The sequence below is a fragment of the Micromonospora sp. SH-82 genome (genome assembly GCF_051132485.1).
Lineage (GTDB): Bacteria > Actinomycetota > Actinomycetes > Mycobacteriales > Micromonosporaceae > Micromonospora.
Genome location: NZ_CP148049.1, coordinates 4,357,970 through 4,415,004, shown reverse-complemented (window position 1 = coordinate 4,415,004; position 57,035 = coordinate 4,357,970). Strand labels below are relative to the sequence as shown.

General features: G+C 73.0%; 51 protein-coding genes and 1 pseudogene (2 of these 52 running past the window's edge). 32 read left to right on the top strand and 20 right to left on the bottom strand.

The genetic code is table 11. The features are described 5' to 3' along the window. The 9 genes and pseudogenes from WHN02_RS19655 to WHN02_RS19615 form a co-directional block, all read left to right on the top strand. Positions 1-127: the 3' end of a cysteine dioxygenase gene (locus WHN02_RS19655; protein ID WP_434740172.1), read on the top strand. 335 nt of this gene lie to the left of the window's left edge; 127 of the gene's 462 nt are visible here — the last part of the coding sequence; its start codon lies beyond the left edge, outside the window; the stop codon is at positions 125-127. Positions 128-177: 50 nt separating this feature from the next. Continuing rightward, the gene (locus WHN02_RS19650; RefSeq protein WP_434740171.1) at positions 178-669 is read left to right on the top strand and encodes a rhodanese-like domain-containing protein; all 492 of its coding nucleotides are present in this window, start codon (positions 178-180) and stop codon (positions 667-669) included. Positions 670-725: 56 nt separating this feature from the next. Beyond that, entirely contained in the window at positions 726-1,301 is a 576-nt protein-coding gene (locus WHN02_RS19645) for a winged helix-turn-helix domain-containing protein (protein WP_434740170.1), read from the top strand. 318 nt (positions 1,302-1,619) lie between these two features. Then, positions 1,620-2,237, top strand: coding sequence for a winged helix-turn-helix domain-containing protein (locus tag WHN02_RS19640; protein WP_434740169.1), 618 nt, complete (start codon positions 1,620-1,622; stop codon positions 2,235-2,237). 153 nt (positions 2,238-2,390) lie between these two features. Then, positions 2,391-3,029 carry a uridine kinase gene (locus WHN02_RS19635; protein ID WP_434740168.1) on the top strand — a complete coding sequence of 213 codons (639 nt, stop codon included), beginning with the start codon at positions 2,391-2,393 and terminating at the stop codon, positions 3,027-3,029. 179 nt (positions 3,030-3,208) lie between these two features. Continuing rightward, entirely contained in the window at positions 3,209-3,607 is a 399-nt protein-coding gene (locus WHN02_RS19630; protein ID WP_434740167.1) for a TraR/DksA family transcriptional regulator, read from the top strand. 114 nt (positions 3,608-3,721) lie between these two features. Next, positions 3,722-4,150, top strand: a complete 429-nt coding sequence (locus WHN02_RS19625; RefSeq protein ID WP_434740166.1) for a DUF2267 domain-containing protein — start codon at positions 3,722-3,724, stop codon at positions 4,148-4,150. A 171-nt stretch (positions 4,151-4,321) separates the two neighbouring features. Then, positions 4,322-4,558: pseudogene (locus tag WHN02_RS19620) on the top strand (hypothetical protein); the annotation flags it as partial. Positions 4,559-4,574: 16 nt separating this feature from the next. After that, complete coding sequence (locus WHN02_RS19615; protein WP_434744010.1) at positions 4,575-5,864, top strand: cupin domain-containing protein; 1,290 nt, start codon at positions 4,575-4,577, stop codon at positions 5,862-5,864. A gap of 96 nt (positions 5,865-5,960) precedes the next feature. Here the strand turns inward: WHN02_RS19615 and WHN02_RS19610 are convergent, their stop codons facing one another. The 5 genes from WHN02_RS19610 to WHN02_RS19590 form a co-directional block, all read right to left on the bottom strand. Then, positions 5,961-6,623 (bottom strand): hypothetical protein, encoded by a 663-nt coding sequence (locus tag WHN02_RS19610; protein WP_434740165.1) that lies wholly within the window; start codon positions 6,621-6,623, stop codon positions 5,961-5,963. Continuing rightward, on the bottom strand, positions 6,620-9,298 hold the full coding sequence (locus WHN02_RS19605; RefSeq protein ID WP_434740164.1) for an FtsK/SpoIIIE domain-containing protein: 2,679 nt from the start codon (positions 9,296-9,298) through the stop codon (positions 6,620-6,622). Before WHN02_RS19605 ends, WHN02_RS19610 begins: the two co-directional genes overlap by 4 nt. After that, positions 9,291-10,241, bottom strand: a complete 951-nt coding sequence (locus WHN02_RS19600; RefSeq protein WP_434740163.1) for a hypothetical protein — start codon at positions 10,239-10,241, stop codon at positions 9,291-9,293. Before WHN02_RS19600 ends, WHN02_RS19605 begins: the two co-directional genes overlap by 8 nt. A gap of 11 nt (positions 10,242-10,252) precedes the next feature. Then, entirely contained in the window at positions 10,253-10,513 is a 261-nt protein-coding gene (locus WHN02_RS19595) for a hypothetical protein (RefSeq protein ID WP_434740162.1), read from the bottom strand. A 183-nt stretch (positions 10,514-10,696) separates the two neighbouring features. Next, positions 10,697-11,077, bottom strand: a complete 381-nt coding sequence (locus WHN02_RS19590; RefSeq protein WP_434740161.1) for a hypothetical protein — start codon at positions 11,075-11,077, stop codon at positions 10,697-10,699. Between the two features lie 93 nt (positions 11,078-11,170). Here WHN02_RS19590 and WHN02_RS19585 point away from each other — a divergent pair, with 93 nt between their 5' ends. Genes WHN02_RS19585 through WHN02_RS19575 form a run of 3 tightly spaced genes read left to right on the top strand, consistent with a single transcriptional unit; the run spans position 11,171 to position 14,260 of the window. Beyond that, the gene (locus WHN02_RS19585) at positions 11,171-13,726 is read left to right on the top strand and encodes an ATP-dependent Clp protease ATP-binding subunit (RefSeq protein WP_434740160.1); all 2,556 of its coding nucleotides are present in this window, start codon (positions 11,171-11,173) and stop codon (positions 13,724-13,726) included. Between the two features lie 16 nt (positions 13,727-13,742). Further along, positions 13,743-13,910: a hypothetical protein gene (locus WHN02_RS19580; RefSeq protein WP_434740159.1), complete on the top strand. Its 168-nt coding sequence runs from the start codon at positions 13,743-13,745 to the stop codon at positions 13,908-13,910. Then, positions 13,910-14,260: a DUF3140 domain-containing protein gene (locus tag WHN02_RS19575; protein WP_434740158.1), complete on the top strand. Its 351-nt coding sequence runs from the start codon at positions 13,910-13,912 to the stop codon at positions 14,258-14,260. Before WHN02_RS19580 ends, WHN02_RS19575 begins: the two co-directional genes overlap by 1 nt. A gap of 63 nt (positions 14,261-14,323) precedes the next feature. Here WHN02_RS19575 and WHN02_RS19570 read toward each other — a convergent pair whose 3' ends face one another. From WHN02_RS19570 to WHN02_RS19560, 3 genes are all read right to left on the bottom strand, one after another. Continuing rightward, entirely contained in the window at positions 14,324-14,581 is a 258-nt protein-coding gene (locus WHN02_RS19570; RefSeq protein WP_434740157.1) for a hypothetical protein, read from the bottom strand. Between the two features lie 43 nt (positions 14,582-14,624). Next, the gene (locus WHN02_RS19565) at positions 14,625-15,626 is read right to left on the bottom strand and encodes a LysR family transcriptional regulator (RefSeq protein WP_434740156.1); all 1,002 of its coding nucleotides are present in this window, start codon (positions 15,624-15,626) and stop codon (positions 14,625-14,627) included. Between the two features lie 117 nt (positions 15,627-15,743). Beyond that, complete coding sequence (locus tag WHN02_RS19560; RefSeq protein ID WP_434740155.1) at positions 15,744-16,334, bottom strand: hemerythrin domain-containing protein; 591 nt, start codon at positions 16,332-16,334, stop codon at positions 15,744-15,746. Between the two features lie 82 nt (positions 16,335-16,416). Here WHN02_RS19560 and WHN02_RS19555 point away from each other — a divergent pair, with 82 nt between their 5' ends. Then, a complete protein-coding gene (locus tag WHN02_RS19555; RefSeq protein WP_434740154.1) occupies positions 16,417-17,745 on the top strand; it encodes a M20/M25/M40 family metallo-hydrolase in 1,329 nt (442 codons plus the stop codon). A 58-nt stretch (positions 17,746-17,803) separates the two neighbouring features. Beyond that, positions 17,804-18,469, top strand: coding sequence for a hypothetical protein (locus WHN02_RS19550; protein ID WP_434740153.1), 666 nt, complete (start codon positions 17,804-17,806; stop codon positions 18,467-18,469). A gap of 79 nt (positions 18,470-18,548) precedes the next feature. Here the strand turns inward: WHN02_RS19550 and WHN02_RS19545 are convergent, their stop codons facing one another. Together WHN02_RS19545 and WHN02_RS19540 are read right to left on the bottom strand one after the other, a co-directional pair. Continuing rightward, positions 18,549-18,740, bottom strand: coding sequence for a DUF5703 family protein (locus WHN02_RS19545; RefSeq protein WP_350898638.1), 192 nt, complete (start codon positions 18,738-18,740; stop codon positions 18,549-18,551). A 58-nt stretch (positions 18,741-18,798) separates the two neighbouring features. Beyond that, entirely contained in the window at positions 18,799-19,770 is a 972-nt protein-coding gene (locus WHN02_RS19540) for an aldo/keto reductase (RefSeq protein ID WP_434740152.1), read from the bottom strand. Positions 19,771-20,027: 257 nt separating this feature from the next. Between WHN02_RS19540 and WHN02_RS19535 the strand changes: the two genes are divergently transcribed. The 6 genes from WHN02_RS19535 (at position 20,028) to mshC (ending at position 25,652) form a co-directional block, all read left to right on the top strand. After that, entirely contained in the window at positions 20,028-21,080 is a 1,053-nt protein-coding gene (locus WHN02_RS19535) for an LLM class F420-dependent oxidoreductase (RefSeq protein WP_434740151.1), read from the top strand. Continuing rightward, positions 21,077-21,913, top strand: a complete 837-nt coding sequence (locus tag WHN02_RS19530) for an undecaprenyl-diphosphate phosphatase (RefSeq protein WP_350898633.1) — start codon at positions 21,077-21,079, stop codon at positions 21,911-21,913. Before WHN02_RS19535 ends, WHN02_RS19530 begins: the two co-directional genes overlap by 4 nt. 208 nt (positions 21,914-22,121) lie before the next feature. After that, positions 22,122-22,820: an MSMEG_4193 family putative phosphomutase gene (locus WHN02_RS19525; RefSeq protein ID WP_434740150.1), complete on the top strand. Its 699-nt coding sequence runs from the start codon at positions 22,122-22,124 to the stop codon at positions 22,818-22,820. A gap of 123 nt (positions 22,821-22,943) precedes the next feature. Further along, positions 22,944-23,519, top strand: coding sequence for a DUF3090 domain-containing protein (locus tag WHN02_RS19520; RefSeq protein ID WP_434740149.1), 576 nt, complete (start codon positions 22,944-22,946; stop codon positions 23,517-23,519). Beyond that, positions 23,516-24,334, top strand: coding sequence for an SCO1664 family protein (locus WHN02_RS19515; RefSeq protein ID WP_434740148.1), 819 nt, complete (start codon positions 23,516-23,518; stop codon positions 24,332-24,334). Before WHN02_RS19520 ends, WHN02_RS19515 begins: the two co-directional genes overlap by 4 nt. Positions 24,335-24,413: 79 nt before the next feature. Beyond that, a complete protein-coding gene (mshC, locus tag WHN02_RS19510) occupies positions 24,414-25,652 on the top strand; it encodes a cysteine--1-D-myo-inosityl 2-amino-2-deoxy-alpha-D-glucopyranoside ligase (RefSeq protein ID WP_434740147.1) in 1,239 nt (412 codons plus the stop codon). A 7-nt stretch (positions 25,653-25,659) separates the two neighbouring features. Here the strand turns inward: mshC and WHN02_RS19505 are convergent, their stop codons facing one another. Together WHN02_RS19505 and WHN02_RS19500 are read right to left on the bottom strand one after the other, a co-directional pair. Next, a complete protein-coding gene (locus WHN02_RS19505; RefSeq protein ID WP_350898623.1) occupies positions 25,660-26,451 on the bottom strand; it encodes a GntR family transcriptional regulator in 792 nt (263 codons plus the stop codon). Positions 26,452-26,694: 243 nt separating this feature from the next. Further along, positions 26,695-27,564 carry a PAC2 family protein gene (locus WHN02_RS19500; RefSeq protein ID WP_350898621.1) on the bottom strand — a complete coding sequence of 290 codons (870 nt, stop codon included), beginning with the start codon at positions 27,562-27,564 and terminating at the stop codon, positions 26,695-26,697. A 283-nt stretch (positions 27,565-27,847) separates the two neighbouring features. Between WHN02_RS19500 and metH the strand changes: the two genes are divergently transcribed. After that, positions 27,848-31,363, top strand: a complete 3,516-nt coding sequence (gene metH, locus WHN02_RS19495; protein WP_434740146.1) for a methionine synthase — start codon at positions 27,848-27,850, stop codon at positions 31,361-31,363. 135 nt (positions 31,364-31,498) lie between these two features. Here the strand turns inward: metH and WHN02_RS19490 are convergent, their stop codons facing one another. Together WHN02_RS19490 and WHN02_RS19485 are read right to left on the bottom strand one after the other, a co-directional pair. After that, positions 31,499-32,344 carry an SDR family NAD(P)-dependent oxidoreductase gene (locus WHN02_RS19490; RefSeq protein WP_434740145.1) on the bottom strand — a complete coding sequence of 282 codons (846 nt, stop codon included), beginning with the start codon at positions 32,342-32,344 and terminating at the stop codon, positions 31,499-31,501. Positions 32,345-32,689: 345 nt separating this feature from the next. After that, a complete protein-coding gene (locus WHN02_RS19485; protein ID WP_434740144.1) occupies positions 32,690-32,887 on the bottom strand; it encodes a hypothetical protein in 198 nt (65 codons plus the stop codon). 177 nt (positions 32,888-33,064) lie between these two features. On the opposite strand from WHN02_RS19485, the gene WHN02_RS19480 reads away from it, so the two are divergent. Further along, on the top strand, positions 33,065-33,961 hold the full coding sequence (locus WHN02_RS19480; RefSeq protein ID WP_434740143.1) for a TauD/TfdA dioxygenase family protein: 897 nt from the start codon (positions 33,065-33,067) through the stop codon (positions 33,959-33,961). Here the strand turns inward: WHN02_RS19480 and WHN02_RS19475 are convergent. Further along, positions 33,951-34,796 (bottom strand): endonuclease/exonuclease/phosphatase family protein, encoded by an 846-nt coding sequence (locus tag WHN02_RS19475; RefSeq protein WP_434740142.1) that lies wholly within the window; start codon positions 34,794-34,796, stop codon positions 33,951-33,953. The two genes, WHN02_RS19480 and WHN02_RS19475, sit on opposite strands and share 11 nt — an antisense overlap. A 305-nt stretch (positions 34,797-35,101) precedes the next feature. Between WHN02_RS19475 and WHN02_RS19470 the strand changes: the two genes are divergently transcribed. The 8 genes from WHN02_RS19470 (at position 35,102) to WHN02_RS19435 (ending at position 45,634) form a co-directional block, all read left to right on the top strand. Continuing rightward, the gene (locus tag WHN02_RS19470) at positions 35,102-38,194 is read left to right on the top strand and encodes a hypothetical protein (RefSeq protein ID WP_434740141.1); all 3,093 of its coding nucleotides are present in this window, start codon (positions 35,102-35,104) and stop codon (positions 38,192-38,194) included. 167 nt (positions 38,195-38,361) lie between these two features. Continuing rightward, positions 38,362-38,844: a hypothetical protein gene (locus tag WHN02_RS19465; protein ID WP_434740140.1), complete on the top strand. Its 483-nt coding sequence runs from the start codon at positions 38,362-38,364 to the stop codon at positions 38,842-38,844. A gap of 35 nt (positions 38,845-38,879) precedes the next feature. Further along, positions 38,880-40,847 carry a sensor histidine kinase gene (locus WHN02_RS19460; protein WP_434740139.1) on the top strand — a complete coding sequence of 656 codons (1,968 nt, stop codon included), beginning with the start codon at positions 38,880-38,882 and terminating at the stop codon, positions 40,845-40,847. A 40-nt stretch (positions 40,848-40,887) separates the two neighbouring features. After that, the gene (locus tag WHN02_RS19455; protein ID WP_434740138.1) at positions 40,888-41,529 is read left to right on the top strand and encodes a response regulator; all 642 of its coding nucleotides are present in this window, start codon (positions 40,888-40,890) and stop codon (positions 41,527-41,529) included. A 132-nt stretch (positions 41,530-41,661) separates the two neighbouring features. Then, complete coding sequence (locus tag WHN02_RS19450; RefSeq protein WP_434740137.1) at positions 41,662-43,164, top strand: PQQ-dependent sugar dehydrogenase; 1,503 nt, start codon at positions 41,662-41,664, stop codon at positions 43,162-43,164. Positions 43,165-43,417: 253 nt separating this feature from the next. Then, entirely contained in the window at positions 43,418-44,398 is a 981-nt protein-coding gene (locus tag WHN02_RS19445; protein ID WP_434740136.1) for a hypothetical protein, read from the top strand. A 79-nt stretch (positions 44,399-44,477) separates the two neighbouring features. Then, the gene (locus tag WHN02_RS19440; protein ID WP_434740135.1) at positions 44,478-45,269 is read left to right on the top strand and encodes a TSUP family transporter; all 792 of its coding nucleotides are present in this window, start codon (positions 44,478-44,480) and stop codon (positions 45,267-45,269) included. A gap of 86 nt (positions 45,270-45,355) precedes the next feature. After that, positions 45,356-45,634, top strand: coding sequence for a YggT family protein (locus WHN02_RS19435; RefSeq protein WP_350899616.1), 279 nt, complete (start codon positions 45,356-45,358; stop codon positions 45,632-45,634). A 50-nt stretch (positions 45,635-45,684) separates the two neighbouring features. On the opposite strand, the gene WHN02_RS19430 is transcribed toward WHN02_RS19435, so the two are convergent. The 4 genes from WHN02_RS19430 to WHN02_RS19415 all read right to left on the bottom strand — a co-directional run bounded on the left by WHN02_RS19430 (position 45,685) and on the right by WHN02_RS19415 (position 52,117). Next, positions 45,685-46,221 carry an SRPBCC family protein gene (locus WHN02_RS19430; RefSeq protein WP_434740134.1) on the bottom strand — a complete coding sequence of 179 codons (537 nt, stop codon included), beginning with the start codon at positions 46,219-46,221 and terminating at the stop codon, positions 45,685-45,687. Positions 46,222-46,343: 122 nt separating this feature from the next. Then, positions 46,344-48,191: a substrate-binding and vWA domain-containing protein gene (locus WHN02_RS19425; protein WP_434740133.1), complete on the bottom strand. Its 1,848-nt coding sequence runs from the start codon at positions 48,189-48,191 to the stop codon at positions 46,344-46,346. Positions 48,192-48,211: 20 nt separating this feature from the next. Continuing rightward, positions 48,212-49,426, bottom strand: coding sequence for a serine/threonine-protein kinase (locus tag WHN02_RS19420; RefSeq protein WP_434740132.1), 1,215 nt, complete (start codon positions 49,424-49,426; stop codon positions 48,212-48,214). Between the two features lie 180 nt (positions 49,427-49,606). Next, entirely contained in the window at positions 49,607-52,117 is a 2,511-nt protein-coding gene (locus WHN02_RS19415) for a S8 family serine peptidase (protein ID WP_434740131.1), read from the bottom strand. A gap of 131 nt (positions 52,118-52,248) precedes the next feature. Between WHN02_RS19415 and WHN02_RS19410 the strand changes: the two genes are divergently transcribed. Both WHN02_RS19410 and WHN02_RS19405 read left to right on the top strand, forming a co-directional pair. Then, positions 52,249-54,210: a sigma-70 family RNA polymerase sigma factor gene (locus tag WHN02_RS19410; RefSeq protein WP_434740130.1), complete on the top strand. Its 1,962-nt coding sequence runs from the start codon at positions 52,249-52,251 to the stop codon at positions 54,208-54,210. A gap of 507 nt (positions 54,211-54,717) precedes the next feature. Beyond that, positions 54,718-55,395, top strand: coding sequence for a helix-turn-helix domain-containing protein (locus tag WHN02_RS19405; protein ID WP_434740129.1), 678 nt, complete (start codon positions 54,718-54,720; stop codon positions 55,393-55,395). A gap of 63 nt (positions 55,396-55,458) precedes the next feature. Here the strand turns inward: WHN02_RS19405 and pabB are convergent, their stop codons facing one another. After that, on the bottom strand, positions 55,459-57,035 hold the 3' portion of the coding sequence (gene pabB, locus WHN02_RS19400; RefSeq protein ID WP_434740128.1) for an aminodeoxychorismate synthase component I. The gene runs 640 nt beyond the window's last position; 1,577 of the gene's 2,217 nt are visible here — the last part of the coding sequence; the start codon falls outside the window, past its right edge; it ends in the stop codon at positions 55,459-55,461.

Genomic DNA, 57,035 nt, shown 5'->3' with positions numbered 1-57,035 from the left:
CCGGGACGACCGGCCGGCGGTGAGCGTGCACGTCTACCGTCCCGCGCTGCACCGGATGACCCGATACCACCTCGTCGACGGGCGGCTGCGCATCGCCGAGGTGACCGAGGCGGGGGTCGCGTGGTGACCGCCGTACCCGCCGTCGCACCCCGCCGGCCGCCAGGAAAGGATCCGACAATGGCCTCCACATCCCCTGCACCGACCTCCTGTCCACCGCCCCCCGGCTCGCGGGGGATCGACGAGATCCTCGCCGAAGTCCGCACCCGGTTGCGACGGCTGGAGTGCGAGCAGGCCCACCTGGCCCACCGGGAGGGTGCCGTCCTCGTCGACATCCGCCCCGCCGCCCAGCGGGCCGCGCACGGCACCGTACCCGGCTCGCTGATCGTGGAACGAAACGTCCTGGAGTGGCGGTTCGACCCGCGCAACAGCGCACGCCTGCCGTTCGTCGTCGACTACGACCTGACGGTGGTGGTCCTCTGTCACGAGGGCTACACCTCCTCCCTCGCCGCCGCCGCGCTCCAGGATCTCGGCCTGCGCCACGCCACCGACGTCGTCGGCGGCTTCGTGGCCTGGCGCAACGCGGGGCTGCCCGTACTCGGACCGACCCCGGCCCACCACCTTCCGTCCGTCGTGTCGCCGGTGACCGCCGGCTCCGTCTCGCAGCGCTGACCGTCACCCCGCACCCCGGGGCGCGTCGGCCGGCACCGCCATCTCCAGGAGGCTCCATGTCTGTCGTCGCCATCTCGCCGCGCCCGTTCCCCCCGGGCCGCCGCAGCGACCGGGCGCCGGTGGCGCGCTCCGGGTCGACCTCGACCCTGACCATCACCGTCGACCTGCAACCCGGCCCGGTGACCCCGAGGCTGGCCCGCCTGTTCGACCTGCTTCGCGAGTTGGCCGAGGCCGAGGAGGGGGCATCGGGTCCGACGGTCGCGGTGACCGGTGCCCCGCCGGTGCCCGTCGCCCGCCTCGTCCGTGCCGTGGCAGAGCCGGTCGCCCCGGACCCCGAGGTCGTGCAGATCAGGGTCGGGTCCCGGACGGTCTTCCAGGGTGGGCAGGAGGTGTCGCTCACCCGCATCGAGTTCGACCTGCTCCTCTTCCTCAGCGAGAACCCCCGCCGGGTCTTCACCCGTCTGCAGCTGCTCGGCAACGTGTGGGGGTACGAACACGCGGTGGCCCGCACCGTGGACGTACACATCCGACGGCTGCGGTCCAAGATCGGTGTGCCGCTGGTGACCACCGTGCACGGCGTCGGGTATCGCCTCTCGGACGCGGCACAGGTCACCATCGATCGCGGAGCGTGACGAGTTCGGGTGTCAGCCCCGCCACGGGCGTGTCCCCGCCGACGTCGTCGGCGGGGACACGCCCGTCGTCGTTCGTCTATCCCAGCTGCTGGAACCGAGGCTCTCCCTGTCGCAGGACCCCCGAATTCGCACATGTTGACGACTCTGCTGTAATCATCTGGTCTCGTACGCAGAGCGAGCGGTCGACTCCGTTGGGTTTGTCATTTGTCACAGTCATGCAACGCGGTCGGCACTTGACCCTCGCACGGGCGCCGGGAAGCATCGATGCAGCGGCGTTTCGGGCCGTGGGCAGACGTATCCGACCAGCCAAGGAGGACCATGTCGGTCAGCCCCGCCTCGCCGCGCGCCGGATGGCATTCGTCCCAACCCGTGGTCCCGGGGCGTCCTCCCGGCGGCCAGCGCCGTCCGGCCAGCTCGGCCGCAGCCGTACTCACCGTGACCCTGTCCATCCCACTGGCCAGTGAGGAGACCCTGTCCGGGCCGGCCCGTAAGCTCATCGAGGCCGCCCGCGAGCTGGTGGAGTGCGGCGAGTGCACCGTCACCACCACCGGCACCGGGCCCGGCACCGGAGAGCGCCGCCCCGACCCGGTCCCCGCCAGCCGGACCGGATCCCGCCCGGTCGCCCCGGCCGTCCCGGCCCTGCACATCCTGGCCTCGTCCCGGTCGGTGCTCCGCGACGGCGAACCCCTCCCGCTGACCCGCCTGGAGTTCGACCTGCTGTTGCACCTGGTCGCCAACCCCCGCCGGGTCTTCACCCGGTTGCAGCTGCTCAACGCCGTCTGGGGTTACGAGCACGCCGGGGTCCGGACCGTCGACGTCCACGTCCGTCGCCTGCGCGGCAAGGTCGGCGTCGACGTGCCCCTGGTCACCACGGTCTACGGGGTGGGCTACCGGCTGGCCGACGACGCCCGGGTCACCATCGACCGCACCGGCTGAACCCCCTACCCGTCGCCACCCCACCCCCGGCCCCGGCCCCCGGCGTCGGTCTGAGCCCGGCCCGAACACCGGCCCCGGCCCCAGCGTCGGTCTCAGCCTGCCCCGACCACCGGCCTCGCATCCGTCCGGCCGTCGGCGGGCACCATGGTGGTCATGCGCGTACGACCGATCTCGCCCGACCGGCTCGTGGTCGAGCTGACCGACCGGCTGACCGCAGTGACGGTGCCCGGGCGGCTGCGGGTCGCCCTCGACGGTGCTCCGGCCGCCGAGCCGGGGCGGTTGGCCGACGCCCTGATCGACCCGCTGCGGGCCCGGGGCCATCCGGTGCTGCACGTGCACACCGCCGACTTCCTCCGCCCCGCCTCGGTCCGTCTGGAGTTCGGCCGGACCAACCCCGACTCGTACTACGACGCCTGGGTCGACGAGGCCGGACTGCGCCGCGAGGTGCTCGACCCGGCCGGGCCGACCGGCTCCGGCCGACTCCTCCCGGCGCTGTGGGACGCCCGCACCGACCGGGCGAGCCGCAGCGCGTACCTCGACCTGCCGCCGGGTGGGATCGTCCTGGTCAGCGGGGAACTGTTGCTCGGGGGTGGGCTGCCGTTCGACGTCGCGGTGCACCTGGAACTCTCCCCGGCCGCCCTGGCCCGCCGGACCCCCGACCCGGCCCACTGGACCCTGCCCGCGTTCGCCCGTTATGCCGAGGAGGTCGCCCCGGCGTCCCTGGCCGACGTGGTGGTCCGGGTCGACCACCCGGACCGTCCGGCCATCGTGGAGCCGGCAGAACCTCGCTGAGCCGGGTTTGGCCGCGCGGGCGTCTGGGTATTCGGCCGGCTCACCGACGCTGCTTGATCACGGCGGCGCCGGGACCGACGTCGGACCCTCGTGGCCGGCGTCGACCACCACGACCGTCGTCGGGGTTGCGAGCCCCGCAGAGCCCGGGACCACCCGGAGCGCACGAAAGGCAGGCAGCGATGCTCGTCCACGACACCATCGGCACGGCCCGTCCCGAGGCTGAGGTCGACCAGATCCGTCTCGCCCTCCAGGCCCGCTACGACGACCTCTCTGCCGAGTACGAGCAGGCCGTCCAGCAGAGCCAGGTGCTGCGGCTGGTCGAGGTGGGGGACACCGCCGGTGACGACCAGGCCGACAGCGGCACCAAGACCGCCGAACGGGACACCGCCCAGTCGCTGCTGCGGACCATCCTCGACCGCCGGGCCCAGTTCGAGCACGCGCTGGCCCGCCTGTCGGAGGGCACGTACGGCTACTGCGAGGGGTGCACCGACCCGATCCCGGTCGAGCGGCTGGAGATCTTCCCGTCGGCCACCTCCTGCGTGGGCTGCAAGCAGACCCGGGAACGCCGGGCGGCCTGAGCGGGGTCGCCCGAGCCGGGGCGGGTCCGCCACGGCCGGACCCGTTCCGCCACGTCGGGCGACCACCGGCGGGCAACGACCGCCGGGAGACGACCGAGCTACGGGGGTGCAGTGATGGCTGAACAGATGCTGTCCGCGTTCGAGTCCTCGCTCGACAAGACCAACCTGATCCTCAAGGACATCGAGCAGGCGTACGGGTGGCCGAAGGACCGGCGCAACCAGTCGTACGCGGCCCTACGGACCGTCCTGCACCTGTTGCGGGACCGGATGCCGGTACGGGAGAGCGCCGAATTCGCCGCACAGCTGCCGGTGCTGGTCCGGGGGATCTACTTCGACGGGTGGCAGCCGGAGAACGTGCCGGTCAAGCTCAACCGGGACGACTTCCTCTACGAGGCCCGGCAGGGATTCCCGTACGACGTCGACGGCGGCGTGGAGCGGGTGGTCCAGGTCGTGCTGGACGCCCTGCGCAGACACGTCACCCAGGGCGAGTGGGACGACGTGAAGGCGACGATGCCGCAGGACCTGAGCCGGATGATGCCCTGACGGCGAAGCGGCGACACGGCGGGGTCGGCCTGGCGGTGGTGTGCGAACCGGCAGTGCCGGCGCCGCCGGACATCTACCGTGAACAGGGTTAGAGACGATCGCGCGTGGGGTACCTCCCGCTGCACGAAGAACCCCCGGTACCAGCGGGGCGGCACATCCGAGGGAGCACCGATGGCACTCAACGACGACGACATCACCACGAACACCGGCGGCGGCCTGGAGGGTCCGGCCGACGGCGGGGCGACCCCGGGGCACCAGGACGGTGGCGCGGACGGCGGCGCCGAGGGTCCGGCCGACGGCGGAGCGACCCCGGGTCACCAGGACGGTGGCGCGGACGGCGGCGCCGAGGGTCCGGCCGACGGCGGAGCCACCCCGGGTCAGCACGACGGTGGCGCAGATGGCAGCGCCCGCTGACGGTAGCGTCGTGTCGGTCATCGACCCGCCGGACGGCCACGGCCGCCCGGCGGGTCCGTCCACTGCGACCTCTCCCGCCCCGCCCGGGGCCGCCGCGTTGCAGCGGTGCGTCGCCGTCGACCCGGCCACGTTCGTCGCCACCCACTGGGGGCGTACCCCACTGCTGTCCCGGGCCGCCGACCTCCCCGGCCCGACGGGCTTCACCGACCTGCTCAGCCCCGCCGACGCCGACGAACTCCTCAGCCGTCGGGGCCTGCGTACCCCGTTCCTGCGGGTGGCGCGCGACGGTCAGCTGATCCCGGCGGCGCGCTACACCGGCGGCGGGGGTGCCGGTGCCGAGATCGGCGACCAGGTCCTCGACGAGAAGATCCTCCAGCTGTACGCCGACGGCGCCACCCTGGTCCTACAGGGACTGCACCGGATCTGGCCGGCGCTGATCGACTTCACCCGGGACCTCGGTGCCGCCCTGGTCCAGCCGTTGCAGGTGAACGCCTACCTGACCCCGGCCGGGAGTCAGGGCTTCGCCACCCACTACGACACCCACGACGTCTTCGTCCTCCAGGTCGACGGCCGCAAGCAGTGGCGGATCCATCCCCCCGTCCTGGTCGACCCGTTGGAACGGCAGCCGTGGGGCGGTCGGGCCGACGAGGTCTCCGCCACCGCCGAGGGTGCCGCCGCGCTCGACGTCGTCCTCGAACCCGGTGACGCCCTCTACCTTCCCCGTGGCTGGCTGCACAGCGCCCAGGCACAGGAGTCCAGCTCCCTGCACCTGACCGTCGGCATCCGGGCGCTGACCCGGTACGCCCTGGTCGAGGAGTTGCTCGCGCTCGCCGCCGAGGACCCCAGGCTCCGCGCCGGGCTGCCGTACGGGACGGACGTCGCCGACCCCGACGCCCTCGGACCGGAGTTGACCGAGACCGTCGAGGCGCTGCGCGACTGGCTGTCCCGGGCCGACCCGCAGGCGGTGGCCGCCCGGCTGCGCCAGCGGGTGTGGCCCGCAGCCCGGCCGGCCCCGATCCGTCCCCTGGCCCAGGCCGCCGCGGTGGCCGACCTGACCGCCGACGCCCGCCTCACCGTCCGGCCCGGGCTGCGTCGGCAGCTCACCCAGGCCGCCGACGGCCGGGTCACGCTACTGCTGTCCGACAGGTCGCTCACCTTCCCGGCGCTCTGCGAACCGGCGCTGCGGGCGTTCCTCGACGGCGCGCTCACCCGGGTCGGGGACCTGCCGGGCCTCGACGACGCCGACCGGTTGGTCCTGGCCCGCCGGCTGCTCCGGGAGGCCGTCGCCGTACCCGCCTGACGACCGGGTCCCCGAGGTCACCCGCTGCGGTGACCTCGGGGCCGACCCGGAGGTGCTCCCGGCGGGGTGTGCGGCCGGAACGTGGCCCGGCGGGTGTCAGCGGCCGACGGCCAGCAGCAGGGCCGTGCAGGCCAGTCCGGCGATCAGCACCACCGCCATCGGCCGGGGGCCGAACACCGCGTGTCGACGGTCCGCCACCCGCTTGGCCGGTACCAGACCGATCAACGGCCCGAGCAGGGTCACCACCAGCGCCAGCACCGGCATCCCAACCGCCAGGTCGCCGCCGGAACTCTCCCCGAACTCGCGGGCCACCGCGCCGAGGGCGTACGCCAGGACCGCCCCGAACACGCCGCAGACGGCGAGCACCGGGTTGGCCGAGGCGGGCATCTCACCGGGCTGCCCCACCCGGTCCAGCAGCTCCCGTACGCCCTGCAACAGGTGGACCGGGTCGCCGGTGGCGTCGCGGTTCGGCCCCGGCGGAGCACCCGCCCGGCGTCCACCTCCCAGCCGGTCGCGCAGCTGCTGCCACAGGTGCGCCGTCTCACCGTCCACCCGTTCCAGCAGCTCCCGGGCCGCCTCGGCCTCCGCCTCGGCCCGCCGTAGCTGATCGGTGGCCTCCGTCACCGCCCGGTCGGCGGCGGCGCACTGCTGGTCGTACCAGGTGTGGGCCTCCTGCCGCTGGGTGTGGACCCGCGCCGTCACATCGGCCAGCCGACGGACCTGCGCGGCGTACGTCTCGCTGGGCACCGGTTCGTTCATCGGGCCGGTCCGTAGGGGATGATGACCTGCCCGGTGCGGTGCACCGACCTGTCGAAGAAGAGTCCACGCCACGGGCGCGGATACCAGTCCGGGCCGCCCGTGCCCGGGTAGAGCGAGGAGCCCAGCTCACCGCCCTGCACGTCGAGCGCCACCCAGGCGCCGATCTGGTCGGTGCGGGCCGCCGGGCCGCCGAGGTCCACCCGCATCCGGGCCACCCCACGCCACCAGGCCAGCACGTGGGTACGCCGCTCCGGCCCGTCGTGCAGGATCCGGCGCAGCTGCTCCAGGCCGGTCCGGCCACCGACCCGGCCCGCGAGCTGCCCGGCCGCCGCGTCGACGGCGAACAGCAGCAGGTAGTGCGGCCGCGCCCCGGAGCCCGCCCGGGACAACCCCTCGGCGGTCTCGGCCATCAGCTCCGGCACCGTCTCCTCGTCGTACCAGGCGGCGTCGTCGGCGAGTTCCCCGTACAGCTCCCGGGCGGCCGGGTCGGCATCCGGGTCCAGGCAGGCGATGGAGAACCGGGCCTCCCCGGGGCGGTGCTGACGGGCCAGGGACCGGGCGGCGGCGTCCAGGACCGCACAGGCCTCGTCGACCCGGGTTCCGATCACCGCCAGGTTCCGCCCCGGGGCCCGGGGCAGCCGCAGGACCGCCGACCGGGCCTGGACGTCGATGATCTCCCCGAGGACGGCGACCGGGGTACGGCGTTCACCCTCACCGGGGCGCAGCGCCCGGAAGTCCGGTGCCTCGGTCAGCCGGGGGATCGCGTCACCGTCGAAGAGCCGGGCCGGGGCGGCGTCGTCCGGGCGCATCCGCCACAGCCGGTGCTGGAGTTCGCTCCAGCTCTCCCAGTCACTCGCCGACGGGATCCGGGCCACCTGGTTGCCCTCGGCCATCCCCGACTCGGCGTTGACCACCGCGTGGTGTCGGGGCAGGGTCTGCGCCGCGTCGTTGCGTTCGGCCAGGATCCGCAGCGCCTTCGGCAGCGCGATCCGCAGGGTGAACTGGGCGACCAGCGCCGGGCGCCCCCACAACGCCTCGATGCCCCGGACGTCCTGGGAGGCCAGGACCAGGTGGATGCCCTGGGAACGGCCCCGCCGGGCCAGGTCCTCCAACAGGTCGGCGGCCTCCCGGGCCACGACGTCCCGACCGGCCAGCAGCATCTGGAACTCGTCCACCACGGCGACGATCCGGGGCCACCGGCCCTGCGGGTCCACGGTACGCAGCTCGGAGAGCTTGGTGACCTCGTGCTTCTTGGCGGCGTCGGCCCGGCGGCGCAACTCCTCGGCGAGGAACCGGAGAAGGGCGAGGCCGAACTCCCGGTCGGTGTTGACGTTGATCCCGACCAGCCTCATGTGCGGCAGCCAACTCGGGTCCCGTCGGCCCTGGGCGAACCGGGCGAAGGACACCCCCTCCTTGAAGTCGAGCAGGTAGAACTCCAGCTGGTCGGGGGAGTAGCGGGAGGCCAGGGCGCCGATCCAGGCGAAGATCAGGTTGGTCTTGCCGGTCCCGGAGGGGCCGCCGATCAACGCGTGCGGGGGGTAGTCGCCGAGGCTGAGCTGCACCTGGCGGCCGTTCGGCGCGGCACCGATCGGAGCGGTCAGGCCGTTCGCCGAGTCCTCCTGCCAGAACTGCTCGACCGGGGGGAGCAACTCGGCGAAGGGCGCCGGGGGAGGACCGGCGTTGACGGTGGCCGCCACCGCCCGGCAGGTCTCGGTCACCAGCGTCGCCGGGGGCGGCGGGTCGAGGCGGGCCGGCAGGCCCGGCGGGTCGCCGAGGCGTACCCCCTCCGGTTCCACCACGATCCGGGTCACCGTCTGATGCTCCGGCAGCGGCACCCCCCGGACCACCAGGTGCACCCCGCACGTCGCGCCGGTGCGCACCACCCTGTCGAGTTGGCTGCGTTCGTGTCGGCTGAGTTCGTCCCCGCCGAGCAGGACCGCCACCCGCCACGGCTCGGGTCGACGGCCGGTGGCGGCGGCCAGCTCCCGCAGGGACGAGTACTCCCCGGCCAGCACCGTCTCGTTGATCCGGCGGATCTGCTCCACCAGGTCGTCGAGCAACCGGCCCAACCCGCCGGGGCCGACGAAGGTGAGCAGCCCGGCGGAGGTCAGCGGGGCGAACCCGGCCAGCCCGCCGCCGAGCTGGTCCGGGTCGTAGCCGATCAGCCGTACCGTCCCGGGGTCGGCCCGCCCGAGGCTGCGCAGCAGCAGCGCCGGGACCACCGGCTCCCCGCCGGCCAGCTCCGCCCCGGACAGGTGCACGTGCCCGGCGTCCAGCAGCGGCACCAGGGCCGGCACCGGCTCCGCCCCGGGGATGCGCAGCGTCCCGATCCGGACCGCCCCCGGCGGCCCGGACCCCCCGGGCGGGGTGGGACGCCAGTGCGTCCACTCCGCCGACGCCGCCCCCGGTGCCTCGCGCCGGGCGGCGGCGGAGGCCCGCCGGGCCAGCTCGGCGATCCGAGCCTGGTGGCCGGAGTCGATCTCGGCGAGTCGCCCGTCGCGCTGCGCGCCCACCCGGTCGGGAACGGCGGCGGCGGCACGCCGGACCCGGGCCAGCCGTTCCCGGGCGGCGGTGAGGTCGGCGTCGGCGGCGGCCGCCCGGGACCGGGTGGCCCCGAGGGCGTCGGCGAGCATGCCCCGGACCCGGGTGACGAGCTGGGCACGGCGGTCAGGCATCGGTCCTCCCCGGCGGCCGGGGCGCACCGCCGGAGCGGGGGTTGCCGGTGTCGGCACCCGGGACGGGCTCCGGCCCGGTCGCCGGCCTCTGGTCGGCGGGCTCCTCGGGCAGGTCCCGACCGAGCCGGTCGAGCAGCACACCGGCCAGGACGCCCGAGGTCACCGCCGAGTCGGCGGCGTGCGACTGCTCACCTGTCGCCCGGGGCGGGGGCATCCGGCACACCCTGGCGAGCAGGGTCTCCAGCACCTGCGGGGGCAGCCCGGGAAGCAGGTCCCGGACCCGGCCGTCGAGTTGGCTGCGCAGCCGGGGCAGGTCCTCGGCGCGGGGTGGATGCCCGAGCAGGTCCCCGGCCAGTTCGCGCAGCAGCGGCGGGGCGATGGTGGCCAGGCCCAGCCCGACGTCGGCGTGGGCCTTGCACAGCTCCCCGCGCAACCGGTCCCGGTCGCCGGAGCGCACCCCGCCCACCACCTGCCGCAGCAGCTCCCGGGCGTCGGCGACCTGGGTGTCCGGCTCCCCGGCCGGAGCCGTACCCCCGCCGGTCAGTTCGGTCACCCGCACCGCCCACCACCGGCGTACGGCCGGGTCGGCCGACTCCGGTGGCGCCTGCCCCGCCGACGGGGGCGCGTCGTCGCGGGCCGCGTCGTGTCGGGGGGCCCGCTCCTGGGGCTTCGGCGGCGGGGCCCCGTCGGCGGTCAACCCGAGCGCGGCGAGGTACGCCGAGAGCTGCTCCTGGGCCACCCGCAGCGCGTACCCGGCGGTCTCGGCGTGTTCGGTGGCCGCCGACAGCTCCGGCACCCCCATCGGGTTGCCCGATTCCTGCCGGACCCAGCGCAGCCGTTCGGAGGCCTGGCCGAGCTTCTCCAGGGCCTGGGCGAGCTGGCCGAGGGGCAGGTCCTCGGCGGCGGCCCGCACCTGCGCGCCGATGTCCTCGACGATCGACACGATTCAGCCTCTCAGAGCGTCGAGACGTAGAGCTGAGCCTGCTCCACGGCGACGAGTGTGGCGGCCAGACACTCCTCCAGCTCCTGGGTGGCCTGGGTGAGGGAGGCCTGGGCGGCCTCCACCGTCTCGTGTCCGCTGCCCTCCAACGCGCCGGCCAGGGTCTGCTGCGCCTCGGCCAGCTTCTCGCCGGCGGCCTGCACGGCGCTCTGACCGTCGCCGATCTGCTGGAGCGCGACATCGATGGCGGCCTTGAGCTCGGCGACGCTCGCCACTGTGGAACCTCCTGGGGGCGGGGAGGACTCCATTACAGCCTATTGCGGTCTGCGAGAGAACATCCGCCCTGTCGGTGTCCTGCCCGCCTGTCCGGTTGCCCACCCGGTGGCGTGTCCCCACCGGGGAGGGCGGCACCGGGTGGTGACGTACCCGGGGTCCGTCGCGCCGACCTCGGGGTGCGGTCACTCCCCGCGCAGCCAGCGTGGCCCGTACACCTCCGCGCCGAGCGCCCGGACCCGCTCCCGCAGCCCCCGGTCGGCGGTGACGACCAGCCGACGTCGCTGCGGGGCGGCGCCGACCAGGTCGACCACCGTGTCGTCGCCGCTGCGGTCGGCGGCCACCACCCGGACCTGCGGCACCCCGGGGACGTCGCGGGCCGCACCCTCGACGACCAGGACCACCTCGGCGGGGGGTGGCAGCTCCGGTGGACGGCCCCGCTCGGCCAGGGGCGTGAGGGCGTCGCGCAGCCGGGCGGTGGCGGCGGGCCGGTCGCGCCACCACCCGTCGGGGCGGGAGCCGACCACGTTCGCGGCGTCCACGATCAGCAGGGGTAGCTCGTCCACGCCGCCCAGCGTGCCACCCCGCGGCGTTTGCCGGCCCGACCGCCGGGTAGCCCAGCGTGTCGACCCGGTCGGCTTCTACCTCGGAGGACGCTCATGTTGGGATCCGGTGACTTCGGCTCCGACCCGTGGGACGAGTTCCTGGCCCGCTACTTCGGGCGGGGTGAGGGTGGGCGTCGACCGGCGCACCGGGTCGACATCACCCGGTTGATGACCGCCGACGCCCGGGAGATGTTGGCCGACGCGGCCCGTCGGGCCGCCCAGCGGCAGAGCAACGACCTGGACACCGACCACCTGCTCTGGGCGGCGTTGCAGCGGGAGCCGCTGCGGGACCTGGTCCAGCGCGCCGGGGCCGACCCGGAGGCGCTGGTCAACGCGTTGGGCGGGCGGGGGGACGGTGCGCCCCGGGGGGAGGTGCCCCCGAACCTGTCGCTGACCCCGGCGGCGAAGCGGGCCCTGCTCGACGCCCACCAGTTGTCCCGGGCGATGGGGGCGAACTACATCGGTCCCGAGCACATCCTGATGGCGTTGCCGCTGAACCCGGAGTCCCCGGCCGGGCGGATGCTGTCGGCGGGTCGGATCCAGCCGGAGTCGTTGCAGGCGGCGAACGCCGAACGCGGCCCGATGACCGGCCCGAAGCCGGACCGGGGCACCCCCACCCTCGACCAGTACGGCCAGGACCTCACCGACCTGGCCCGCAACGACCAGATCGACCCGGTGATCGGGCGCGCCGACGAGATCGAGCAGGCGGTGGAGATCCTCTCCCGGCGGACGAAGAACAACCCCGTCCTCATCGGTGAGGCCGGGGTGGGCAAGACGGCCATCGTCGAGGGGCTGGCCGAGCGGATCTGTGACGGCGACGTGCCGCAGACCCTGCTCGGCAAGCGGGTCGTCCAGCTCGACCTGGCCGGTCTGGTGGCCGGCACCCGGTACCGGGGTGACTTCGAGGAACGCCTGAAGAAGGTGATCGACGAGATCCGCGCCCACCGCGACGAGCTGATCATCTTCCTGGACGAGATCCACACCCTGGTCGGGGCGGGCGGGGCCGGCAGCGAGGGCGGGATGGACGCCTCCAACATGCTCAAACCGGCACTGGCCCGGGGGGAGCTGCGGGTGATCGGGGCGACCACGCTCGACGAGTTCCGTCGCAGCATCGAGAAGGACGCCGCGTTGGCCCGCCGTTTCCAGCCGGTCCTGGTCCCCGAGCCCACCGTCGAGGACACTGTCACCATCCTGCGCGGGCTGCGCGACCGTTACGAGGCGCACCACCAGGTGCGGTTCACCGACGAGTCGCTGGTCGCGGCGACCGAGCTGTCCGACAGGTACGTCACCGACAGGTTCCTGCCGGACAAGGCCATCGACCTGATCGACCAGGCCGGGGCCCGGGTCCGGCTGCGGACCCGGACGCCCGCCTCGGACGTGCGGGAGTTGGAGCAGCAACTCGACGAGGTACGGCGGGACAAGGAGCAGGCCGTCGCCGACGAGCAGTACGAGCGGGCCTCGGCGCTGCGCGACCGGCTCGCCGAGTTGCAGGACCGGATCCGCCGCGCCCAGGGCGAGGAGGACCTGCCCCAGGTGCCCGAGGTGGGGCCGCAGGAGATCGCCGAGGTGGTCTCCCGGGCCACCGGCATCCCGGTCGCCCAGCTCACCGAGGAGGAACGGGACCGGCTCCTGCGCCTGGAGGGCCACCTGCACGAGAAGGTGGTCGGCCAGGACGACGCGGTCGGGGCGGTCGCCGAGGCGGTCCGCCGGTCGCGGACCGGGTTGGCCGACCCGAACCGCCCGATGGGCAGTTTCCTGTTCCTGGGGCCGACCGGGGTGGGCAAGACCGAGCTGGGCCGGGCCCTGGCCGAGGCGCTGTTCGGTGAGGCCGACCGGATGGTCCGGGTGGACATGAGCGAGTTCCAGGAGCGGCACACCGTCAGTCGGCTGGTCGGTGCGCCTCCCGGGTACGTCGGGTACGAGGAGGCCGGTCAGCTCACCGAGGCGGTCCGTCGTCGCCCGTACGCCGTCGTGCTCCTCGACGAGATCGAGAAGGCCCATCCCGACGTGTTCAACATCCTGTTGCAGGTGCTCGACGACGGGCGGCTCACCGACAGTCAGGGCCGGACGGTGAACTTCAAGAACACCGTACTGATCATGACGAGCAACCTGGGGTCGGAGCTGATCACCGGGACGGGCCGGGCGGTGGGGTTCGGGGCCGGTGAGCCGGGCACCGACCGGGAGGGCGACGAGCTGCGGGAACGGTTGATGCGTCGGCTCCAGGAGAACTTCCGACCGGAGTTCCTCAACCGGATCGACGAGGTGATCATCTTCCGTCGGTTGGAGGCCGAGCAGCTGCGGCAGATCACCGAGCTGATGTTGGAGGAGACCCGGCGGCGGTTGCACGCCCAGGACATCGACATCGACGTCACCGAGGCGGGGGTGGGGTGGCTCGCCGAGCACGGCTACCAGCCGGAGTTCGGGGCCCGTCCGCTGCGCCGGGTGATCCAACGCGAGCTGGACAACCGGCTGTCCCGGATGCTGCTGGAGGGGGCCATGTCGCCGGGGCAGAAGGTGCTGGTGGGTGCCCGCGACGGTCAGCTCACCCTCGACGTGGTCGCCGGTGCCGAGGGCGGTCACGCCTCGGCCGCGACGACGCACCCCCGATGAGCGCAGGGAGCATCCGGTGACCGAGCCTGAGCTGGGGGACGACCCCGCCGAGCGGGTGGAGCCGATCGAGGCCCGACCGACCGCCAACCCGTCCCGGATCCAGGTGCCACCGGAGGGTCCGGGAGCACTGGCCGGCGACGGCGAGCCGCCCGATCCCGGGCCGGCGTCCGGAGAGGAGAGCTGATGGTACGCGAGACGCGACTCGACGCGGACGTCGAGCTGTTGTGGGAGGACTTCCACGCCCGGGTCAACATGCCCTCCGAGCAGCTGCGGCAGTGGCTGCTCACCCGGGGGTCGGGGGAACGGGCGTTCGGCCCCGGCCCCGACCTGGACCTGCCCGAGCCGGGTCGGCAGATCCTCGCCGTCCTGCGTAAACGCAAGGTGGACCTGACGTCGGGGGACGTGGAGGTGATGCGGGAGGCGGTGCGACGCATCGACGACCTGACCGCCGCCCCGCCGCCCCGGGGTGGTGCAGACGACGACTGGCGGCACCGGCTGCTCGACCTGGGGCACGACCCGCTGACCGTGGGCTGACCAGGAGACAGACGTCCGACCCGCCGGGACCGAGGTGTCCCGGCGGGTCCTCGTCACGCGGGGTCAGGTCGGGGTGACGTCCGGGGTGTCGTCGTCGAGGCTGGGCAGGAGCAGACCGGCGGCGTCGACGGCGGCCCGCCGCTCGGCGCGCAGCAGCTCCTCGCGGGTGAGCAGGGCGGCGTACTCGGCGACGTCGGCGGCGCCGGGGGTGCCGGGCAGCCGACGCAGGAACGCCTCCACGTCGCGGGAGGCGGCGGTGTGCGCGGCGGCGGTGCGCCGCACGTCCTCCCGGTCGTCGGCGGGCGGGTAGAGGTCGGTCATGCCGACCGGATACCCGCAGTCGGGCCGTTCGCACCCGGCGATGTCAGGCCGACCGGGTCACGGCGGCGGCCCCACCCGCCGGGTCGGCGCGTCGGACGCCGAAGTCGGGGTTGCCGGCCAGCCAGGACAGGTAGTCCGGGTGCGCGGCCAGGGAGTCGGTGTACGCCGCGACGGCGGTCTCGGTGACCAGGTCGGCGACGCCGGCGGCGGGGGCCTCCGGGTGCCAGCCCAGCATCAGCCGCCACCGCAGGGGCGCGCCGGTCAACCGTCGGGTCACCAGCCCGGTGACGGGTCTGAAGGTGGCCTGGCACAACGCCACCGCCTCCCCGGCCTCGACCAGGTCCATGCTGCCGCGTACGTCGGTCTCGTAGACCTTGCGGGGGGTGAACCCGGCGCGGGCGCAGGCGGCGGCGAAACAGTCGCCGAAGCAGCCGTCCCCGGGGGCGGCCACCCAGTGCTCGTGTCGCAGGTCGGTCAGGCTCACCTCGTCCCGCCCGGCGAGGGGGTGCTGTTCGGGCAGCAGCACCACCACCGGGTCGATGGAGACCTCCCGCCAGGTCAGCCCGAACTCCGCCGACGGGGTGGAGTCCCCGCAGACCCCGGTCAGCGCGAAGTCCAGACGGCTCGCGGCGACGAGTTGGGCCAGCTCGTCCACCGACCACGACGCGTACGTGGTGATCTGGGCCTCGGGGTGTTCGGCGGTGAGCCGGTGCACCAGTCGGCCGAGGATGGGGCTGTTCACCCCGCCGAAGCGGTACCGCAGGGGCGTGTCGACCGACCCGGCCAGCCGGGCGGCCTCGTCCTGCAACCCCTTCATCGCCGGCAGCAGGACCCGGGCTCGGGACAGGACCAGCTCGCCCAGGGCGGTCGGTCGGGCCCCGCGCCGGTCCCGCTCGAACAGGGGACCGCCGAGGGTCCGTTCGATGCGCTGCAGTTGCGCGGTGAGGGCCGGCTGGGCCAGACCGAGCGTGGACGCGGCCTTGGTCACGCTCCCTGTCTCCGCGATCGCGCAGACCACCTTCAGGTGACGCAACTCCAGATTCATGGGGGTGACGTTATGACCACGACGGACCGGCGAAAAGTCCTGTAACGGAGCGGTAACTTCTAGTGGAGCGCGAGAAGGTGCAGGTCAACATCTATCGTCAGATATCGATCTCTGCACTCATAGGTCGGATCGACGGGTGTGCCGTCCGGTGACCGCGTCACGGACCTTGTCCACCACTCCGACGGCCGGGTCGACGATTCGGTTCCACGGCGGAGTGTGGGGATTTTCCGGGTGCGGACGGGTCGGCGCGGCCTCCTCGGCGATCTCGAACCGGTTCCCCAACCGGATCAACTCCTCCTCGTCGGCGTGCGCCCGCAGCGGCTCGAACAGGGCACCCACCCCGTCGACGTGGCGGCGGAGCCGCTCGCCCAGGTCGGGCAGGCCCTCCTCGGTGAGGTCCCGGACGGCGCACAGCAGGTCGGCGTCGGCCGCCACCTCCCGGTCGATGCGCTCGGTCTCGTCCGGCAACACGTGCCGGGCGGCGGGGAAGAGGTACTGCTCCTCCCCGCTGAGGTGACGTGTCAACACGGCGGTGAACACCCCGAGGACCTCCCGGCGGCGTTCCGCCGTCACGTCCGGCGCCGTCGCCTCGTCGAACAGGCTCCGAAGGTCGTCGTGCTCGGCGGCGACGATGTCGAGCAGATGGGGCCCGCCCGGGCGGTACCCCTCGCCGGGGACGGGCGGCAGCGGTGGCAGGTGAACGGTCACGGTGACCTCCTCGTCGCCGCCGGTACCCGAGCGCCGGGACCACCAAACCGTGCCCAGCTCCGGGCGGCTGGTATAAGGAGGAGTGACCACCCAAGCCGCCTCCGCCCCGCCCGCCCCCACCGACGAGGTGGTCGACCTCTGTCGGGACCTGCTGCGCATCGACACCACGAACACCGGCGACCTCGCCACCAGCGCCGGCGAGCGGGCGGCGGCCGAGTACGTGGCCGCCAAGCTCGCCGAGGTCGGGGTGACCAGCGAGCTGCACGAGTCGGCACCCGGGCGGGCCAACCTGGTGGCCCGGATCCCCGGCACCGATCCGGGCCGTGACGCCCTGCTCGTCCACGGGCACCTCGACGTGGTGCCCGCCGACCCCGACGAGTGGTCGGTCCACCCGTTCTCCGGCGAGATCCGCGACGGATACCTGTGGGGTCGGGGCGCGATCGACATGAAGGACTTCGACGCCATGGTGCTGGCGGTGGTCCGCAACTGGCAGCGCACCGGCTACCGGCCGCCCCGCGACATCGTGCTGGCGTACACCGCCGACGAGGAGGCCGGCAGCGAGTACGGCGCACACTGGCTGGTCGAGCACCACAGGGACCTCTTCGACGGGTGCACCGAGGCCGTCGGCGAGGTCGGTGGGTTCTCGTACACCATCGACGAGAATCGCCGGCTCTACCTGATCGAGACGGCCGAGAAGGGACTGGACTGGCTGCGCCTGCACGCCAAGGGCCGACCCGGACACGGCTCCTTCATCCACGACGACAACGCGGTGACCGCCCTCGCCGAGGCGGTGGCCCGGATCGGCCGGCACAGGTTCCCGATCACCGTCACCCCCACCGTCCGGGCCTTCCTGGAGGAGGTCTCCGACGTCCTGGGCGTCGAGATCGACCCCGACGACCCGGAGACCGCGATCGCCAGGCTCGGCCCGATCGCCAACATCATCGGGGCGACGGTCCGCAGCACCGCCAACCCGACCCGGTTGGCCGCCGGCTACAAGGACAACGTGATCCCCGGCCGGGCCAGCGCCACCATCGACTGCCGCAGCCTGCCCGGCCAGTCGGAGCTGCTGGAACAGCAGTTGCGGGAGCTGGTCGGCCCGGACATCGACATCGAGTACGTGCACCGCCAGCCGGCCCTGGAGACCACCTTCGACGGTGCCCTGGTCGAGGCGATGTCCGCCGCCCTGCGCGCCGAGGACCCGGGGGCGCGACCGGTGCCGTACATGCTCTCCGGAGGCACCGACGCCAAGGCCTTCGCCCGGCTCGGCATGCGCTGCTTCGGCTTCGCCCCCCTGCGTCTGCCCCCGGACCTGAACTTCTCGGGACTGTTCCATGGCATCGACGAGCGGGTGCCGGTCGACGGGCTACAGTTCGGCGTGCGGGTTCTCGACCGGTTCCTGCGCACCTGCTAACCGCGTCCCGGTAACGACTCTCCGGGCCCGCGAACCCCGAGGCGAGAGGGATTGGCACATGACCGACCAGCACGGTGAGCTGGAGGTCGCCCTGGAACGGGTGATCGAGGCCGCGCGCGCCCACCTGGCTGCCGTCCGGGCCGGCGACGGCCGGGTCGACGACGACGACGTGTGGCAGGCATACGTCGAGCTGAACAACGCCTCGTACGACTACGACCAGCGGTTGCTCGCCGCCCACGGGGAGGTCACGCCCTGGGACGTGGACTCGATCGACCCGGACGAGGCCGACGAACGCTTCGGTGGGGGCGACCCCACGGCCGGCGCTGACGACCCGCACCCGACGATCCTGTCGGTGCGGCAGCGGCGCGACTTCCGGGTGCCGAGCGTCACGGCGCTGATCCGGGCCGCCGAGGTGGCCCGCCGGGAGGGCACCCCCCAGGAGGACGACCCCGCCCCCGTCGAGGGCGTCGGCGAGGCGGTGCTGGAGCTGCTGCAGAGCGGCGACGGCTCGCTGAGCGCGCTGGACGTCCCCGAGCTGGAGCCGCTCGACGGCGTGGTGATGGTCAGCGAGGTGGCCGAGCCGGTCGACCTGGAGGCCTTCGACGACGACGACCCGGTGGGTCCGTTCCAGCCGGGCGCCGAGGACCGGCTGGTCGGCCGCCTCGACGAGCACCCGTTCCTGGAACTCGACGGGGAGAACGAGGCGGTCGGCCGGGCCGGCTGACCACCACCCGAGGACCCCGGAGTCCCCCCGCCCCGTCCGTCGGGGGCGAGGGGGCTCCTCCAGCCGACGGGCGGCCCCCTCAGTACGACAGTCCGGGCTGGGGCTGGTTGACCCGTCGACGGCGCAACATCACCTGACGGGTGCCGTCACGGAACAGTTGGACCCGGGCCAGCTCCCACCCGGAGAACTCCGCCTGGATCGCCAGTTGTGCCGCAGCCGTCAACCTGTCGACGTTCGGCGGTAACCGCAGGGGCGCGTACTCGTACTCCATGAGCCCATGCTGCGCCCTGCCCCCACGGATCCGCCACCCCGACGCCCCGACGGGCGGGTCAGCCGTCGCGTTCGGGATAGCCGACCGGAATCGACGCGACGTCGTCCAGGGCGGTGGTGATCTCCGCCGGCAGGGTCATCCGCTCCACCTGCAACGCACCGAGCAGCTGACCGACCGTCCGGGCGCCGAGGATCGGTGCGGTCACCCCCGGCCGGTCCCGGATCCAGGTCAGCGCCACCTCCAGCGGCGACACCCCGAGGCCCCCCGCCGCTGTCACGACCGCCTCCACGATGCTGGAGCACCGGGGTTCCAGGTACGTGGCGACGAAGCGCTCGAAGTGCGCCGAGGCGGCCCGGGAGTCCGCCGGGCGACCGTGCCGGTACTTGCCGGTCAGCACCCCCCGGCCCAGCGGCGACCAGGCCAGCACCCCCAGCCCCAGGGCCGCGCAGGCCGGCAGGACCTCCCGCTCCACCCCCCGTTCGAGCAGGGAGTACTCCACCTGGGCGGCGACCACGGGGGCCCGCCCGGGCCAGGCGGTCTGCCAGGCGGCGGCCCGGGCGGTCTGCCATCCGGAGAAGTTCGACACCCCGACGTACCGGACCCGGCCGCTGGCCACCGCGTGGTCCATCGCCGCCAGCGTCTCCTCCAATGGCGTGTCCGGGTCGTACCCGTGGACCTGCCACAGATCGACGTGGTCGGTGCCGAGACGGCGCAACGACGCGTCCAGGGTGCGCAGCAGGTGCCCCCGGGAGCCGTCCCGCCGCCGTCCGTTGCCGGGCCGCAGCCCCGCCTTGGTGGCGATCAGCAGCTCGTCGCGGGGGACCAGGCCGCCCAACAGGGAGCCGATCACCGCCTCGGCGTCGCCGTCGGCGTACACGTCGGCGGTGTCGACCAGGTTGCCCCCGGCGTCGAGGTAGCTCTTGAGCTGGGCAGCCGCGTCGTCGGCGTCGGTGTCCCGGCCCCAGGTCATGGTGCCGAGCGCGAGCCGGGACACCGCCAGCCCGCTTCGGCCGAGCGGTCGCTGTTGCATGCGTGAACCTTATTTGTCCACGGGGCGCACCGATATCCTCGCCGCCGTCATCCCTGACCGGCCCGGCGCAGGAACAGACGTCCGCGTCGGGCCCGGACGCCTGTTCATCGCCCCGATCACCGCAGGTGACCCGCCGGGGGTGTCGGATTTCCGCAGGTCGACCCGGTCGGCTCGGGCCGGGTGAGGCGGGGGTCGGACACCCCGGCGGGGTTGCGTAACCTGATGCGACTGGTTGTGGGTTCGGATGGGGAGGACCAGTGCGACTCGGGCTCAGCCTCGGATACCAGACGGCGTGGAGCACACCCGCCGACCACCTGGCGCTCGCCCAGGAGGCGGATCGGCTCGGCTACTCGGTGGTGTGGGCGGCGGAGGCGTACGGCTCCGACTCGCCGAGCATGTTGGCTTGGATGGCCGGGCAGACCGACCGGATCGACCTGGGCAGTGCGGTGATGCAGATCCCCGCCCGGACCCCGGCGATGACAGCGATGACCGCCGCCACCCTCGACGCCCTCAGCGGCGGCCGGTTCCGGCTCGGCCTCGGCGTGTCCGGGCCGCAGGTCTCGGAGGGCTGGCACGGCGTACGGTTCGCCAAGCCCCTGGCCCGCACCCGGGAGTACGTCGACATCGTCAAGCTGGCGGTGGGCCGCAAGGAGGTCGCCTACGACGGCGAACACTACACCCTGCCGTTGCCCGACGGTCCCGGCAAGGCTCTGCGGCTGGGCTTCCATCCGCCCCGCGACCACATCCCGATCTACCTCGCCGCGGTCGGCCCGAAGAACCTGGAGCTGGCCGGGGAGGTCGCCGACGGCTGGCTCGCCGTGTTCTACGCCCCCGAGTTCGCCGACGAGCAGCTGGCCAGCGTCCGGGCCGGGCGGGCGAAGGCCGGCAAGGAGCTGGCCGGGTTCGACGTGGTGCCGTCGGTGCCGGTGGTCGTCGGTGACGACGTCGACTCCTGCGCGGAACTGGTCCGGTGGTACGCCGCCCTGTACGTCGGGGGGATGGGCAGCCGGAAGCAGAACTTCTACAACCAGCTCGCCACCCGGATGGGCTACGGCGACGCCGCCCGCGAGGTGCAGGACCTGTACCTGGCCCGTCGGCAGCGCGACGCCGCCGCCGCGGTGCCCCTGGAGTTCATCGACCGGACCTCGCTGCTCGGGCCGAAGGAGCGCATCGCCGACCGGCTGCGCCAGTACGCCGACGCCGGGGTGACCACCCTGTCGGTGACCCTCTTCGCCGCCGACGCCGAGACCGGGGCCCGCACCCTGCGCACCGTCGCCGAGGCCCTCGACCTGGCCGGGGTCGGAGAGTGAGCTGGATCGAGGCCATCGTCCTGGGCATCGTCCAAGGGCTCACCGAGTTCCTGCCGATCAGCTCGTCGGGGCACATGCGGATCACCTCGGCGATCTTCTTCGACCAGGACGCCGGGGCGTCGTTCACCGCCGTCACCCAGCTCGGCACCGAGGCGGCGGTGCTGCTCTACTTCGCCAAGGACATCTGGCGGATCAGCCGCACCTGGATCCTGGGGATCTGGGACAGCTCGGTGCGCAGCAGCCTGGACTACCGGATGGGCTGGTACGTCATCGTCGGGTCGATCCCGATCGGGGTGATCGGGTTCCTGTTCAAGGACCAGATCCGGGAGACCGCCCGCAACCTCTACCTGGTCGCCACCATGCTGATCGTGTTCGCGTTCGTCCTGGCCTTCGCCGAGTACTGGGGGCGGCAGACCCGTACCCTCAAGGACTTCCGGATGCGCGACGGCGTGGTGATGGGCCTGGCCCAGGCGATGGCGCTGATCCCCGGGGTGTCCCGCTCCGGCGGAACCCTCACCGCCGGTCTCTTCCTCAACCTCACCCGGGAGACCGCCGCGCGGTACTCCTTCCTGCTGGCCATCCCGGCGGTGGTGATGTCCGGGCTGTTCAGCATCCCGGACGTGTTCGCGCCCGCCGCGCCGGGCACCTCGGCGCCGAGCGTGGCGCAGATGGTGGTGGCCACCATCATCGCCTTCGGCGTCGGCTACGCGGCCATCGCCTGGCTGCTGCGCTTCGTCGCACACCACACCCTGTACGTCTTCGTCCTCTACCGGGTGGCGGTCGGGACCCTGGTCCTGGCCCTGCTGCTGACCGGCACCATCTCCGCGACCTGAGCCACCACGACGCCCCCGCCGCCCGACCCGGGTGGCGGGGGCGTCGCCGCGTCCAGAGCCTGCGTCGCACCGTCGCACCGTCGCACCGTCGCACCGTCCCGCCGTTCCGCCGTTCCGCCGCCGCGCCGCAGCGGGCGGGCGCCCGCGTCGCACCGTCTGCCGCAGCGAGCGGGACCCGGCGTCGCCCCGGAGGTTCTAGGCTGGTCGGGTGGCGACCCTCCTGCTCCTGCGACACGGCCGCACGACCGCCAACGCCGACGGCGGGCTGGCCGGTCGGCAGCCGGTCGAGCTGGACGACACCGGCCGGGCACAGGCGGCGGCCGTCGGTGACCGGCTGCGCGGCCTGCGGCTGGCCGCCGTGGTGACCAGCCCGCTGGTGCGGTGCCGACAGACCCTGGAACTGGCGGTCCCGGAGGCCACCCCGGTCGTCGAGGACGACCTCATCGAGTGCGGGTACGGCACCTGGGAGGGACAGGCGCTCAAGAAGCTGGCCAAGGAGCCGCTCTGGCCGGTGGTCCAGCAGCATCCCAGCGCCGTGGTCTTCCCCGACGGCGAGTCGATGGCGGCGATGGCCGCCCGGGCGGTCGCCGCGGTCCGCGCCTGGGACGCCCGGGTCACCGCCGAACACGGCCCCGAGGCGGTCTGGTTGGCGTGCAGCCACGGAGACGTGATCAAGGCGATCGTGGCGGATGCGCTCGGCCTGCACCTGGACCTGTTCCAACGTCTCGTTGCGGACCCGGCGTCGATCACCGCGATCCGGTACACACCGCTGCGCCCCTTCCTGGTCCGGCTCAACGACACCGGCGGCGACCTGGCCGGGTTGGTGCCGCCCGCGCCGCGCCGCCGACGTCGCCGTCCGGTCGACTCGGACGCCGCGGTCGGCGGGGGAGCGGGGACGACCCGGTGAGGACGTCGTGACCGCCGACCGACCCGACCCGACCTGCACGGTCCCGTCGCGCTCACCGGGGCGTGGCGATTGTGGGTCGGTGGGGGTACGCGGTGCCGTACCGCGCCCGATAGGGTCGTGGGTATGACCCACCAGGTGCACGCCTTCGAGCCGCCGGAGCGGTTCGTCGCCGGGACGGTCGGGCCGCCGGGAGAGCGGACGTTCTTCCTGCAGGCCCGGGGCGGCGGCCGGCTGGTCAGCGTGGCGTTGGAGAAGGTGCAGGTCTCCCTGCTCGCCGAGAAGCTCGAGGAGCTGCTCGCCGAGGCGCAACGTCGGTTCGGGGTGCAGCTGCCCGAGGCCGTCCCCGTCACCGGGGACAACGACCCGCTGGACACCCCGGTCGACGAGGAGTTCCGGGTCGGCACCCTCGGACTGGCCTTCGACGTGGACACCGCCACCGTGGTGATCGAGGCGATCGCCGTCGGCGAGGTCGAGACCGAGGTCGAGCTGGCCGACGAGCTCGACGACGACGAGGACGACGACGAGCCCGACGAGGACCTCGACCGGCTGCGGGTGCGCCTCACCCCCGAGGCGACCCGGGAGTTCATCGAACGGGCCAAGCGGGTGGTCAACGCGGGCCGCCCACCCTGCCCGCTCTGCGGTCAGCCGTTGGATCCCGTCGGGCACCTCTGCCCGCGGCACAACGGCTACCACAGGTGACCTCGTCCGAACTTCGACCCCGTCCCGACGGTGCCGCAGTGCGTCGGCTGCTCCGCGACGGCGTCCTCACCGTCGACGGGCGACTGGTCGAGGCCTCCAACACCACACTGCGCGGGACCCTGACCCTGGACGGCGTCAGCGCCCACTGCGTCTACAAGCCGATCCGCGGTGAGCGTCCGCTCTGGGACTTCCCCGACGGCACCCTCGCCGACCGGGAGGTCGCCGCGTACCTGGTCGCCGAGGCCCTCGGTGGGGAACTGGTCCCCCCGACGGTGCTGCGGGACGGGCCGTTCGGCACCGGCTCCTGCCAGTGGTGGATCGACGAGCCGGACGGGGCCGCGCCGCTGGTCGGGTTCGTGTCGGCGGACGCGGTGCCGCCCGGCTGGTTTCCGATCGCCGCCGCCCGCGACGACGACGGTACGGCGTACACCCTGGCGCACGCCGACGATCCCCGGTTGGCCCGACTCGCGGTGTTCGACGCCGTCGTCAACAACGCCGACCGCAAGGGTGGACACGTCCTCGTCGGGCCCGACGACCGGATCTACGGCGTGGACCACGGGGTGACCTTCCACGTGGAGGAGAAGCTGCGGACGGTGCTGTGGGGGTGGGCGGGTCGGACGCTCACCCCCGACCTGGTCGCCGCGCTCGCCGTCCTCGCCGACCGGCTCGACGCCGACCTCGGCGAGCAGGTGGCCCGACACCTGACCGTCGCCGAGGTCGCCGCGTTGCGGGACCGGGTCGACGGGCTGCGCTCCACCGGCCGGTTCCCCCTCCCGCCCCGCGACGGTCCGGCGTTCCCCTGGCCACCGATCTGAGCCCACCCGTCCCAGGCTGTCGCCTTGATCACTGTGCAGCCGACTTCCGGCTGGTCAACACGTCGTTAGGCTGACGGTCATGGACTCTTGGGTGGGACACGAGGTGCCACGGCTACCGGGTCGGGGCGGCCCGCTGGCGTTGTTCGACACCGCCCGGCAGGGCGTGCACCCGGACACCGGCGAGGGTGACGCCACCCTGTACGTCTGCGGGATCACCCCGTACGACGCCACCCACCTGGGTCACGCCGCCACCATGATCGCCTTCGATCTGGTCCAGCGGGTCTGGCGCGACGCCGGCCGGTCGGTGCGGTACGTGCAGAACGTCACCGACATCGATGACCCGCTCCTGGAGCGGGCGCAGCGCGACGGCGAGGACTGGAAGGTCCTGGCGATGCGGGAGACCGCCCTGTTCCGCGAGGACATGGAGGCGCTGCGGATCATCCCCCCGGAGCACTACGTCGGCGCTGTCGAGTCGATCCCGGACATCGCCGCACGGGTGGTGGAGCTGCTCGGCGACGGGGCGGCGTACCGGCTCGACGACGGCACCGGCGACGTCTACTTCGACGTCACCGCAGCCCCCCGGTTCGGATACGAGTCCAACCTGTCCCGGGCCGAGATGCTGGAGATCTTCCCGGAGCGCGGCGGGGACCCCGAGCGGGCCGGCAAGCGTGACCCGCTCGACCCGCTGCTGTGGCGCGGTGCCCGCCCCGACGAGCCGTCCTGGCCGGGCGGGGACCTGGGACCGGGTCGCCCGGGCTGGCACATCGAGTGCACGGTGATCGCCCTGAACCTGCTCGGCGAGCGGATCGACGTGCAGGGCGGCGGCAACGACCTGATCTTCCCGCACCACGAGTGTTCCGCCGCGCACGCCGAACGGCTGACCGGCCGGGCCCCGTTCGCCGGTTTCTACGTCCACGCCGGAATGATCGGGCTCGACGGGGAGAAGATGTCGAAGTCCAAGGGGAACCTGGTCTTCGTCTCCCGGCTCCGGGCCGACCGGGTCGACCCGATGGCGGTCCGGCTGGCCCTGCTCACCGGGCACTACCGGACCGACCGGACCTGGACCGACGACCTCCTCGCCGCCGCCGGACACCGGCTGGACCGGTGGCGTCGGGCCGCAGCCGCCCCCGCCGGCCCCGACGGACCGGCCCTGCTGGCGGCGGTCCGCGCCCGGCTCGCCGACGACCTCGACTCTCCCGGGGCGCTGCGGGTGGCGGACGAGTTCGCCGAGGCGACCCTGTCCGGCGTCGCCGACGACCCGGCCGCGCCGGCCCTGTTCGCCGCGACCGTCGACGCCCTCCTGGGTGTCCGCCTCTGATCCCCGGTCAGCCGAGGACCAGGCCGGGGTCGGGGTCCGGGTCGGCCGCGGGGGCCGGGACCCGGTACTCCTCGGTCAGGGTGGTCATCGGGCCGGGCCAGGTGGCCTGGGCGACCTCGATGGGTCTGCGGCGCTCGTCGTAGGCGACGTGCAGCAGGTGCAGGACGGGGGTGTCCGGGCGGATCTGGAGGGTCTCGGCCTCCTCCCGGCTGGGCTGACGGGCGGTGATGGTGTCGGTGGCGGTGACGTACCGACGGCCGATCGCCTCCTCGGCCTCCTGGTACAGCGGTCGACCGAACGCCTCGGCCCGCTCCAGCGACGTGCCGGCGGTGTCGGCGGGTAGGAACCACGACGCGCCCACCTCGACCGGGGAGTCCTCGGTGCGGACCAGGTGCCGACGGCAGAGCAGGTCGGTGCCGTCGGCCACCCCGAACGCGTCGGCCACCTCGGGTGGGGCGGGGGAGCGGCCGACGGAGACGAGCTGCTGACGGTATCGGGCGGCCAGGTCGGTGTGGTAGCCGCGGAAGCCGCCGTACCGGCCCCGGGAGAGCCGGTTGAGGCGGCGGCGGGTGCCCCTGACGTACGTACCGGAGCCGGGCTTGGTGATCAGGACACCCTCGACCCGCAGCTGGTCCACGGCCCGCTGGACGGTCTGCTTCGCCACCCCGAACATCTCCGCGATGGCCGGGATGGAGGGGAGCCGCTCACCGGGCGCCCAGTCGCCCCGGCGGACCTGCGCCTTGAGCTGCGCGGCGATCTGCCGGTGCGGGAACTCGGCCGCCCCCGGGTTGATCTGCATACCCACCTCCAGAGTCACAGCTAGGTTCCTAGGATGCCCTAGGCGACGTGACGCCGCCACCCCGGACACACCCGGTCTGGTCACCTACCGGGGTCCCGGTGATCACACGAGCAGGTTCAGCGCGCCGACCGGCGTCCCCACGGGGCTGCCGGTCGTGCTCGACAGCGGGCGGTCCGTCGACACCACCCGGGCCGCCGGCTGGTGCCTGCTGCGGGCACCAGCCGTTCCCGAGGAGGAAGCCGGTTACCAGGATCCGGCGGTGGGGCCGGCGGAACCGCCCCGGCGGCGCAGGTACTTCTCGAACTCCTGGGCGATCTCGTCACCGGTCAGCGGGGTGATCCCCGCGTCGCCGAGGCGTTCCTCCAACTCCCGGACGTACTCGCCGAGTTCCGCGTCCTGCTCGGCGGCGCTGCGCACCCGCTGCTCCCACTCGGCGGCCTCCTCGGCCAGGTCGGCCATCGGCACCGGCAGGTCCAGCACCTCCTCGACCCGGTGCAGCAGGGCCAGGGTGGCCTTCGGGCAGGGCGGATTGTTGGCGTAGTGCGGCACGTGCACCCAGAACGACACCGCGTCGACCTCGGCGCGGGTGCAGGCGTCGTGCAGCACCCCGACGATCCCGGTGGGGCCGTCGTACCGGGTGGGGGTGAGCTGGTAGCGCTCGGCAGCCCCGGCGTCGGAGGCGCTGCCGCTGATCGGCAGGGGCCGGGTGTACGGGACGTCGGCCAGCAGGGCGCCGAGCAGGACCACCCGCTCGACCTCCAGGCTGTGGCAGATCTCCAGGACCTGTTCGCAGAAGGTGCGCCAGCGCATGCTGGGCTCGATGCCCCGGATCAGGACGACGTCCCGTTCGGTGCCCTTCGGGCTGGCCACCGTGAACCGGGTGGTCGGCCACTCCACCTTCCGGGTCTCGCCCTCGGCCATGGTGATGGTGGGGCGGCTGACCTGGAAGTCGTAGAAGTCCTCCGGGTCCAGTTCGGTGACCGGGCGCGCCTGCCACACCTGTTCCAGGTGCTCGACGGCGGCGGTGGAGGCGTCCGCCGCGTCGTTCCAGCCCTCGAAGGCGGCGATGGCCACCGGGGACCGGAGCACCGGCAGTCCGTCGAACTCGGTCATGCCGTCACCTCCCCCTGCTCGTCGGGGCCGACCCGGGGTGCCGCCCCGACCGTCGGTCCGCCGGGCGCGGTGTTGTCCCTGTTGTCCTTCACGTCCGTAGCCTACGGGCCGGGTTCCGTGCGGGCACGTCGGCCGCGCCGGGTCGCTCCGGGGGGTGCCAGGATCGGCCGAACCGGCCATCCGGTCATGTCACCACGAAAGGTGCGGGGTGATCCCGCCTACATAATGTGGGATCCCCGGACAGGGTCGGTCGGCGCCGCCGCGGGCGCACTAGCCTGTACGGGTGCGAACCTCGTTGCTCGACGTACTGGCAGGCCGGATCCTCGTCACAGACGGTGCCATGGGCACCATGTTGCAGGCGGCCGACCTGACCCTGGCCGACTTCGAGGATCTGGAGGGGTGCAACGAGATCCTCAACGTCACCCGACCGGACGTGGTCCGGGGGGTGCACGAGGCGTACCTGGCCGCCGGGGCCGACTGCGTGGAGACCAACACCTTCGGCGCCAACCTGGCCAACCTCGCCGAGTACGACATCCCCCACCGGATCCGGGAGCTGTCCGAGGCCGGGGCGCGCATCGCCCGGGAGGCCGCCGACGCGTACTCTACCGCCGACCAGCCCCGCTTCGTCCTCGGCTCGATCGGCCCCGGGACCAAGCTGCCCACCCTCGGGCACGCCGCGTACGCCACCCTGCGCGACGCCTACCTGGAGAACGCCGCCGGTCTGATCGAGGGCGGCTCCGACGCCCTGATCATCGAGACCTGCCAGGACCTTCTCCAGGTCAAGGCGGCGGTGATCGGCTCGAAGCGGGCGATGGCCCAGCTCGGTCGGGAGGTGCCGCTGATCGTCCACGTCACCGTGGAGACCACCGGGACCATGCTCCTGGGCAGTGAGATCGGCGCGGCCCTGACCGCCCTGGAGCCGCTGGGCATCGACCTGATCGGGCTGAACTGCGCCACCGGCCCGGCCGAGATGAGCGAGCACCTGCGCTACCTGTCCCAGCACGCCCGGGTGCCGCTGTCGGTGATGCCGAACGCCGGTCTTCCGCAGTTGACCGCCGACGGTGCGGCCTACCCGTTGACCCCGGTGGAGCTGGCCGACGCCCTGGAACGCTTCGTCACCGAGTACGGCGTCTCCCTGCTCGGCGGGTGTTGCGGTACCACCCCCGAGCACATCCGGGTGGTCGCCGAGCGGCTGCGGGGCCGGCAGGCCGCGCGGCGGGAGCCGGTGGTCGACGCCGGGGTCTCCTCGGTCTACCACCACGTGCCGTTCGCCCAGGACGCCAGCGTCCTGATGGTGGGGGAGCGGACCAACGCCAACGGGTCCAAGGCGTTCCGGGACGCGATGCTCGCCGCCGACTGGCAGTCCTGTGTGGAGATCGCCCGCAGCCAGGCCCGGGACGGGTCGCACCTGCTGGACCTCTGTGTCGACTACGTCGGCCGCGACGGTGCGGTGGACATGCGGGAGCTGGCCGGACGCTTCGCCACCGCGTCCACCCTGCCGATCATGCTGGACTCCACCGAGCCCGCCGTCATCGAGGCGGGGCTGGAGATGCTCGGTGGCCGGTGCGTGGTCAACTCGGTCAACTTCGAGGACGGTGACGGCCCCGACTCGCGGTACGCGCGGATCATGCCGGTCGTCGCCGAGCACGGCGCGTCGGTGGTGGCGCTGCTCATCGACGAGGAGGGCCAGGCCCGGACCCAGGAGTGGAAGGTACGCGTCGCCGCCCGGCTGATCGACGACCTGACCGGGCGGTGGGGGCTGCGGCGCAGCGACATCCTCATCGACGCCCTGACCTTCCCGATCGCCACCGGCCAGGAGGAGACCCGCCGCGACGGCATCGAGACCATCGAGGCGATCCGGGAGATCGCCACCCGCTACCCCGGGGTCAACTTCACACTGGGCATCTCCAACGTCTCCTTCGGGCTCAACCCGGCCGCCCGACAGGTGCTCAACTCGGTCTTCCTCAACGAGTGCGTCGAGGCGGGACTCTCCTCGGCGATCGTGCACGCCAGCAAGATCCTGCCGATGGCGAAGATCCCCGACGCGCAGCGTGAGGTCGCCCTGGACCTCATCTACGACCGCCGCCGGGAGGGGTACGACCCGGTGCAGGCCTACATCGAGGCCTTCGAGGGGGTCGACGCCGCCTCGGCTCGGGCCACCCGGGCCGAGGAGTTGGCAGCGCTCCCGCTGGACGAGCGGCTCAAGCGGCGGATCGTCGACGGGGAGCGCAACGGCCTCGAAGCCGACCTGGACGCCGCGATGGCCAGTGGCCGTACCCCGTTGTCGATCATCAACGACCTGCTCCTGGACGGCATGAAGGTGGTCGGTGAGCTGTTCGGCTCCGGCCAGATGCAGCTGCCGTTCGTACTCCAGTCCGCCGAGGTGATGAAGACGGCGGTGGCGTACCTGGAACCCCACATGGACAAGGCCGACGACGGCGGCAAGGGACGGATCGTCCTGGCCACGGTCAAGGGCGACGTGCACGACATCGGCAAGAACCTCGTCGACATCATCCTGTCCAACAACGGCTACGAGGTCGTCAACATCGGCATCAAGCAGCCGATCAACGCGATCCTCGACGCCGCCGAGGAACACCGGGCCGACGCGATCGGGATGTCCGGGCTGCTGGTCAAGAGCACCGTCATCATGAAGGAGAACCTCGCCGAGATGGCCACCCGGGGGGTGGCCGAACGGTGGCCGGTGCTGCTCGGCGGAGCTGCCCTGACCCGCTCCTTCGTCGAGGACGACCTGCGGGCGGTCTTCCCCGGCCAGGTCCACTACGCCAGGGACGCCTTCGAGGGACTCTCCCTGATGGACCGGGTGATGACGGCCAAGCGGGGCGGCGCACCGGTGGTCGACGCCGAACGGGAGGCGGCCCTGGCCGCCCGGCGGGCCCGCCGGGAGAAGCAGCGGGCCGTCGTCCGGGAGTCCCTACCCGACCTGCACGACGCCTCGGTCCGCTCCGACGTGGCCCGCGACGTCGAGGTGCCCACCCCGCCGTTCTTCGGCAGCCGGGTGATCAAGGGCCTGCCGTTGGCCGAGTACGCGGCGCTGCTCGACGAGCGGGCCACCTTCCTCGGACAGTGGGGGCTGCGCGGTGCCCGGGGCGGCAAGGGTCCCTCCTACGAGGAGTTGGTGGAGACCGAGGGTCGCCCCCGGCTGCGGTACTGGCTGGACCGGCTCACCGCCGACAAGGTCCTCGAAGCCGCAGTGGTGTACGGCTACTTCCCGGCGTACTCCGAAGGCAACGACCTGGTGATCCTGGACGAGAACGGGCACAGCGAGCGGGCCCGGTTCTCCTTCCCCCGGCAGCGCCAGGAACGGCGGCTCTGCCTGGCCGACTTCTTCCGACCCAAGGGCGACCAGCTCGACGTGGTGGCCCTGCAACTGGTCACCGTCGGCCAGCCGGTCAGCGAGTACACGGCGAAGATGTTCGCCGCCAACGAGTACCGCGACTACCTGGAGGTCCACGGCCTGTCGGTGCAGCTCACCGAGGCCCTCGCCGAGTACTGGCACCGGCGGATCCGCAGCGAGCTGACCCTGCCGGGCGGGCGTACCGTCGCCGGGGACGACCCGGGGGACCTGGCCGGACTGCTGCGCACCGACTTCCGGGGCTGCCGGTACGCGTTCGGCTACCCCGCCTGCCCCGACCTGGAGGATCGCGCCAAGATCGTCGAGCTGCTGGGCGCGGAGCGCATCGGGGTGACCCTCTCCGAGGAGTTCCAGCTGGAGCCCGAGCAGGCCACCGACGCGATCGTCGTCCACCACCCCGAAGCCAGCTACTTCAACGCCAAGTAGGCGCAAGGCAGTGCGCATTGTCGACGCCGCGCTCACCTCCTCGGGTGGGCGCGGCGTCGGCCGACGCCGCCACCAGCCGGCGCGGCGTCGGCCTCCGACAGGCAGGTGCCGGCAGGCGGTGGTCTTCGCCCGGGTTCAGCTGTCGATGCCGACGGCCTTTGCGCTGGCCTCCCAGAGTCGGGCGGCCAGCGCCGGGTCGGTCGCCTTACCGTGTGCCCGGTGCGGTCGCTGGTCGCGGTGGTAGCCGCCGTTGGTCAGCTTGGTCGCCTCCTGGGTGGCCAGCCAGACGAGGGTCTCCGCGCCCTTCTCCGGGGTGCGCAGCAGCGGCATGTACCGGGTCCAGAGGTCCTGTCCGGGAAGGCCCGAGCCGAACCGGGTCCGCACCACCCCCGGGTGGTACGAGTACGCGGTGAGGTGGGTCCAGCGGCGGGCCGCCTCGGCAGCGAAGAGGATGTTCGCCCGCTTGCTGGTGGCGTACGCGCCCATCGGTCGGTACCGGTTCAGCCCGGCGTTGAGGTCGTCGGGGTCGAGGTCGCCCCGGTGCATCCTCGATGCGGTGACCACCAACCGTCCGACCCGGTCGGACAACAGGTTGCTGAGCAGGAACGGGGCCAGGTGGTTGGCCTGGATGGTCGACTCGAACCCGTCGACAGTGCGGACCGGCTGCTGGGCCATCATCCCGGCGTTGTTGGCGAGCACGTCGATCCGGTCGTACGCGGCGCGGAGCCGCTCGGCCAGCCCCCGTACGTCGTCGAGGACGGCGAAGTCGGCGCGGAACAGCTCCGGGCGTTCACCGGTGGTGTCGTGGACCTTCTCCCCGGCGGCCCGCAGCCGGTCCGGATCCCGTCCGACCAGCGCCACCCGGTCGCCTCGACGTGCCAGGGCGACAGCGGCGGCCAGTCCGATGCCGGAGCTGGCCCCGGTCACCACAGTGAGACGGCGTCCGGCGGAATCATCTGAAGGATCGTTCACCCCATTCATGGCGGGGATCGTACTGATGGCTCGCGGTGTCCACATCGTCGGGCCAGGGGACCTCACCAGGGGCGGACCCGAACGAGGTTCTCAGGATTCCGGACCGTGTTCTCAGGCTTCCGGACCGTCGATCTGGTGGTGGACGTCGATGACGATCCAGGTTCGCAACCGGCTGATCCTGTCGGCCCGCTGGATCCTTCGGGATCACCTGCCGGACGTGGACGGCCGGTGCCCGATCTGCCGGGTGCAGGACTGCCAAGCCGTCACCGTTGCCCGAGACTGTCTCGCCTCACTCGGCGCGCGACCGGGAGGTCGGGTGTCCAGCCGAGATCCGCCGTGACAGGGTACGCGCCGTCAGCTCACCCAGTGCCAGCCGTCGCCGAGGGTCCACCGGACCTGGCACGGGTCGGCGAAGCAGTCGAAGCGCGCCTCGGGTGGGACCGGGTGGGGGCTGTGCAGGTGCACGGTGGCGACGAGTAGCCAGGCGGCGGCGGTGGCCGCCGGGAGGAACAGATCCAGTCGACGTGTCGACCTCGTCGGAGCGTCGTGCATCGGCACAGTGTCCACCATGGGCGCGCAGTCGGTGGTCACGTCGGGTGGTGTCCACGCCGTGGGTGCCCCCTTGCCCGAAGACCTATCAGAGCTGTAGGAAAAATAGGACTTCGATGTGGGGCCGTCACGACCGTCGTGCCGGCCGGTGGTCGAGCCGTGCGACCGGAGGGACCCGACATGACCGACACCCTGGTGGACCTGGCCCTGGACCCCCTCGGCCCGCACATCGGCGCCGACGTCCGGGGGCTGGACCTCGACCGGGCCACCGACGCCGAACTGGCCGCCGTCCGGGCGGCACTGGTGGAGCGCAAGGTGCTGTTCTTCGCCGACCAGCGTCTCGACGACGACGGTCAGGTCCGACTCGGTCGCCGCCTCGGCGAGCTGACCGCCTCCCACCCGGTGGTCGCCGGTGTGGACGAGCGCCACCCGGAGGTGTACGAGCTGGACAGCGCCGACGACGGGTTCGCCGACGTGTGGCACACCGACGTGACGTTCATGCCGCGCCCGCCCCTGGGGTCGATCCTGCGGGCTGTCACCCTGCCGGTCGGTGGTGGGGACACGACCTGGGCGGACAGCCAACTCGCGTACGACTCCCTCGCCGAACCGGTGCGGCGGCTGGTGGACCAGCTGGTGGCCGTACACGACGGCAACCGGGAGTTCGGCTACTACCTCGCCCACCGGCGGGGTGGCCGGGGCAGCGTGTGGGAGGGGGAGGTGGTGACCCGCCTCGACCCGGTGGAGCACCCGGTGGTCCGGGTGCACCCGGAGACCGGACGCCGGGGCCTGTTCGTCAACCCCGGATTCACCTCCCACGTCGTCGGGGTGTCCGAGGCCGAGAGCCGGGGGATCCTGGACCTGCTCTACGCCCACCTGACCAAGCCGGAGCACCTGGTCCGGCACCGGTGGCGGCCGGGGGACGTGGCGATCTGGGACAACCGCAGCACCGCCCACTACGCCAACCGCGACTACGGCACCTCCCGGCGGGTCATGCACCGGATCACCCTGCGCGGAGACCACCCCCGGGGGCCGGTGGACCCGTGGCGGGGTCCGGCGGTCGTGGAGGTCAGTGGGTGAGGGTGAGGGAGACCAGGAAGGCCGGGTGGTCGGTGGTGCCGTCCATCCCGATCGCCCGGGTGGACCCGATGGGCAGGTCGTCGGTGGCCATGAACTGTTGCACGCCGCCGTCGTGCCGGTGCTGGTAGTCGACCGGGACGCAGGCCCGCACGTCGGGGGTGCCGCCGTGGCGGAGGTTGAGGTCGCCGCTGACCACCGTGGGCCGGTAGCGGCTGTCGGCGTGCAGCTGTGGGATCGCCGTACCGAGCAGGTGGTTGCACTGGGCGAGGGCCAGGGTGGAACTGGTGTAGGCCAGGTGCGTGGTGCACGCCTGGTAGGCGCTGCCCGCCTCGACGCAGAGCCAGGCGCGCTCCTCGGGGTCGTCGGGGTCCTGCGCCGGATAGATCCCGCTGTGTACGGCGTGTTCCCGGTCGCCCGTCGGCACGTGCGCCACCACCCCGACGCCGTACTCCTGGCCGTTGAGGCAGTGGTACGGGCCGCCGGTGCGGCGGTTGCGGGCGGGGGCGAAGGCCGGGGCGACCGCGTCGTCGCCGTGGACGGCGGCCATCGCCGCGCGGAGCAGTTCCAGGTCGTCCCGGCAGGCCTCGTTGAGCGTCACCACGTCGGGTCTCTCGGCCCGGACCAGCTCGGCCGCCCGCGCCGGTGCCTCCCCGGTGTGGCAACCGGCGAGCCCGCTGCTGCACAGGTTGACCTGCAACACCCGTAGTTCGACGGGGGTGGGTGCGTCGTCGGCCCCGGGGGCGGTGACTGTGCATCCGGCCAGCAGCACGACCGTCGCGAGCAGGAGGCGGGCGGCGCGCGACGCCCGTCGGACGGGGGACTGACGACCGGCCATGCACCTGCCTTGCTGCGCGGGGGTGGGAAGTCTACCGGGGGTCGGAGCCGCCGACCTCGGCCGGTACGGATGTCCCGGGCGGGCGGGCGGTCGTCCCTGCCGCCCGGGACACCCCGCCCACCAGTGTCGAAGCCGTCAAGGCTCGACGAGGCCGGGTTCCACCCGGTCCATGCCGGCGGGAGGAACCTGTGTTGCGGACAGTGGCAAGAGGTCCCGGGGGGCGGGCTCGCCCCTCCGGGAGGTCACCGGGGCGTCGGGGCGCGTTCGGGCGGTGGTGCGCCGTCGGGATCGCCGCGGTGCTCGCGGTGACCATGCACCAGACTCCGGCCCGGGCCGACGACCCGGTGCCGTTCGACGAACACGCGGTGCACGGCGCCCTCTTCGCGGCGGTGGTGCAGCTGCGTGACAACGGCGCGGCGGGGCTGACCGACGCCCTGCTCACCGCCGAACTGCTGGACTGGCGGGCGGCGAACCCGACCGCCGACGCCGCCCAGATCACCGCGCACGCCACCGGCACCCGGGCGGCCGTCGCCCCGGTCGTGCCGGAGGGCTCCGGTGAGGAGCGGTCCCGGTTCGCCCTGGCGATGGCGCTGCTGGCCCGGTTGGGGGCGACCCCCTCCAGCGGCGCGGTGCTCACCGGCCCGGCGTTGCGGCTCTTCCTGGACAGCACCGTCGGCGCCGAGGGTGCCAACGTGGTGCCGGACATGCTGAACCTGGTCCGGGGCGGATACCAGGACGCCGCGTGGAACGCCCGCTCCCGGGACGTGGTCCGGGACACCTGGGTGGAGCTGCACCGGCGGGCGAAGGTGGACGAGGCACTGGCGCTCGGGTGGGACACCGCCTTCACCGGCCGCACCCAGACGCCGGTACGGACGCCGGTGGACACCCTGCTGGCCACCCGGATCCACGACCCCCGCCCCGACGGCAACTCCGGCACCCTCGGCCACTACGTGCCGCTGACCGCCATCCGGGCCGAACGCGACGACCCGGCCGCGTACCGGACGCTGGTGCAGGAGCGGGCGTACGCCGCGCTGGCAGTGCTGGACGCGAGCGGACGGGCGCGGATCGACGAGGTGGTGGCCAGGGCGACGACGTACCCGCTCAACGGGAACCCGAAGCCGACCCAGGCGGTGATCGACGAGGAGAAGCGAAAGACCGCCGAGAACAAGACCGTCTTCGAGGGGCTCGGCTCCACGGTGAGCGTCCTGTCCACGGTGATGGGGTTCCACGACAAGAAGTTCGGCAAGCAGCTGGAGACGATCGGCAAGGCCGTCGTCACCTCGGTCACCGCGATCAACACCTACATGACCACCGTCCTCGGGCAGGGGTTGAGCGTGGCCGCCACCGCGATGGGCACTGCGGTGCTGACCGGTAACCTGCTCGGTGCGGCGGTGAGCCTGATCGGTCTGTTCGCCGGCGGCGGCGACCCGAACGCCGCGGTGCAGGCCGAGATCGGCAAGCTCCGGGACCAGATCAACCGCCTCGCCCAGGGCATGGACCGGCGGTTCGACCGGATCGAGTCGGCGCTGACCGAGATGTACGGCAACCTGATCGCCCAGCTCGACGCGTTGACCCGGTCGCTGGACCAGGTGCACGCCAACCTGGGTCGGATCGCCACCCAGCTGCAGACCATCGAACGCAAGATCGACTCGATGGCGCTGGCCACCCACGCGGCGCTGGAGCAGATCGCCACCGACCCGCTCAACTCGGTGATCACCACGTACGTGCACCACAAGGAGATCACCGGGCAGCCGATCCCGGACTACATCAACACCTACTTCCCGAAGGCCGAGTCGCCGACGTTCGAGTTCGCGACGGTACGGGCGCAGGGGCAGGGGACCTTCACCGTCCCGGCCGGCACCAGCACCGTCGACCCGGTGTCGCAGCTCGACCTCTTCCTGCCCGAGGGCTCGGTCAACTACCTGGCACAGTGGGCCGGGCAGCGGGTCGGGGGCACCTGGAACAACGGACGGGTCGCCAACGCCGCCGCGTGGAAGACCGCCGCCCGGACGTACAACATCCTGCAGTTGCAGAACCCCCAGTACGCCCGGCAGATCACCCCGGCGCGGGCCGAGGCGGTCGCGGAGGCCGGCGACGAGATCAACCGCCGGGTCCGGCAGTTCAGCGCCCCGGGTGCCGGTGGGGCCACCAACGCCCTGTTCACCGCGCTGGTAGCCGACTACCGGACGGCGGTGAACGCCTGGCGGGAACAGGCTGACAACGTCCGTGTGGCGGTGCTGTGGAACGGCAGCGACGCGATCCCCGAGTACGACCTGTGGGGCGCCCCGGACCAGCAGATCGCCGCCGGCAACCGGATCGGCGAGAGCGGCTCGATCGGCCCCTGCACCGGGAACCTCGGCACCCGTACGGTCCCGTCGACGCTGCGGCACAACACCCTGCCGAACCCGTTCCAACTGGCCCACCACGGCATGCCGCCGGCCCACCGACCCGCCTTCACCAGCTGCTACGAGGCGCAGTTCGTCAACCTGGTGGAGAACGAGGGACCGCGTTTCCACACCACCAGCGGCGACCTCCAGATCACCGTCCGGTCCCGGGTGAAGTGGTCGGGCGGGGACTGGCAGCAGGTACGCAGCGCCACCCGGGTCTTCCCGATCGGGGTGTTCTGCTCCTGGAACGTCCGCTCGCAGGAACCGGACGGGTACTGCTACGACGAGCGCAAGTACCTCGACGAGCGGTGGACGGGCACCTACCGGCCGGCCTTCGAGTCCAGCGCGATCCCGGCGTTCGACGCCCAGACGACGACCGCCCGGGCCAAGGCCGCCAGCATGCTCTCCGGTCGGCAGAAGTACTACTACCGGGTGATGCTGGCCGGCACCGGGACCGCCGCGCCGGACCCGGGGACCTGGGACTCGGCCAAGGTGCTCTGGCAGCGGGGCAAGAAGGTCTCCGACACGTTGCGGCTGCTGCAGGCCTACACCGAGTTGGGGTGGGGCACCGCCCTGGAGTCCGACGACGGCCTGCGTGGGCTGCTCTTCGGCGACCAGGGGCTGCCCGCCGACTGGTCCCGCCCGCGCAGCGACGCCGACCAGTCCGCCAACCGGCACCTGCACAACGCGATGGCGCGGGCGGTGGCGAACTACGCCGAGTGCACGCAGACCGACGGGTGGGACCCGTGCCAGGGTGACCGGTCGGGGTTCCTGCCGCTGGCCGGCCAGGGCCAGTACGGGCCGGGCTGCGCGCAGCCGACCACCGCCCCCCGTGACCCGCTCAGCGCCTGCCTGGTCGGTGCCGCCCAGGTCCGCGCCGACCAGCTCGCCGCCAGGTACTCGCACTGGTCGGGTCGGGTGCACGCCGGAACGCACGTCGAGGGGTTGCCGGACGTGACGGCCACCGTCGACATGACCCGGGCGGCCAGCGGGGCGATCCGGTTGGGCTGACCGGTCGGGCGATGATCCCACCGGCCCGGGACGGATGTCCCGGGCCGGTGGGACCTCCGTCGGCCGACGATGGACGCGGTGGGACGTTCACCCACGAAACCGGTACCGATGACCGGTGCCACTGTGGACGGCCGCCGTCTACGCTGCGCTCGACCGAGGAGACCGCAATGCCCCTGCCTTCGCCCGACCACCAGGCCCACGACCACGACCAGCGGATCGTGGTGGTCGCCGCCGACAACACCCTCTGCCACGTGTACGAGAGCTTCACCGAGCTGCTCGACGAACCACGGCACTACGACACGCTCGACGGCGGGGTGGAGTTCTTCGACGTCACCGGCCGCCGACTGACCCCGGTCTTCTCCCCGCACTGGCAGCTGACCGGCCTGCAACCGACTGTCGAACCGGCCGAGCCGGAGGTGCTGCGGGTCCGGTTCAAGGCGGTCATGGCCCACCTGGACCGGTTCGTCCGCGACCGCCCGGAGGTCCTCGGTGACCACCGGGTCGACCTGGAGCAGGTCCTGGCCGCCCTGCCCCACTGCGACGACCCGGACCTGGTGGACGTCGTCGACTCGCTGCCTCGCCACATCCGGGGTCACCGGGGCAACCTGCTGCACAACGCCGTCCACGCCGCCGGCTGGGCACACCGCTGAGTCCGGCGCCTCCGCCACCGCCCGGGAGGGCTCCGTTGCCGCCGACCGCACCACCCCTGCCCGCCCGCCGCCGGGCCCTGGTCGTGGCGGGGGTGGTCGTCGCCCTCCTCGTCCTGGCCGGACACCTGTGGAGCCGGGAACCCGCCGCCGCCGGGCCGGTCGCGGTGACCGCAGGTCTCGCCGTCGCGTTCACCGCCCTCGGCGCGCTCGTCCTCGCCGGGGTGCCCGCCCACCCGGTCGGCCGGTTGATGACCGCCGCCGGGCTCACCGCCGCCGGGGCCGCCCTCGCACTGAGCTGGACCGCGTTCACCCCGGTCGCCTGGGTGGGGCAGTGGCTCTGGTGGCCGCCGTACGGGCTGGTCATCCTGGCCCTGCTGGTCTTCCCCGACGGCCGACTGTCGGGGCCGCGCTGGCGGCCGGTCGGGTACCTCGTCGTGGCCACCACCGTCGTGGCCACCGGGGCGCTCGCGGTGGCCGCCCTCGACGACCCCCGTCGGCTGCTGCTCTCGGCGGAACCCGCCGCCACCGCGCAGGCCCGGACCCTGGTGCAGGTCGCGCTGCTGGCGATCGCTGTCGAGTTGGTGACCCTGCTGGCGGTGCTGGTCTCGTTGGCCCTGCGGTGGCGGCGCGCCACCGGGGAGACCCGCCAACAGCTCGCCTGCCTGCTGGCCGCCGGGGTGCTGTTCCTGCTCGGGGTGGTCCTCGACGGGCTCAACCTGGCCGGGGCCTGGGTGCTCATGGTGATCGCCATTCCGGGGGCGATGACCCTCGCCGTGCTGCGGTACCGGCTGTACGGGCTGGAACAGGTGATCAACCGTACGCTGGTGTGGCTGGTGATGAGCCTGCTGGTGATCGTGGCCTTCGTCGCCACCGTCAGCCTCCTGCGTGACCTGCTCCTGCGCGGGGACACCTCCAACGCCTCCCTGGTGGCCACCGGGCTGATCGCCGTCACCTTCGAGCCGCTGCGGCGGCGGGTGCAGCGGGGGGTCAACCGGCTGCTCTACGGCGAGCGCGACGAACCGTACGCCGTCCTGGCCCGCCTCGGGGACCTGCTGGAACGCACCGTCGAGCCGCAGGCCGTCCTACCGCTGCTCACCCGTACGATCGGCGACTCCCTGCGGGTGCCCTACGTCGCCGTCGAGGTGGGCACCGACGAGGAACGCGATCCGGCCCGGCCGCCACTGGTGCACGCCGCCCACGGTCGGCCCACCGAATCGGTCGAGCGGTTCGACATGCTGACCCACGGTGAACGGGTCGGCTGGCTGGTGGTGGCCCACCGCAGCCCCGGGACCCGCTTCACCCCGGTCGAGCGGCGGCTGCTCAGCGACGTCGCCCTGCACGCCTCGGTGGCGGCGGCGACCGCCCGGCTGATCCGGGACCTGCGGGACTCCCGGGAGCGGTTGGTCACCGCCCGGGAGGAGGAGCGGCGTCGGCTGCGCCGCGACCTGCACGACGGGCTCGGTCCCACCTTCGCCGGCATGTCCATGCAGGTACGGGCCGCCCGCCGCCTCGCCACCGACAGGCAGTCGCTGGTCGGCGTCCTGGACGGGCTCGCCGAGGACCTGCGGACCTGCACAGCCGAGGTCCGGCAGTTGGTCGACCGGCTGCGCCCACCCGCCCTCGACCGGGGGTTGGAGTCGGCCCTGCGGGCGGAGTGCCGTCGCTTCGACGGCCCCGGCCTGTCGGTGCGGCTGCGGGTGGAGGACGACCCGGGTCGGCTGCCCGCCGCTGTGGAGGTGGCGGCGTACCGGATCGTCGCGGAGGCCCTGGCCAACGTGGCCCGGCACGCCCGGGCCTCCACCTGCGAGGTCGTGGTACGGCGGGGGCGCGCCCTGGTGGTCGAGGTCGGCGACGACGGGGTGGGTGGCGTGGCCCGGCGACCGGGCGGGGTCGGGTTGGACTCCATGCGGGAACGGGCCGTCGAGCTCGGCGGGGAGTGCGACGTGGTCGGCCGGGACCCGCACGGGACCCTCGTGCGGGTCAGACTGCCGCTGCAAGGATGAGACGGACCGGGCGAGGCCGGGGCGGAAGTGGGGCGCGGAGATGACCGGACAGGGTCGGGTGTTGATCGTGGACGACCATCCGGTGGTCCGTCGTGGACTGCGGATGATGCTGGAGGGGGAGCCCTGGGTGACCGCCGTCCTGGAGGCCGCCACCTGCGCCGAGGCGATCCGGTTGGCGCTGACCGAACCGGTCGGTGTGGTCGCCATGGACGTGGCCCTGCCCGACGGCGACGGCGTCGAGGCCACCCGACGCATCGTGCAGGGCCGCCCGGAGACGGCGGTGCTCATGCTCACCATGGCCGACGACGACGAGGTGGTGAGCCGGTCGCTGCACGCCGGTGCCCGGGGATACCTGTTGAAGGACACCGACCCCGACGTGATCGTCGACGCCCTGCGGACGGTGGCCGGTGGTGGGCTGGTCCTCGGTCCCCGGGTCGGGCCACGGGTGCTGGCCGACCTGCAACGCCGGCCGACGCCGCTGCCCGCGCCGTTCGACCGGCTCACCGCGCGGGAGCGGGACATCCTGCGGCACCTGGCGGCGGGCGAGGCCAACGCCCGGATCGCCCGCCGGTTCGGGTTGAGCGAGAAGACGGTCCGTAACCAGCTCTCGGCGGTCTTCGCCAAGCTCGGTGTCTCCGACCGGGTCCAGGCCGCGCTCCTCGCCCGTGACGTGGGGCTGTGACCTCCGGGACCTCCACCGTCGTCTCGGCCCGGGGTGTGGGGCTCGGGGTCCGGGCACACCGTCGGTCGGTTTTCTGCACCTCGTCCGGGCGTGGGATATATTGACGTACATCTCTGACTGGGAGGTGTCGTGGTGCGAGTCCGTTCGATGGTCGTGGCGGCAGTGGTCGCCGGTCTCACGGTGACCGGGGTCGGTGCGGCCGGTGCCGCCGGGGCCGACCCCCCGCAACGCCCACCCGCCGCGCCGGGCGCGGCGCAGCAGAACACACTGGCCGTCGGTGACTTCGACCTGACCCGTCCACAGGTCGTGGCGAGCAACCTCACGGTGCCGTGGGGGATGGACTTCCTGCCCGACGGCAGCGCCCTGGTCGCGCTGCGCAACTCCGGCCAGGTCCAGCGGGTCCGCCCCGGTCAGGCCCCACAGCAGGTCGCCCAGATCTCCGGGGTGGCCGCCGGAGGCGAGGCGGGTCTGCTCGGCCTGGCGGTCTCCCCGACCTACGCCCAGGACGGCTGGATCTACGTCTACCTCACCACCTCCACCGACAACCGGATCGTCCGGTTCCGGCTGACCGCCCCGCAGACCCAGCAGCCGATCCTCACCGGCCTGAGCCGGGCCAGCATCCACAACGGGGGGCGGATCGCCTTCGGACCCGACGGGATGCTCTACGCCGGGGTCGGCGACGCCGGGCAGACGGCGCTGTCGCAGAACCTGCAGAGCCGCAACGGCAAGATCCTGCGGATGCGTCCCGACGGCACCGTCCCGCCGGGCAACCCGTACGCCGGATCGCTCGTCTACAGCCTCGGTCACCGGCACGTGCAGGGGCTGGCCTGGGACGCCCAGGGTCGGCTCTACGCCACCGAGTTCGGGCAGAACACCTGGGACGAGGTGAACCTGATCGTGGCCGGCGGGAACTACGGGTGGCCGGTCGTGGAGGGACGGGGCAACGACCCCCGCTACCGCGACCCGCTGGTGGTCTGGTCCCCGGCACAGGCCTCACCCAGCGGCGCGACGATCGCGGGGAACCGGCTGTTCGTCGCCGCCCTGCGCGGCGCCCGACTCTGGAACCTGCCGTTGACCGGAACCGGGGGAGTCGGGACCCCGGTCGCCGAACTGGCAGGCACCTACGGCCGGCTGCGCACCGTCGAGTACGGCCCCGACGGGTGGCTCTGGGTGACCACCAGCAACCGGGACGGGCGCGGTACGCCGGCCGCCACCGACGACCGGGTCCTGCGGTTCCCCCCGCGTGACACCCCACCGGCGACCACCCCGCCGCCGCCGACCGCCCCACCGGCGACCACCCCGCCGCCCACGCAGCCGGCGACCACCTGCCTCGTCTCGTGGACCGCCAACCGGTGGACCGGCGGGTTCACCGCCGAGGTCCGCCTCACCAACCAGGGACCGGCGTTGACCGCCTGGAACCTGACCTGGACCCTCCCCGCCGACCAGCAGGTCACCAGCGCCTGGAACGCCCAGGTCACCCAGTCCGGGAGCACCGTCACCGCCGGCAACGTCGGCTGGAACGGGGCCGTCGCGCAGGGCGCGACGGTGAGCTTCGGCGTCCAGGGCACCTCGGGGGCGGGCGACCCCACCCCCACCGGCTTCCAGCTCAACGGCTCCCCCTGCCGGTCGGCCTGACCTCCCCGTCGTCCCGGGTGCCCGAGGTGGCACCCGGGACGGCGAGGTGACGTCAGCTGGTCGACGCCGCCCCGGCCCGGGTCCGGACCGGACCCGGGCCGGGGATTTCCCGGCGGGGCCGAGGGCCGGAACCGTCGACCACCATCAGTGACCGTGTCGCCGCTCAAGGTGAGCAACCTCGAAGTGGGGCGGACCGGCGGGAGCACGCATCCTGAACCGGAAATCCGTCGAAGCTCCCACTGTGGAGGAACGCATGGTCCACGTCCGTGACCCCGAGCTCGTCCGACCCCCGCAGGCCGCTCCCGGTGCTACCTCGACCCTGGTCAACGGCCACTTCCCGCGCCGCCGAGGGCTGATCGTCGCGCTCAGCGCACTGGTCGGCTTCCTCCTGACCGTGGTGTGGTCCGCCGAGTTCGTCGACCAGACCATCGGCGACAACGTCGCCAACACGTTGCTCGGCCACGACGCGAAGGCGACCCCGATCGCCGGGATGGCCGCCGGAATCGCCTTCGCCTTCGTCTCGGGCCTGGCCGGGACCTTCACCGCCTGCAACATCGCCGCGTTCGGCGCGGTCGCACCGATGCTCGGCGGCGCCGGCAGCCGGTGGCACCGGCTCGGCCGGGCACTGCGGCCGCTCGGCTGGCTCTCAGTCGGGATGATCGCCGTCTCGGCCGGCTACGGAGTCCTGGTCGGGCTGGTCGGGACGCGGATGCCGCAGTTCTCCACCGCCCCCAACGTTCCCGGCGAACTCTCCGGGCGCAGCATCCAGTCGATGGTGGTCTTCGGGCTGATCGGGTTGGCGATGACCTACCTGGGGCTGGCCGCGATCGGTGTCGTCCCGGACCCCTTCGCCCGGATCTCGGCCCGCTTCCCGAACGCGCCGATGGTGGTCATGGGGGTGTTGATCGGCGGCTTCCTGATCGGGCGCCCGTTCCCGTTGTTCCGGCAGATGTTCCGCGACGCCGCCGAGAGCGGCAACCCGTTGTACGGCGCCGCCGCGTTCACGCTCCAGTCGATCGGGAACATCGTCATCATGGCCGCCCTGTTCCTCCTGGTGACCTACACGGTGGGCGGGCGTCTGCACAGGTGGATCGCGGCCGACCCGCGACGGATCACCGTGGTGACGGCAGTGGCACTGATCGTCGCGGGAGTCTTCACCTTCCTCTACTGGGACGTGCGGCTGCTCGCCCGCCGCGAGATCCTGCCCTGGTACCCCGTCGCACCGTGGGTCTGACCACCTCGGCGCGGACAGCCGTCGACAATCGTTGACAACGGTCGGCCATACTGTCGTCCGTGCTCGAAGTCGGTACGCCATGACCTGGGCGGAGGCCGTCACCAGTGTCGCCGCCGGGCTGCTCATCTCGGTGCTGACCACCCCCGTCGGGGTGTCGGGGGCGGTCTTCCTCCTCCCGGTGCAGCTCAGTGTGCTGGCCGTACCGAACCCGGCGGTGACGCCGACGAACCTGCTGTTCAACATCGTGGCCGGTCCGGGTGCGCTGCTGCGGTACCGCCGTGGTGGGGCCCTGACCGGCCCGCTGACCCGTCTCCTGCTGGTCGGCACCCTCCCCGGGGTGGTGGTGGGCGCCGTCGTCCGGGTCTTCCTGGTCCCGGGACCGGACGCGTTCCGGCTGGTCGTGGCCGCGATCCTGTTCCCCCTGGGGTTGTGGCTCTGCCTCCGTGCCGCCGCCACCCGACCCTGGCCGACCGGCCCGGCCCCGTCCCGCCCCCGGCTGATCTCGCTGTCCGCCCTGGTCGGCGTGGTCGGCGGGGTCTACGGGATCGGAGGGGGCTCCATCCTCGGCCCGATCCTGGTCGGTCGGGGGATGCCGGTCGCGGTGGTCGCCCCCGCCGCGCTCGCCTCGACCTTCGTCACCTCCGTCGCCGGTGCGGCCACCTTCTCCGTCCTCGCCCTCACCGGCGGTGGTGACATCGCCCCACGGTGGGACGTCGGCCTGCTCTGTGGGGTCGGCGGGCTGATCGGCGGCTACCTCGGGGCGTACCTGCAACCCCACCTGCCCGAACGGGCGCTGCGGTTCGGTCTCGGCGCGCTCGCCGTCGCCCTGGCCGTCGTCTACGCCGTCCAGGCCGGGGTGAACCTGGGCTGAGTCTCCGACTCCCGGGGTGTCTTCAGGAAACTCACAACGAAGCAGGGCACAGTGGCAGCGCCGGTGTCGGCTGTCTGGAGGAAACGATGGGTCCCGTGCTCGCTCTCGTGAGCCTGCTGTTGTTGCTGGTCCAACTGCTGCTGATCGCCCGGGCGGTGCTGGACTGGAGCGTCGTCCTCGCCGGGCCCAGCCAGCCCGGGTCGCTGCGGGCCAAGCTGCACGACGCCGCGCAGGCGGCGACCGAACCGATCCTCGCCCCGGTACGCCGGGTGCTGCCCCCGGTACGCCTCGGCGGGGTCGGCATCGACCTCGCCTTCATCGTCGTGTTCCTGACCATCGTCATCATCCGCGCGCTCCTGCCCTGAGCAGCCGCCCCGACGGCGGACACGCAGCCGCGTTCCGCGACGGAGGCGGTCTAACGGGCCGCCTCCGCGAGGGTCTTGATGTCGCCCAGCGTCGTGCCGATGTTCCGTCGCAGTTCGTCGAGGCGGGCCGCGACGAACTGCCCCTCGCGCTCCGGTGCCCCGTCGATGATGGGACTCAGCCCGGAACGCCCCGGCCCGATGCGAACCGACTGGCGCAACAGCGTGCCCGTCGCCTCGGGTTCGAGTTCGTACCGCCAGGTCGCCGCCGGACGGCTGCGGTCCGCAGCGCCTTCGGTGCCGGCGAACCGGCCCTCCGGATCGGTGACGACCCACCCGAACACCCGTGGCTCGTGCAGGTCGGTGATGTAGGAGACGGTGCGCCACTGGCCGATCCGGGGGTGACTGTTGTGCCCCACGAAGGCCGCCCCGACCACCGGGCGGTCAGCCCCGCCGAGCCACTCGACCCGGTCCAGCTCCGGGCTGAGCCGGGGCGGCAGGTGGATGTCGATCACCAGGGCCCACACGGACGTCGGGTCGGCTTCGACATGGATCTCGCAGCTCACACCCGGCTGGTCGGAATATCGCACTGGTCACCCTCGTTCCGACCCGGTCGGGTCCGTCTGGCGGGACGCAATCATAGCGCCGACCGTCCATGAAGGACACCCGCTCGTGATGGGAACCGTCGATGCCGTGGCCTGCCGTCGGCGGGTCAGAAGCTGCTGACCAACTTGACGAAAGCCTCGTCGATCTTCGTCGGGTCGGTGGCGTCGAACGCCTTCCCCGACGAGGCCTTGGCGATCCGGTCGAGGGTCTCGAAGTCCGAGTCACGGTCGAAGGCGATGCAGAACACCTTCACCGGACGTTGCGGATCGAGCTGCACGTCGGCGAGGAGCCGGGCGAGGTCGTTGTCCTTGCCGTACTCGTTCTTGCCGTCGGTGAGGACCACCACCGCGTTGATGCGCTGCGGATCGTACCGCTCGACCAGGTGCCGGTGCGCGGCCCGGACCGTCGTGTAGAGGGCGGTCCCGCCCTCCACGTGCAGCCCGGAGATCCGGCTGGTGATCCGCTTCTGGTCGAAGTCACCGAGCTGGACCTCCTCCCGGTAGGGGCCCTTCGGGCGTTCCCGTGTCTCGGACGAGAACGACCACAGCCCGACCCGGTCCTCACTGTTGAGCAACGCCAGGCCCTTGCCGGCGGCGGCCGAGGCCACCTGGAACCGGGTCCGGTCCCCGACCGAGGCCTCCATCGACCCGGACGTGTCGAGCGCGATCAGGACGTTGGCCTTCTTGCGCAGGGTGCTCCACCCGTGCAGCATCTCCTCGACCACCGCCGGGTCCGGCGGGGCGAAGTAGGTGAGCCCGCCCTCCGGCTCGGCGCCCACCCCGGCCAGGAGCTCCGCCGACGCCCGTCGTTCGTGGTCCCGGAAGCCCAGGTCGGCGAAGTCGGCCTGCTGGGCGTCCTCGGTCAGGAAGGCCAGCAGGTCCTCGGCGGCGGCGCGCTGGCGGTCGTCGGCGGTGGGCAGCACCACGAACGGGTGGTCCAGGTTGAAGGTGCCCTCCTTCGGGTGTACGGCGACCAGCGGGACGGTGGGTCGAGGACCCCGCGCCTGCCCCTCCTCGCGGGGGCTCAACCCGCCCTCGTTGTAGAGCTGGACCAGCTCCTCCTGCAGGACCATCGCGCTCATGTCGTCCGGGCCGCCCGGACCGCCGCGCAGGTCGGCCTCGGCCAGGTCCCGCAGCAGCTCCACCGAGTCGTCGCTGTAGTGCGACACGTTCGCCTCGATCCGCCTGACGAACTGCGTCACCGCCGGGTCGGACAGGTCGGCGCGGGTGAGGTCGCTGGAACGGCTGACCGCCGCGTAGTACGTGGCGATCGTGGCGGCCAGCCCCGAGGTGGACAGGTTCGGGTTGTCCTTGCCGAAGGTGAACCGCCCCCACTCCGGCCTGCCGAACTGCGCCCACCCCTGCCGTCCGGACAGGCCGAGGATCTGCCCCCACCCGAGGGGCCCCTGCTCGCGTACGAGATCGCCCTTGGGTTTGGGCATGGCGATGACCAGCGGACTGTTGGCGATCGACGGGTAGGTGTCGGGGGTCTGCTCGGCCCGCCCGGCGGCCCGGTCGAGGAGCCGGAGCTGGCCGGTCCACAGGCTCGACGTCGGCAACCAGACCTGCGGCTGCGGCAACGCGGTGTCGCGCCAGCCGGTGGCCAACGCCTCGGTCGCCTTACCCGAGTTCAACGCGGTGACGCGCACCTGGGCGCACTCGCCGTCGGCGATCGTCCGCCCGCTGTCGTTGTACCGCTCGGCGAGCTCGGCCAGCAGTTCCGCCTTCTCCGTGGAGGAGTTGACCTCCAGGCGGATGGCGCAGTCGGCCCGGGGCCGCCCTCCGGTGCCCGCGTCACGCTCCCGGACGACCAGGAAGGCCCCGCCGATGACCACCAGACCTGCGGTGACGGCGGCGGTGTAGGGCAACCACTGTGGTGCCCGCCTCGGGGCTGCGGCCATGGAGCTGCTCTCCTCGATGCTCGGGTGGTCGTCACCGTAACCGGTCCGTGCCACCGGTCGACTCCGGTCCGCCCCTACGGCGGGTCGGCGCGCCCGCCGAGGGCGGTGGCGAACAGCAACCGGACCAGGTAGACCACGACGAAGGTGGCCACCCCGGTCGCGGCGGCGTCGGGCATCCGACCGGCGGCGAGGTACGCGACGGCGGCACCGACGCAGCCCAGGAAGATCGCGGTGGAGACCCCCCACGCGTCGGTCGCCTCCCGGCCGAGCCGCCCCGCCCACCCGACACCGGTGGCCGGAGTGTCCCCGGGAGCCTGCGTCGGCGGTGGGCGGTGGGGGCGCGTCGCCTGGTCGGACGCGATCGTGGGGATCGGCAGCGGCTCGTTGGGGGTGGGCGCACCGGCGGTCTCCGACCCCACGACGAGCACTGTGGTGTCGGGGGTCGGGCCGGGTTCCCGGGCGTCCTGCCCGAGCAGTCGCATCAGGATCTGCTCGGCCGTCGGCCGGCCCGCCGGATCCTTGGCCAGGCACTCCCGGACGAGTTCCTCGAGCCCCGGCGGCAGCGGCGGCAGGTCCGGCGGTTCGTTCACCACCCGGTGCATCACCGCGAAGAGGGAGTCGCTGCCGAACGGCGGTCGGCCCCCGGCGGCGAAGGCGATCGTCGCCGCCCAGGCGAACACGTCGCAGGGCGGGCCGATCGCGTCGTTGCGGAACCGCTCGGGCGCCATGTAGGCGGTGGTCCCGAGCACCCGGCTGGTGACGGTCTCGGTGACCCCCACCGCCCGGGAGATGCCGAAGTCGATCACCCGGGGGCCGTCGCGGCCGAGCACGACGTTGTCCGGCTTGAAGTCACAGTGCACCACGTCGGAGCGGTGGATCGCGGCCAACGCGGTGGCGGTCCCGACGGCGAGCCGGTGCAGGGCGTTGCCGGTCACCGGGCCGTGCTCGCGGACCTGCCGGTACAGGGTGGGGCCCTCGATGAACTCGCTGACCACGTAGGGCCGCTCGCTGTCGGGGTCGGCGAAAAGCACCTGGGCGGTGCAGAACGGGGCGACCCGTCGGGCCGCCGCGATCTCCTTCATGAACTGCGACCGGGCGCGCGGGTCACTGAGGTCCACGTTGATCATCTTCACGGCGACCCGGTCACCCCGGTCGTCCTCACCGAGGAAGACCACGCCCTGCCCGCCCGCCCCGAGGCGGCCCACCAGCCGGTACGGCCCGGCGGTCACCGGATCGTTCGCCCACAGCGGGGCGGGCCCGGTCGACGGATCACGGGCAACCTCTGTCATCGCGACTCCATCAGCGTCGATCCCGGATCCCCTCGGCGGAGCACACGGTCATGGTGCCATGCCCCGACAGGTCGGCGGTGGACGTCCACGCCCCGCCTCCGCGGGCCGTACCGGGCGTGTCCCGCGCCGCCGAGGCGACACGGGACACGCCACCGGGAGCCGGTGGTGTCGCAGCCGGGGTCAGGCGGTGACCGACTCGATGCGGACCGGCACGGAGTCCACCCCGACCAGACCGGAGGAGTCGAACACCTCCAGCCACACCACCCACGTGGTGACGGTGGTCCCGGTGTCCAACAGGCCCAGCGGGGCGGTGAAGCCGGAACAGTCCTTCGGCTGCACCACGTCCCCGATCGGGCCGCCGGTGGGCACCCCGCTGCCCTGGCAGAGCACCTTCTTGACACCCCCGTCGCCGTACGCGGTCCACCGCATGCGCATCCCGCTGATCGCCCCGTCCTCGGCGTCGGTGCCGGTACCGGCGAAGGCGACCGACCGGGGAGCGCCGGTTGTGGTCAAGGCCAGGGCCTGCGCCGGTGCGGTGATCGTGGCCGTCGGGGCGGTCTTCCCGGCCGGTGCCGCCACGGCGGCGAAGGCGCGGTGGGCGCTGACGCCGTCCGCCGTGAAGGTCACCGTGTACGACCCCGGCGTGACAGTGGCCGCCGGCAGGAGTGCCTGGTGGCCGTTCTTCTGGAACACCACCGTGTTGCCGCGCCGCACCGTCCACGACACCTGCGAGTCGGGTACCGACCCGGGCTCGTCGGGGTCGTCGGAGGTGCCGACCAGACCGACCGACTGCCCGGCGGGAAGTGTCGACCCCACCGGCGGCGAGATGACGGCCACCGTCGTCGGGCTGTCCACCACCGTGACGGTCACCGCGGCGGAGCCGGTGCGGCCGAGGCTGTCGGTGGCGCTGGCGGTGACGACGTGGGTTCCGGCCGACAGCGACGCGACGGTCTGCGACCCCTCAGCCAGCAGACCGTCGAGGCTGCTGGTCCAGGTCAGCGGGATCTCCTCGCCGAGGAAGTCGGTCGCCGAACCCCACAGGTCCACCGTCTGCCCCACCCCGAACTGCTGACCGGTCGTCGGGGCGTCGATGGTCACCGTCGGCTTGCCGACCTTCACCCCCAGCGCCTCGGCGACAGCGCCCAGGGCGTCGATCCGGCGTTGGCTGCCGGTCACCTTGGCACCCAGCCCACCGACGTGGGCGGTGTCGTTGAGGATCTCCCGGACCTCGGCGGCGGTGAGGGTGGGGTCGGCGGCCATCACCAGGGCGGCGACCCCGCCCACGAACGGCGCGGCGAAACTGGTGCCGCAGGTGTTCGAGCGGGACTTGTTGCTCCACGGGGCGGCGGGGTCGGCCAGACCCCTGACGCACATCGGACCGTAGATCTCCACCGACCGGGTGTGGTCGGCGGTGCCGTAGTTCGACCCGCCCGCCACCGCCGCGGTGTCCCGCATACCCCCCACGCACATCACGTGGGTGCTCTCGCAGGGCACGTAGAGGGTGTCGCCGTCGACGTCCACACCGTTGTTCCCGGCGGCGGCGACGATCAAGGCGCCGGTGTCCCGCACGTGCTTCATCCGCCGGTCGGTCCAGGTACGCGCATGGGACTTGCCGAGGTCGACGTCGCGGGTGAAGCTGAGGTTGACCACGTCAGGGTGGGTCGCCTCGGCGGCCGTCTCCAGCCGACGCAGCACCGTCCAGTAGTCGATGCCGTTGCGCACCGCGACGAGTTCCTTCACCACGGGTCCGGCCGGTCCCGCGGTGCCGTAGTCGTTGTCGACCTTGCCCATCCCGGCGAGGACGACGTCGGTGCCGTGCCACGGGCAGGCCGTACCGCCGGTGCAGTCGTTGGTGTTGGGCTTGCCCCACTCCACGGTGTGCAGCGACGTCTTGTCCGGGAAGTCGGGGTTGTGGATGAACCCGCCGTCGAGCACCAGGTACTTCACCTGCTTGGTCAGTTTGCCCTTGGACTGGAGCAGCTGCCAGGCGGGCGCGACGCCGGTGTCCAGCGCACCCCCGGACCGCATGTAGGACCAGTCGAAGACGTTGTGCGCGAAGTCGGGCGCCTCGAACACCTCGCCGTCGGCGATGCCGGTCGGCTCCACCAGCCAGTCGAGGACCAGTTCGGTGCCGGCCCGCCACTCGGCCGCGGCCAGCGCGAGCAGCCGCAGCGCCCGCTCGTCGCCGACCCGGTACGACCCCGACTGTCGGGGCTCGGCGGCGAGCAGGTCGCCGACCAGACCCGCCGGGTCGGCGCGGTCGACGTCCACCCGGACCAGGTGGTCCTGGCCCTGGTCGTCCGGGGCGAACGAGTCGAGGACCTGGCCACCCCAGCGCGCCAGGAAGGCGTCCAACTCGGCCCGGTCGGCCACCCGCACCATCACCTCGTCGAGGACCAGCCCGGCGGGAGACCCGCCCGGCCCCGCCACCACCCCGACCTCCCGGTCGGTTCCGAGTCGACCCACCGGGTCGATCGGCAGCCGGGGCGCGGACAGTCCCGGGTCGACCCGGAACGTCAGGGGCTGCGGCGAGGCGGTGCCGGAGGCCGTACCCGGGCCGCCGGGGGTGGGCGCGGCGACGGCGTCCAGCGGGGTGGACGTGACGAGCCCACCCGCGAGCGCCGCCACCACGGCGGCGGCCAGCAGTCGGCGGACGGGTGCCCGTCGGTGGAGGGAACGGTTCGTTGTCATCGATGTCTCCTCGATGTCGGTGATGCGGTGACACCGGTGGGAGCAGCCGAGGGTCGGGATGCCAACACAAAAGTTCAGAAACTTTTCCCCTTCGCTCTAATGGAACCGTCGACTGGTGGTGGGAGCAGGGGATGGATACGGCGGCTCAGGACGACAGGAGCCTGGTCGAGGCGGTACGCCGAGGTGACCCGGCCGGGCTGGAGGGCGTGTACCGGCGTTACGCCGACCGGCTCCACACGTACGCCCGGGCGATGGTGCACGAGCCGGAGGCCGCCGCCGACGCCCTCCACGACGCGTTCCTCGTCGCCGGCCGACGCATGGACCAACTGCGCGACCCCGACCGGCTCCGCCCCTGGCTGTACGCGATCGTGCGCAACGAGTGCCTGCGGCACCTTCGCGAGGGGGCCCGTTCCAGGCCGCTGGCGGACGCCGACGACCCGGTCGCCGACCTCCCCGATCCGGGGGCGGGTGTCAACGCCGACCAGGTGCGCGCCCTCGTCCACGCCGCCGCGGCGTCGCTGAGCCCCGGTGACCGTGAGGTGGTCCACCTGGCGATCCGCCACGACCTGTCGTCCGCTGACATCGGCGCGGCCCTCGGCCTGCCCGCCAACCACGCCCACGCCCGCCTGTCCCGGGCCCGCTCGCAGTTGGAACGGGCGCTCGGCGCCCTGCTCGTCGCGCGCAGCGGTGCCCGGGACTGCCCGGCCCTGGCCGACCTGGTGGCGGGTTGGCAGGGTCCGTTCACCCCGACCCTGCGCAAACGGGTCGCCCGGCACGTCGACGACTGTCAGCGGTGCGGACTGCTCCGGCGGGAACAGCTGAGTCCGGCGGCGCTGCTGTCGGCCTACACGGCACCGGCGTTCCTCGTCGCCGCCGACGCGACGTGGCCGAGCCCGACCACCTCCGAGACGGCCGGGACCGCCACCGATGCGGCCTCGTCGGGTCACCCGGCGCAGGACGTCTCGCCGGGTGATCCTCCGGGGGACGGTTCGTCCGGGGACGCGTCGGACGGCGGCCCGCCGGCGGATCCGGCCGAGGGCGCCTCCCCAACGGGTCCGTCGGTGGGCGGCCCCGGGCACTCGTCGGTGGACGGCCCCGGCAATTCGCCGGTGGACGGCCCTGGGGATTCGTCGGTGGGCGGCACCGGGGACGCGGCGGTGGGCGGTTCGTCGGGGAAGGTGGCGGTGCGGCCCGTGGGGTCGGACGACGGTGCGGGGCGCAACGGGGGAGCGGGCGACGACACCGCCGTCGAGACGGACCAGCCGACGAGCCGTGGCGCCCTGCCTCGGGGCGGCCTCGCCCGGGGCGCGACGGCCCGGGGCGGGGGTCCGGCGCGTACCGCCTCCGGTCCTCGCAGGTCGCGTCGGCGACGGCGGGTGGCCGCGACCGCCCTCCTGGGGGCGCTCCTGGTCGGATGCGGTCTCTGGACGCTCACGCCCGGTCCGCTCACCGGCGACCGGGTGACTGTCGCCGGGGCACCGGCCGACGGGCCGACGGGGACCGCCGGTGCGGCGGACCCGGCGGACCGGCGAGGCGACCAGGCCGACGTCGTCGACGGTGTCCCCGGCGGTGCACCGGCGCCCCGGCAGGACGGCGGGACCGTCGGTGCCGAACCGCCGACCACGCCGCCCACCGCAGGACCGACAGCGCCCCGACCGACCACTGTGCGGCCGACAGCGCTCCGCCCGACCACCGCCCGGCCTTCCCCGCTCCGGCCGACCACGGTGCGGCCGAGTCCGGTCCGGCCGACCACCCCACGTCCGGCGGTGCCCCGCCCGTCGGCCACGGCGCGGTTGGTCGCACCGTTCACCGTCTCGGCCGCAGCGCACGTGCGCTGCGGCGCGGACGGCTACGACCTGGTCGTCCAGGCCACCGGCAGCACCACGGTCGAGGCGGCGCAGGTGTACTGGAGGCCTGCGGGCGGCCGGACGGCGAGTCGGGCCATGACCGGGCAGGGGACCTCGGTGCGGGCCACCGTGCAGCGGCTCCGGGCGGCGACGGTGACGTGGTGGGTGGAGGCGACCGGTGTGGACGGCCGGGCCGCCCGGACCTCGGCCACCACCGTCGCCGATTCCTGTGTACGGCCGGGCTGACCCGCGTACGCCGGCACCGCTTCGTCCCACAGTCGACGACAGGGTGTGACCCACTGTGACCGGCATCGGTGGGTTCGTGGTCGACTCCCCCATTCCGACACTTCCGTAAGAAGTACGAAACAGTTCCCGGTGTGTCGAGGAATCGGCTGTCGTCCCCGCGTCGGGCCGCAATTCCGCGCCTCGCCTGTCAGTGCGCCCCCCTGTGGCGCCGGGTACAGTGACGACGGACGCAATGTGCACCCGTTGCACTGTGTAACCAATGGTTCACAGTGGACGGTGGAGGCTGCGGGGGGCCACGGCCCCACCGGCGCTGCGGGCACGGGGTGTGGACCATGTCGGCGCCTACCGTCCGTCGTCACGGTCCCCTCACCCACACGACGTGGCGAGCCCCGTGCCAGGGTCGGTCACCGGATGCCGAAGGGGGAGGCGGGATGCGGGAGTCAGGTGATGCCAGATGATCGGCGGTCTCGATGGTGTCGGGGAGCCGGACTGCGCCGGTGAGCGCCGGTGAGCGCCCCGACCAGCGGTCAACCCGCACCCCCCGCGACCCTTCGGGTCCTGGTGGCGCCCGGTCCGATGATCCTCCAGAAGGGCCTGGAGGCGATCCTGCGTGACCTGCCGGGCGTGGCACGGGTGCACACCGTCGACACCGCCGCCGCAACCGCCGCGCAGCTACGCCAACGCTGCTGGGACCTCCTCGTGGTCCCCGCCGACGTCGGCGCCCCGGTGGAGCGGATGCTGTCCCTGGCGCGCGGGCTCGACGTCAAGACACTCGCCGTCCTGCTGGCCACCGCCGGGCCACTGCTGGAGGCGGCGGTCGAGCTGCCGGCCGACGGGTTCGTCGTCGCCGTCGACGTCGACCACCGGGTCCTCGCCGAGGCACTGCACGACATCCAACGGGGCGAGATGCCGGTGCCCAAGGAGTTGGGGCGGTTCGCGCTCTCGGCCCTGCAGGGGCGACACCGGATCGAACCGGAGACCCGCCTGACCCCCCGCGAACAGGAAGCCCTCGAACTACTGGCCCGCGGGCTCAGCAACCGGCAGATCGCCTCCGCCCTGGGCATCTCCGAACACGGCGCGAAACGCCACGTCTGCCGGATCCTCACCAAACTGGACTGCCCCAACCGGACCACCGCCGTGGCCACCGCGTACCGGCTGGGACTCGTCGAGGAGCCGGTCGGCTGAGCACCACGCGGGGGCGGCCGGAACACCGGCCACCTCCGCGTCGGGTCGTTCAGCCCACCGGGTTCACCGACCGGCGTGGGAGGCGACCGGGCGGCGCAGGTCCAGCACGCGCGGCGGCCGGGTCAGGTCCGACACGTCCAGCCCGCGCAGGGGCGCCTGCAACTTCAGCCGCATCTCGGCGTACTCCTCCTCCGGGTCGCTGTCCAGGACGATGGCACCACCGGCACCGACCCGCAGCTGCCCACCGTGCCGGACCGCGGTGCGGATCACGATGTTGAGATCCGAGGGGCCGGTCAGGCTGAGGAACCCCACCGACCCGGAGTAGATCCCCCGGGGACGTTGTTCGAGGCCGTCGATGATCTGCAGGGTACGCAGTTTCGGTGCGCCCGTCATCGACCCGCCGGGGAAGCACGCACGGATGACCTCGGTCGGCGCGACCGACGGTTCACGCACGCCGCGCACCGTCGAGACCAGCTGGTGGACGGTCGTGTACGACTCCACCGACATGAACGCCGGCACGTGCACCGACCCCACCCGGCAGACCCGGCCGAGGTCGTTGCGGAGCAGGTCGACGATCATCAGGTTCTCGGCCCGGGTCTTCGCCGAGGCGGGCAGCTCGGCCCGCAGACGAGCGTCCCGGACCGGATCCGGGTCGCGGGGGGCCGTCCCCTTGATCGGTTTCGCCTCCACCTCCCCGTCCGGGCCGATCTTCAGGAAGCGTTCGGGCGACGAACAGAGCACCTGGCCCTCGCCGAAGTCCAGATAGGCCGCGTACGGGGCCGGATTGAGCCGACGTTGCCGAAGGTAGAGCCGGATCGGGTCACCCCGGAACGGTAGACGTGCCTCGTTGGTCAGGCAGATCTCGTAGCTCTCCCCGGCGCGCAGGTACCGCAGGCAGGCCTCGACGTCGTCGAGGTAACCGGCACGGGGACGGATCAGGTAGGGCTCGGGATCCACCGGGTGCGCCGGCCCCGCCGCCTGCCGGGGGACCTCCTCGGGCCGCAGGCCCCCAGCGGTCCGGTCGATCCACCGGTCGGCCTCCCTGATGCTGTCCGGCTCGTCCCGGCACAGCGCCGTCACCCAGGTCGTACGGGTCTGGTGGTCCACGGCGACGAACCGCGTCGCCGCCGTCCACACCGCGTCCGGGGTCGGTGCGGTACGCCCACCCGGCGCACCGCAGTCCGCCCTCGACTCGTAGCCGAAGTACCCCACGTACCCGCTCTGCAGGTCGAAGGGCAACTCCGGGTCGTGCGGGAGCCGCCGTCGGTCCAGCCGCTCCTGCAACACCTCGAAGATGGTCCCGGGCTGCTCGGTGACCGGACGACCCCGCCCGTCGAGGACGTCGACCCGGCCGGTACCCACCCGGTAGCGGAGCACCTCGCCGTACGGGCCGCCCGGGTAGCCGAGGAAGGAGAACCGGGACAGCCCGGCCACGACCCGGCTGCTGTCGAGCCAGAACGCGTACGGGTGGGGTGCGACGTGCCGCTGGAACGCCTCGGTGGTCGAGCAGGCGAACGGCAGTCGACGTCGACGCAGCAGCCACCCGCCCGGCTCCGCCACCTCGCCGGTACCCGACGCCGACGCCGACGACGACGCCGACGACGTCGAACGGTCGGCGGCCCGGGCCACCACCGGCGTCG

What these genes read in the sequence shown, in the direction of transcription:
- WHN02_RS19625 (WP_434740166.1), top strand. Translation starts at nt 3,722, where the DNA reads ATGGCTGAACAGATGCTGTCCGCGTTCGAGTCCTCGCTCGACAAGACC.
- WHN02_RS19480 (WP_434740143.1), top strand. Translation starts at nt 33,065, where the DNA reads ATGACCGACACCCTGGTGGACCTGGCCCTGGACCCCCTCGGCCCGCAC.
- WHN02_RS19410 (WP_434740130.1), top strand. Translation starts at nt 52,249, where the DNA reads ATGGATACGGCGGCTCAGGACGACAGGAGCCTGGTCGAGGCGGTACGC.
- WHN02_RS19605 (WP_434740164.1), bottom strand. Translation starts at nt 9,298, where the DNA reads ATGCCTGACCGCCGTGCCCAGCTCGTCACCCGGGTCCGGGGCATGCTC.
- WHN02_RS19540 (WP_434740152.1), bottom strand. Translation starts at nt 19,770, where the DNA reads ATGCAACAGCGACCGCTCGGCCGAAGCGGGCTGGCGGTGTCCCGGCTC.
- WHN02_RS19475 (WP_434740142.1), bottom strand. Translation starts at nt 34,796, where the DNA reads ATGGCCGGTCGTCAGTCCCCCGTCCGACGGGCGTCGCGCGCCGCCCGC.
- WHN02_RS19575 (WP_434740158.1), top strand. Translation starts at nt 13,910, where the DNA reads ATGGTACGCGAGACGCGACTCGACGCGGACGTCGAGCTGTTGTGGGAG.
- WHN02_RS19570 (WP_434740157.1), bottom strand. Translation starts at nt 14,581, where the DNA reads ATGACCGACCTCTACCCGCCCGCCGACGACCGGGAGGACGTGCGGCGC.
- WHN02_RS19545 (WP_350898638.1), bottom strand. Translation starts at nt 18,740, where the DNA reads ATGGAGTACGAGTACGCGCCCCTGCGGTTACCGCCGAACGTCGACAGG.
- WHN02_RS19640 (WP_434740169.1), top strand. Translation starts at nt 1,620, where the DNA reads ATGTCGGTCAGCCCCGCCTCGCCGCGCGCCGGATGGCATTCGTCCCAA.
- WHN02_RS19435 (WP_350899616.1), top strand. Translation starts at nt 45,356, where the DNA reads ATGGGTCCCGTGCTCGCTCTCGTGAGCCTGCTGTTGTTGCTGGTCCAA.
- WHN02_RS19585 (WP_434740160.1), top strand. Translation starts at nt 11,171, where the DNA reads ATGTTGGGATCCGGTGACTTCGGCTCCGACCCGTGGGACGAGTTCCTG.
- WHN02_RS19420 (WP_434740132.1), bottom strand. Translation starts at nt 49,426, where the DNA reads ATGACAGAGGTTGCCCGTGATCCGTCGACCGGGCCCGCCCCGCTGTGG.
- WHN02_RS19505 (WP_350898623.1), bottom strand. Translation starts at nt 26,451, where the DNA reads ATGCAGATCAACCCGGGGGCGGCCGAGTTCCCGCACCGGCAGATCGCC.
- WHN02_RS19455 (WP_434740138.1), top strand. Translation starts at nt 40,888, where the DNA reads ATGACCGGACAGGGTCGGGTGTTGATCGTGGACGACCATCCGGTGGTC.
- WHN02_RS19550 (WP_434740153.1), top strand. Translation starts at nt 17,804, where the DNA reads ATGACCGACCAGCACGGTGAGCTGGAGGTCGCCCTGGAACGGGTGATC.
- WHN02_RS19565 (WP_434740156.1), bottom strand. Translation starts at nt 15,626, where the DNA reads ATGAATCTGGAGTTGCGTCACCTGAAGGTGGTCTGCGCGATCGCGGAG.
- WHN02_RS19445 (WP_434740136.1), top strand. Translation starts at nt 43,418, where the DNA reads ATGGTCCACGTCCGTGACCCCGAGCTCGTCCGACCCCCGCAGGCCGCT.
- WHN02_RS19490 (WP_434740145.1), bottom strand. Translation starts at nt 32,344, where the DNA reads ATGAATGGGGTGAACGATCCTTCAGATGATTCCGCCGGACGCCGTCTC.
- WHN02_RS19610 (WP_434740165.1), bottom strand. Translation starts at nt 6,623, where the DNA reads ATGAACGAACCGGTGCCCAGCGAGACGTACGCCGCGCAGGTCCGTCGG.
- WHN02_RS19645 (WP_434740170.1), top strand. Translation starts at nt 726, where the DNA reads ATGTCTGTCGTCGCCATCTCGCCGCGCCCGTTCCCCCCGGGCCGCCGC.
- WHN02_RS19500 (WP_350898621.1), bottom strand. Translation starts at nt 27,564, where the DNA reads ATGACCGAGTTCGACGGACTGCCGGTGCTCCGGTCCCCGGTGGCCATC.
- WHN02_RS19440 (WP_434740135.1), top strand. Translation starts at nt 44,478, where the DNA reads ATGACCTGGGCGGAGGCCGTCACCAGTGTCGCCGCCGGGCTGCTCATC.
- mshC (WP_434740147.1), top strand. Translation starts at nt 24,414, where the DNA reads ATGGACTCTTGGGTGGGACACGAGGTGCCACGGCTACCGGGTCGGGGC.
- WHN02_RS19485 (WP_434740144.1), bottom strand. Translation starts at nt 32,887, where the DNA reads ATGCACGACGCTCCGACGAGGTCGACACGTCGACTGGATCTGTTCCTC.
- WHN02_RS19635 (WP_434740168.1), top strand. Translation starts at nt 2,391, where the DNA reads ATGCGCGTACGACCGATCTCGCCCGACCGGCTCGTGGTCGAGCTGACC.
- WHN02_RS19415 (WP_434740131.1), bottom strand. Translation starts at nt 52,117, where the DNA reads ATGACAACGAACCGTTCCCTCCACCGACGGGCACCCGTCCGCCGACTG.
- WHN02_RS19465 (WP_434740140.1), top strand. Translation starts at nt 38,362, where the DNA reads ATGCCCCTGCCTTCGCCCGACCACCAGGCCCACGACCACGACCAGCGG.
- WHN02_RS19650 (WP_434740171.1), top strand. Translation starts at nt 178, where the DNA reads ATGGCCTCCACATCCCCTGCACCGACCTCCTGTCCACCGCCCCCCGGC.
- WHN02_RS19520 (WP_434740149.1), top strand. Translation starts at nt 22,944, where the DNA reads ATGACCCACCAGGTGCACGCCTTCGAGCCGCCGGAGCGGTTCGTCGCC.
- WHN02_RS19630 (WP_434740167.1), top strand. Translation starts at nt 3,209, where the DNA reads ATGCTCGTCCACGACACCATCGGCACGGCCCGTCCCGAGGCTGAGGTC.